This is a genomic window from Pseudoalteromonas sp. 2CM28B (assembly GCF_023161935.1).
The window spans coordinates 1-53171 of record NZ_JALNTH010000042.1; the positions used below are offsets into that span (position 1 = coordinate 1).

At 41.5% G+C, this 53171-nt stretch carries 50 protein-coding genes and 4 pseudogenes; 18 read left to right on the forward strand and 36 right to left on the reverse strand.

All coding sequences use genetic code 11. The features are described 5' to 3' along the window. Positions 1-810: 810 nt before the first annotated feature. The 18 genes from rplQ to MTN96_RS31305 form a co-directional block, all read right to left on the reverse strand. On the reverse strand, positions 811-1212 hold the full coding sequence (gene rplQ, locus MTN96_RS31220; RefSeq protein WP_013466072.1) for a 50S ribosomal protein L17: 402 nt from the start codon (positions 1210-1212) through the stop codon (positions 811-813). A 39-nt stretch (positions 1213-1251) separates the two neighbouring features. Next, a complete protein-coding gene (locus MTN96_RS31225) occupies positions 1252-2238 on the reverse strand; it encodes a DNA-directed RNA polymerase subunit alpha (protein ID WP_008115371.1) in 987 nt (328 codons plus the stop codon). A 24-nt stretch (positions 2239-2262) separates the two neighbouring features. Then, positions 2263-2883: a 30S ribosomal protein S4 gene (rpsD, locus tag MTN96_RS31230; protein WP_002959461.1), complete on the reverse strand. Its 621-nt coding sequence runs from the start codon at positions 2881-2883 to the stop codon at positions 2263-2265. A 21-nt stretch (positions 2884-2904) separates the two neighbouring features. After that, on the reverse strand, positions 2905-3291 hold the full coding sequence (rpsK, locus tag MTN96_RS31235; protein WP_002959471.1) for a 30S ribosomal protein S11: 387 nt from the start codon (positions 3289-3291) through the stop codon (positions 2905-2907). A 12-nt stretch (positions 3292-3303) separates the two neighbouring features. Beyond that, the gene (gene rpsM / locus MTN96_RS31240) at positions 3304-3660 is read right to left on the reverse strand and encodes a 30S ribosomal protein S13 (protein WP_008115377.1); all 357 of its coding nucleotides are present in this window, start codon (positions 3658-3660) and stop codon (positions 3304-3306) included. 125 nt (positions 3661-3785) lie between these two features. Then, entirely contained in the window at positions 3786-3899 is a 114-nt protein-coding gene (gene rpmJ, locus MTN96_RS31245) for a 50S ribosomal protein L36 (RefSeq protein ID WP_002959476.1), read from the reverse strand. Positions 3900-3921: 22 nt separating this feature from the next. Further along, positions 3922-5250, reverse strand: a complete 1329-nt coding sequence (gene secY, locus MTN96_RS31250; RefSeq protein ID WP_008115380.1) for a preprotein translocase subunit SecY — start codon at positions 5248-5250, stop codon at positions 3922-3924. 10 nt (positions 5251-5260) lie between these two features. Next, positions 5261-5695 carry a 50S ribosomal protein L15 gene (gene rplO, locus MTN96_RS31255; RefSeq protein ID WP_013466073.1) on the reverse strand — a complete coding sequence of 145 codons (435 nt, stop codon included), beginning with the start codon at positions 5693-5695 and terminating at the stop codon, positions 5261-5263. Between the two features lie 4 nt (positions 5696-5699). Then, positions 5700-5882: a 50S ribosomal protein L30 gene (rpmD, locus tag MTN96_RS31260; RefSeq protein ID WP_008115384.1), complete on the reverse strand. Its 183-nt coding sequence runs from the start codon at positions 5880-5882 to the stop codon at positions 5700-5702. Positions 5883-5885: 3 nt separating this feature from the next. After that, on the reverse strand, positions 5886-6392 hold the full coding sequence (gene rpsE, locus MTN96_RS31265) for a 30S ribosomal protein S5 (RefSeq protein ID WP_008115387.1): 507 nt from the start codon (positions 6390-6392) through the stop codon (positions 5886-5888). Positions 6393-6401: 9 nt separating this feature from the next. Then, on the reverse strand, positions 6402-6752 hold the full coding sequence (gene rplR, locus MTN96_RS31270; protein ID WP_036980454.1) for a 50S ribosomal protein L18: 351 nt from the start codon (positions 6750-6752) through the stop codon (positions 6402-6404). A 9-nt stretch (positions 6753-6761) separates the two neighbouring features. Further along, positions 6762-7295: a 50S ribosomal protein L6 gene (gene rplF / locus MTN96_RS31275; RefSeq protein ID WP_006794247.1), complete on the reverse strand. Its 534-nt coding sequence runs from the start codon at positions 7293-7295 to the stop codon at positions 6762-6764. Between the two features lie 13 nt (positions 7296-7308). Then, on the reverse strand, positions 7309-7701 hold the full coding sequence (gene rpsH / locus MTN96_RS31280; RefSeq protein ID WP_016899320.1) for a 30S ribosomal protein S8: 393 nt from the start codon (positions 7699-7701) through the stop codon (positions 7309-7311). Between the two features lie 21 nt (positions 7702-7722). After that, on the reverse strand, positions 7723-8028 hold the full coding sequence (gene rpsN, locus MTN96_RS31285) for a 30S ribosomal protein S14 (protein ID WP_006794245.1): 306 nt from the start codon (positions 8026-8028) through the stop codon (positions 7723-7725). A 10-nt stretch (positions 8029-8038) separates the two neighbouring features. Then, positions 8039-8578 carry a 50S ribosomal protein L5 gene (rplE, locus tag MTN96_RS31290; protein WP_010392500.1) on the reverse strand — a complete coding sequence of 180 codons (540 nt, stop codon included), beginning with the start codon at positions 8576-8578 and terminating at the stop codon, positions 8039-8041. 16 nt (positions 8579-8594) lie between these two features. Continuing rightward, positions 8595-8909 carry a 50S ribosomal protein L24 gene (gene rplX, locus MTN96_RS31295; RefSeq protein ID WP_004589210.1) on the reverse strand — a complete coding sequence of 105 codons (315 nt, stop codon included), beginning with the start codon at positions 8907-8909 and terminating at the stop codon, positions 8595-8597. A gap of 10 nt (positions 8910-8919) precedes the next feature. After that, on the reverse strand, positions 8920-9288 hold the full coding sequence (gene rplN / locus MTN96_RS31300) for a 50S ribosomal protein L14 (RefSeq protein ID WP_008115397.1): 369 nt from the start codon (positions 9286-9288) through the stop codon (positions 8920-8922). A 276-nt stretch (positions 9289-9564) separates the two neighbouring features. Next, the gene (locus MTN96_RS31305; protein WP_248534033.1) at positions 9565-11535 is read right to left on the reverse strand and encodes an AsmA family protein; all 1971 of its coding nucleotides are present in this window, start codon (positions 11533-11535) and stop codon (positions 9565-9567) included. A gap of 236 nt (positions 11536-11771) precedes the next feature. Between MTN96_RS31305 and MTN96_RS31310 the strand changes: the two genes are divergently transcribed. The 5 genes from MTN96_RS31310 to MTN96_RS31330 all read left to right on the forward strand — a co-directional run bounded on the left by MTN96_RS31310 (position 11772) and on the right by MTN96_RS31330 (position 16161). Continuing rightward, positions 11772-12191, forward strand: a complete 420-nt coding sequence (locus tag MTN96_RS31310; RefSeq protein ID WP_288989569.1) for a hypothetical protein — start codon at positions 11772-11774, stop codon at positions 12189-12191. Positions 12192-12199: 8 nt separating this feature from the next. After that, complete coding sequence (locus MTN96_RS31315) at positions 12200-12400, forward strand: helix-turn-helix transcriptional regulator (protein ID WP_036980460.1); 201 nt, start codon at positions 12200-12202, stop codon at positions 12398-12400. Positions 12401-12545: 145 nt separating this feature from the next. Further along, positions 12546-13709, forward strand: coding sequence for a hypothetical protein (locus MTN96_RS31320; RefSeq protein ID WP_036980462.1), 1164 nt, complete (start codon positions 12546-12548; stop codon positions 13707-13709). Between the two features lie 373 nt (positions 13710-14082). Beyond that, on the forward strand, positions 14083-14760 hold the full coding sequence (locus tag MTN96_RS31325) for a TorF family putative porin (protein ID WP_138626097.1): 678 nt from the start codon (positions 14083-14085) through the stop codon (positions 14758-14760). Between the two features lie 333 nt (positions 14761-15093). Further along, complete coding sequence (locus MTN96_RS31330; protein WP_248534037.1) at positions 15094-16161, forward strand: hypothetical protein; 1068 nt, start codon at positions 15094-15096, stop codon at positions 16159-16161. A 52-nt stretch (positions 16162-16213) separates the two neighbouring features. On the opposite strand, the pseudogene MTN96_RS31335 reads toward MTN96_RS31330, so the two are convergent. Then, positions 16214-17107 (reverse strand): annotated as a pseudogene (locus MTN96_RS31335) (aldo/keto reductase). A 165-nt stretch (positions 17108-17272) separates the two neighbouring features. Between MTN96_RS31335 and MTN96_RS31340 the strand changes: the two are divergent. The 5 genes and pseudogenes from MTN96_RS31340 (at position 17273) to MTN96_RS31360 (ending at position 22026) form a co-directional block, all read left to right on the forward strand. After that, positions 17273-17983 (forward strand): YIP1 family protein, encoded by a 711-nt coding sequence (locus tag MTN96_RS31340; protein WP_013466079.1) that lies wholly within the window; start codon positions 17273-17275, stop codon positions 17981-17983. A gap of 48 nt (positions 17984-18031) precedes the next feature. Then, positions 18032-19198 (forward strand): efflux RND transporter periplasmic adaptor subunit, encoded by a 1167-nt coding sequence (locus MTN96_RS31345; protein ID WP_024602207.1) that lies wholly within the window; start codon positions 18032-18034, stop codon positions 19196-19198. Beyond that, entirely contained in the window at positions 19198-19905 is a 708-nt protein-coding gene (locus MTN96_RS31350) for an ABC transporter ATP-binding protein (RefSeq protein ID WP_008467268.1), read from the forward strand. Before MTN96_RS31345 ends, MTN96_RS31350 begins: the two co-directional genes overlap by 1 nt. After that, on the forward strand, positions 19898-21136 hold the full coding sequence (locus MTN96_RS31355; RefSeq protein ID WP_248534038.1) for an ABC transporter permease: 1239 nt from the start codon (positions 19898-19900) through the stop codon (positions 21134-21136). The genes MTN96_RS31350 and MTN96_RS31355 overlap by 8 nt, the downstream gene beginning before the upstream one ends. A 212-nt stretch (positions 21137-21348) precedes the next feature. Further along, positions 21349-22026 (forward strand): annotated as a pseudogene (locus tag MTN96_RS31360) (nitroreductase family protein). Here MTN96_RS31360 and MTN96_RS31365 read toward each other — a convergent pair. From MTN96_RS31365 to MTN96_RS31375, 3 genes are read right to left on the reverse strand one after another with little or no spacing between them, the layout of a single operon-like run. Beyond that, a complete protein-coding gene (locus MTN96_RS31365) occupies positions 22023-23093 on the reverse strand; it encodes an efflux RND transporter periplasmic adaptor subunit (protein WP_248534040.1) in 1071 nt (356 codons plus the stop codon). The pseudogene MTN96_RS31360 and the gene MTN96_RS31365 overlap by 4 nt on opposite strands. Next, entirely contained in the window at positions 23083-26358 is a 3276-nt protein-coding gene (locus tag MTN96_RS31370; protein ID WP_248534042.1) for an efflux RND transporter permease subunit, read from the reverse strand. Before MTN96_RS31370 ends, MTN96_RS31365 begins: the two co-directional genes overlap by 11 nt. A 5-nt stretch (positions 26359-26363) precedes the next feature. Next, on the reverse strand, positions 26364-26666 hold the full coding sequence (locus MTN96_RS31375) for a metalloregulator ArsR/SmtB family transcription factor (RefSeq protein WP_010392476.1): 303 nt from the start codon (positions 26664-26666) through the stop codon (positions 26364-26366). A 129-nt stretch (positions 26667-26795) separates the two neighbouring features. On the opposite strand from MTN96_RS31375, the gene MTN96_RS31380 reads away from it, so the two are divergent. The 3 genes from MTN96_RS31380 (at position 26796) to MTN96_RS31390 (ending at position 28390) form a co-directional block, all read left to right on the forward strand. Then, positions 26796-26984 (forward strand): DUF2892 domain-containing protein, encoded by a 189-nt coding sequence (locus MTN96_RS31380; protein WP_248534044.1) that lies wholly within the window; start codon positions 26796-26798, stop codon positions 26982-26984. 5 nt (positions 26985-26989) lie between these two features. Next, entirely contained in the window at positions 26990-27334 is a 345-nt protein-coding gene (locus tag MTN96_RS31385; RefSeq protein WP_008115421.1) for a rhodanese-like domain-containing protein, read from the forward strand. A 156-nt stretch (positions 27335-27490) separates the two neighbouring features. Then, complete coding sequence (locus MTN96_RS31390) at positions 27491-28390, forward strand: hypothetical protein (RefSeq protein WP_248534046.1); 900 nt, start codon at positions 27491-27493, stop codon at positions 28388-28390. A 100-nt stretch (positions 28391-28490) separates the two neighbouring features. Here MTN96_RS31390 and MTN96_RS31395 read toward each other — a convergent pair whose 3' ends face one another. The 6 genes and pseudogenes from MTN96_RS31395 to MTN96_RS31415 form a co-directional block, all read right to left on the reverse strand. Beyond that, the gene (locus tag MTN96_RS31395) at positions 28491-29033 is read right to left on the reverse strand and encodes a PH domain-containing protein (RefSeq protein WP_069438593.1); all 543 of its coding nucleotides are present in this window, start codon (positions 29031-29033) and stop codon (positions 28491-28493) included. A gap of 111 nt (positions 29034-29144) precedes the next feature. Next, a complete protein-coding gene (locus MTN96_RS31400; RefSeq protein WP_069438592.1) occupies positions 29145-33149 on the reverse strand; it encodes an alpha-1,6-glucosidase domain-containing protein in 4005 nt (1334 codons plus the stop codon). Positions 33150-33170: 21 nt separating this feature from the next. Continuing rightward, on the reverse strand, positions 33171-36053 hold the full coding sequence (locus tag MTN96_RS31405) for a TonB-dependent receptor (RefSeq protein ID WP_069438591.1): 2883 nt from the start codon (positions 36051-36053) through the stop codon (positions 33171-33173). Between the two features lie 302 nt (positions 36054-36355). Further along, positions 36356-36973 carry a LysE family translocator gene (locus tag MTN96_RS31410; RefSeq protein ID WP_069438590.1) on the reverse strand — a complete coding sequence of 206 codons (618 nt, stop codon included), beginning with the start codon at positions 36971-36973 and terminating at the stop codon, positions 36356-36358. Positions 36974-36982: 9 nt separating this feature from the next. Continuing rightward, positions 36983-37168 (reverse strand): annotated as a pseudogene (locus MTN96_RS37205) (hypothetical protein). A gap of 17 nt (positions 37169-37185) precedes the next feature. Further along, positions 37186-37584 (reverse strand): DUF3224 domain-containing protein, encoded by a 399-nt coding sequence (locus MTN96_RS31415; protein WP_069438589.1) that lies wholly within the window; start codon positions 37582-37584, stop codon positions 37186-37188. A gap of 88 nt (positions 37585-37672) precedes the next feature. On the opposite strand from MTN96_RS31415, the gene MTN96_RS31420 reads away from it, so the two are divergent. Next, positions 37673-39451 carry an ABC transporter transmembrane domain-containing protein gene (locus tag MTN96_RS31420; RefSeq protein ID WP_069438588.1) on the forward strand — a complete coding sequence of 593 codons (1779 nt, stop codon included), beginning with the start codon at positions 37673-37675 and terminating at the stop codon, positions 39449-39451. Between the two features lie 14 nt (positions 39452-39465). Here the strand turns inward: MTN96_RS31420 and MTN96_RS31425 are convergent, their stop codons facing one another. Next, positions 39466-40131, reverse strand: coding sequence for a hypothetical protein (locus MTN96_RS31425; RefSeq protein ID WP_069438587.1), 666 nt, complete (start codon positions 40129-40131; stop codon positions 39466-39468). Between the two features lie 104 nt (positions 40132-40235). Further along, positions 40236-40868: an OmpA family protein gene (locus MTN96_RS31430; protein ID WP_013466091.1), complete on the reverse strand. Its 633-nt coding sequence runs from the start codon at positions 40866-40868 to the stop codon at positions 40236-40238. A gap of 184 nt (positions 40869-41052) precedes the next feature. Between MTN96_RS31430 and chrA the strand changes: the two genes are divergently transcribed. Beyond that, positions 41053-42204, forward strand: a complete 1152-nt coding sequence (gene chrA, locus MTN96_RS31435) for a chromate efflux transporter (protein ID WP_069438586.1) — start codon at positions 41053-41055, stop codon at positions 42202-42204. Here chrA and MTN96_RS31440 read toward each other — a convergent pair. From MTN96_RS31440 to speA, 4 genes are read right to left on the reverse strand one after another with little or no spacing between them, the layout of a single operon-like run. After that, on the reverse strand, positions 42164-43423 hold the full coding sequence (locus MTN96_RS31440) for a mechanosensitive ion channel family protein (protein ID WP_036980491.1): 1260 nt from the start codon (positions 43421-43423) through the stop codon (positions 42164-42166). The genes chrA and MTN96_RS31440 overlap by 41 nt on opposite strands. After that, positions 43420-44340, reverse strand: coding sequence for an acetyltransferase (locus MTN96_RS31445; protein ID WP_036980492.1), 921 nt, complete (start codon positions 44338-44340; stop codon positions 43420-43422). The genes MTN96_RS31440 and MTN96_RS31445 overlap by 4 nt, the downstream gene beginning before the upstream one ends. 18 nt (positions 44341-44358) lie before the next feature. Continuing rightward, complete coding sequence (locus tag MTN96_RS31450) at positions 44359-45231, reverse strand: acyltransferase (RefSeq protein WP_069438585.1); 873 nt, start codon at positions 45229-45231, stop codon at positions 44359-44361. A 60-nt stretch (positions 45232-45291) separates the two neighbouring features. After that, on the reverse strand, positions 45292-47172 hold the full coding sequence (gene speA, locus MTN96_RS31455) for a biosynthetic arginine decarboxylase (protein ID WP_036980494.1): 1881 nt from the start codon (positions 47170-47172) through the stop codon (positions 45292-45294). 199 nt (positions 47173-47371) lie between these two features. Here speA and speE point away from each other — a divergent pair, with 199 nt between their 5' ends. Both speE and MTN96_RS31465 read left to right on the forward strand, forming a co-directional pair. Continuing rightward, positions 47372-48235, forward strand: coding sequence for a polyamine aminopropyltransferase (gene speE / locus MTN96_RS31460; protein WP_069438584.1), 864 nt, complete (start codon positions 47372-47374; stop codon positions 48233-48235). Positions 48236-48374: 139 nt separating this feature from the next. Beyond that, entirely contained in the window at positions 48375-50417 is a 2043-nt protein-coding gene (locus MTN96_RS31465; protein WP_069438583.1) for a glycoside hydrolase family 97 protein, read from the forward strand. A 41-nt stretch (positions 50418-50458) separates the two neighbouring features. On the opposite strand, the gene envZ is transcribed toward MTN96_RS31465, so the two are convergent. After that, positions 50459-51772, reverse strand: a complete 1314-nt coding sequence (gene envZ, locus MTN96_RS31470; RefSeq protein WP_069438582.1) for a two-component system sensor histidine kinase EnvZ — start codon at positions 51770-51772, stop codon at positions 50459-50461. A 5-nt stretch (positions 51773-51777) separates the two neighbouring features. After that, positions 51778-52497 carry a two-component system response regulator OmpR gene (gene ompR / locus MTN96_RS31475; protein ID WP_036980498.1) on the reverse strand — a complete coding sequence of 240 codons (720 nt, stop codon included), beginning with the start codon at positions 52495-52497 and terminating at the stop codon, positions 51778-51780. Between the two features lie 183 nt (positions 52498-52680). Between ompR and MTN96_RS31480 the strand changes: the two are divergent. Then, a pseudogene (locus tag MTN96_RS31480) lies at positions 52681-52821 on the forward strand (transcription elongation factor GreB); the annotation flags it as partial. Positions 52822-53171 lie beyond the last annotated feature (350 nt).

A 53171-nucleotide genomic window follows, 5' to 3' on the forward strand; every position in this document is an offset into this window, starting at 1 on the left:
CTCAATCTGTACGAGTGCCCACACAGATGATTGCTTTATATTGTTAAAGAACGTTGCGATTAAAGCGTTTAACTTTATCTCGCTAGGGCTGCGCATATTACGCTTTCCTATTTTTTTGTCAACACTTAATTTTGTTAAACTTGAAAGTTTTCAAAACTAAGTTTTACTCAACTCACTGAGTAGCTCGTGCCTCGCTATGCGTTGCCCTCTGCCGTCTCAGTGGGGCCGCATTATAGGGAGATCCGAAAACAGATCAACCCTTTTTTGAAGAAAACTTGAAATAAATGACTGTTCGAACAAAATTACAACTAAACGCTTAAAAAGACAACTAAACTCAAGCATATTTAGCTTCAAATGAGGTTATAAGATATTTTTTAATGATAACGTGTTGATGCTGATGTTGAAATCGCTTGTAAATAGCATCCGATTTCTTGCTATAACTATTTTAGCTAGTAGAACACTAAGGGCATTTGGCAAAAAAACATAGATATATAGTTAAGGCTTTCTTTACTTATGTATTTACTGTTTCAACCTATGACGTTAATCACAACCTTAAGTTATATAATTAGCTTATTTTTACCAATTATAGATAAATAGCATATATAGGTTAGGGGTAACATGAAGAAAGTATTTAAATAAGCGAACTATATTTCTATTAGTAGCAAATAGACTGCCTTTATTGATATGAGGCTGTTGTTTATTATTGATAAAAAATTGGGGAGGACTTGTCGCGACCCTATTACCGTGTGATAAATTTTAGGTATTAAAAAGCCGAGCATAAGCTCGGCTTTTTGGTGTCTCTTTAAAGACTTACTCTGCAGACTGTGCGTCTTCTTGAACTTCTTCGCTCGCCGCTGGGCGACCAACTAGTTCAATATAAGCCATTGGTGCATTATCACCAGCACGGAAGCCACACTTAAGAATACGAGTGTAACCACCTGGACGGTCTGTATTACGAGGACCGATTTCGCTGAACAATTTACCAACTACTTCATTATCACGCGTGCGGGCAAATGCTAAACGGCGATTTGCTACGCTGTCAGTCTTAGCCAGTGTGATTAAAGGTTCAATTACACGGCGTAACTCTTTCGCTTTAGGCAAAGTAGTTTTGATGATTTCATGTTTCACCAAAGAACCTGCCATATTGCTGAACATCGCTTTACGATGGCTACTGTTACGGTTTAATTGACGACCACTCTTACGATGGCGCATGACCCTATCCTTCTAACTAAACTAATATAGTGATTTAGATTATTCAGCTAGGCTTGCAGGCGGCCAATTTTCTAGGCGCATACCTAGAGAAAGACCACGTGAAGCTAGCACGTCTTTTATTTCAGTTAGAGACTTCTTACCTAAATTAGGCGTTTTAAGAAGCTCAACTTCAGTGCGCTGAACTAAATCACCGATATATTGAATTTGCTCGGCTTTCAAACAGTTTGCTGAACGTACTGTTAGTTCAAGATCATCAACTGGACGAAGTAGAATAGGATCGAATTCTGGCTTCTCTTCTTTCTCTTCTGGCTCAGTTACATCGCGTAAATCTACGAATGCATCTAGTTGCTCAGCTAAGATAGTAGACGCACGGCGGATCGCTTCTTCAGGATCTAAAGTACCGTTTGTTTCCATATCAATGATTAACTTGTCTAAGTCTGTACGTTGCTCAACACGGGCTGATTCAACCGAGTACGCAATACGTTCAACTGGGCTGAATGATGCATCAAGCAGCAATCGACCAATTGGACGCTCATCGTCATCAGAGGATAAACGACTAGATGCCGGCACATAACCACGACCACGCTCAACACGAATACGCATGCTGATCTCGCTGTTATTTGTAGTTAAATTACAAATAACATGATCTGGGTTAGCAATTGTTACATCGCCATCGTGCTGAATATCTGCCGCAGTCACAGGGCCTACACCAGATTTAGTCAGGGTCAGAAAAACTTCATCTTTGCCTTCTAACGTTACCGCTAGACCTTTAAGGTTTAGTAGTATTTCAATGATGTCTTCTTGTACGCCTTCTTTCGCGCTGTACTCATGCAATACACCGTCGATTTCAACTTCAGTTACTGCACATCCAGGCATAGATGATAACAGTATACGGCGTAAGGCATTACCCAAAGTGTGACCAAAGCCACGCTCGAGTGGTTCTAAAACTACTTTAGAACGCGTTGGGTTTATAGCGTCGATATCGACTAACCTTGGTTTTAGAAATTCTGTAACAGAACCCTGCATTTTATCCTCTCTTAACTCTTAACTTTACTTAGAGTAAAGTTCGACGATTAGTTGTTCATTAATGTCCGCAGACAGATCTGAACGCTCAGGTAGGCGCTTAAAGCTACCTTCCAATTTCTTACCGTCAACTTCAACCCAAGTCGGCTTTTCACGTTGCTCAGCCAACTCTAGAGCAGCGATGATACGTGCTTGTGTCTTAGACTTTTCACGGATTACAACAGTATCTTCTGGAGTAATTACGTATGAAGGAATGTTCACAACACGACCATTAACTAGAATCGCTTTGTGGCTTACTAACTGACGTGCTTCAGCGCGTGTGCTAGCAAAACCCATGCGATATACAACATTGTCTAAACGTTGCTCTAAAAGCTGTAACAAGTTTTCACCTGTATTACCTTTAAGGCGAGCAGCTTCTTTGTAGTAGTTACGGAATTGCTTTTCTAATACACCGTAGATACGACGTACTTTTTGCTTTTCACGTAATTGTAAACCGTAATCAGATAAGCGTCCTTTACGAGCGCCGTGCTGACCAGGTGCAGTCTCAAGTTTACACTTAGAGTCGATAGCTCTTACGCCGCTCTTAAGGAACAGGTCAGTACCTTCACGACGACTCAGCTTGAGCTTAGGGCCCAAATATCTTGCCATGTTATTTCTCCTAACCTATTGTTAAACGCGACGTTTCTTCGGTGGACGACAACCATTGTGTGGTATTGGCGTCACGTCAGTAATGTTGGTGATACGGTAACCAGCAGCATTCAAAGCACGTACAGCAGATTCACGACCTGGACCTGGACCTTTGATGAAAACTTCTAGATTTTTTAAACCGTATTCTTGAGCAGCAGTACCTGCACGCTCTGCAGCAACCTGAGCAGCAAATGGAGTAGATTTACGTGAACCACGGAAACCTGAACCACCGGCAGTAGCCCATGATAGTGCATTACCTTGACGGTCGGTAATCGTTACAATAGTGTTGTTGAAAGACGCATGAACATGAGCCATACCATCAGCAACTTGCTTTTTAACCTTTTTACGACGAATTGGTGTCTTAGCCATTTTACTATCCCCTTATCGCTTAATAGGCTTACGAGGACCCTTACGGGTACGCGCGTTAGTCTTTGTTCTTTGACCACGAAGTGGTAAAGAGCGACGGTGACGTAGGCCACGGAAACAACCAAGGTCCATAAGGCGCTTGATATTCAAAGTAACTTCACGACGAAGGTCACCTTCTACAGTGTACTTGCCAACTGCTTCACGCAATACGTCAAGTGTTTCGTCTGAAAGTTCACCGATTTTTGTGGTCTCGGCGATACCAGTCGCTTCTAAGATAGCCTTAGAGCGAGTCTTACCTATGCCATAAATAGCTGTTAAACCAATAACTGCATGTTTATGATCAGGGACGTTAATGCCAGCGATACGGGCCACTAACACATCTCCTATATTTGAATTTGGTAATCATCTGTTTGAAAAGCCCGTAAGGATACTCAAACGAAGACCAAATCACAACTAAAAACACAGGCCGAGAAACCTCAGCCTGCACGACTGTTTACTTAGCCTTGCCTTTGCTTATGCTTAGGCTCACTGCAAATTACGCGTACTACACCAGCACGTTTAATAACTTTACAGTTACGGCATATTTTCTTAACGGAAGCACGTACTTTCATTGCTCAACTCCGTAAACTGACCTTATCGACCGTAGCCTTTAAGGTTCGCTTTTTTCAGCACAGAATCATACTGATGTGACATCAGATGCGTCTGTACTTGTGCCATAAAGTCCATGATTACTACAACGATAATCAAAATTGATGTACCGCCGAAATAGAATGGCGTTTGCCATGCCATAGTCATGAATTCGGGCACCAGACAGATAAAGGTTATATACAAAGCACCTGCCAATGTCAGGCGTGTCATCACTTTATCAATGTATTTAGATGTCTGCTCACCTGGACGAATACCTGGGATAAATGCGCCAGATTTTTTCAGGTTGTCTGCTGTTTCACGCGGGTTAAAAACCAACGCTGTGTAGAAAAAGCAGAAGAAGATGATAGCCGCAGCTAAAACCATTGCATACAAAGGCTGACCTGGAGTCAACGTTGTAGCAATTGCTTGTAGCACATCAGCAACCGGACCTTCACCCTGGCCGAACCAGCTTGCAATTGTACCAGGGAACAGAATTATACTGCTAGCGAAGATTGGTGGAATAACACCCGCCATATTTACTTTCAGAGGTAAATGCGTGCTTTGAGCAGCAAATACTTGACGACCTTGTTGACGTTTGGCGTAGTTAACAACGATACGTCGTTGACCACGTTCAAAGAATACAACAAGATAAGTAACAGCGAATACTATAACTGCAACCATCAACAGTACAAAAACATTCAAATCACCTTGGCGCGCCATTTCGGCTGTCGAACCAATAGCAGACGGCAGGTTAGCTACAATACCAACAAATATTAGAACTGAGATACCGTTACCGATACCACGTTCTGTTATCTGTTCGCCCAACCACATAAGGAACATAGTGCCGGTTACTAAACTCACCACAGCGGTGAAGTAGAATCCCATACCTGGGTTAACAACTAACCCGTTCATCATGCCCGGTAAGCTTGTAGCAATACCGATTGATTGGATAGTAGCAAGCACAAGCGTGCCGTAGCGTGTGTACTGGCTTATCTTTTTACGCCCTTGCTCACCTTCTTTCTTAAGCTCTATAAACGGCGGATACATATGCGTTAATAGTTGCGTAATAATCGAAGCCGAGATATACGGCATGATACCCAGTGCTAACACTGAAGCTCGCTCAAGCGCACCACCGCTAAACATGTTGAACATCTCAACAATGGTGCCCTTTTGTTGCTCGAAGAAATCGGCAAGTACAGCGGCGTCAATCCCAGGGATCGGCACAAATGAACCTAGACGGTAAATTATGATAGCACCCAATACGAAGAGTAATCGGCGCTTCAATTCCGAAAGTCCACCTTGTGCACTTTGTGTATCTTGACCTGGTTTAGCCATTAGTACTTCCTTAGTCTTCTACCTTGCCTCCGGCAGCTTCGATAGCTTCGCGTGCACCTTTAGTAGCCTTAAGGCCTTTAACGGTAACAGCGCGTGAAACTTCGCCAGATTTAACAACTTTAACGAACTGAACGTTCTTTTTAACTAGACCAGCTGCTTGTAACGCGCTTAGGTCTACCACATCGCCTTCAACTTTAGCGATTTCGTATAGGTTAATTTCTGCAGATACTAATGATTTGCGAGAAGTGAAACCGAACTTAGGTAGACGACGTTGCATAGGCATTTGACCGCCTTCGAAACCAACGCGTACTTTACCGCCAGAACGTGATTTTTGACCTTTGTGACCACGGCCACCAGTCTTACCAAGACCAGAACCTATACCACGACCAACACGTTTTGGAGCAGTTTTTGAACCTGCAGCAGGTGAAAGTGTATTCAAATGCATCGAATTACCCCTCTACCTTAACCATGTAATAAACCTGGTTAATCATACCACGCACACATGCTGTGTCTTCTAACTCAACAGTGTGATTGATACGACGTAAACCAAGACCGCGTAATGTAGCTTTATGCTTCGGTAAACGACCGATAGAGCTTTTTACTTGTGTTACTTTTACAGTTTTATTAGCCATGGTTTACCCCAAAATCTCATCTACTCGAAGACCACGTTTTGCAGCGATCGACTGAGGAGAATTCATGTTCTCAAGAGCTGAGATCGTTGCACGTACAACGTTGATCGGGTTAGTAGAACCGTAACATTTAGAAAGTACGTTCTGCACACCAGTCACTTCAAGTACTGCACGCATAGCACCACCTGCAATGATACCAGTACCTTCTGATGCTGGTTTCATAAACACTTGTGAGCCAGCATGACGTCCTTTAACAGGATGCTGTAATGTGTTGCCATTTAGGTCTACGTTGATCATGTTACGACGTGCTTTTTCCATTGCTTTTTGAATAGCAGCTGGAACTTCACGTGCTTTACCATAACCGAAACCTACTTTACCTGCGCCATCACCAACTACAGTTAGTGCAGTAAAGCTAAAGATACGACCACCTTTAACTACTTTAGACACACGGTTCACCGCGATTAGCTTTTCAGCTAAATCAGGCTGTTGTTGCTTTGCTTCTACGTTAGCCATTGTCTACTCCTAGAATTGCAAACCGGCTTCACGCGCAGCATCAGCTAGCGCCTTCACACGGCCGTGATATTTAAAGCCACTGCGATCAAAAGCAAGCTTTTCGATGCCTTTGTCAGCCGCACGTTCAGCAACCGCTTTACCAACTGCTTGTGCAGCTGCAATGTTGCCTGTGCCTTTAACTGTTTCGCTAATCGCTTTCTCAACAGTAGAAGCAGCAGCCAGTACATTACCCTCAGCGTTTACAACTTGAGCGTAAATGTGACGTGGCGTGCGGTGGATAACAAGACGCGTTGTGCCTTGTTCAATATAATTTCTACGAGTGCGTTTAGCACGACGTAGACGAGCTGTTTTTTTATCCATCGTCTTACCTTACTTCTTCTTAGCCTCTTTACGGCGTACATTCTCATCTGAATAACGAACACCTTTACCTTTATAAGGCTCAGGTTTACGGTATGCACGAATGTTAGCAGCTGTTTGACCAACTAACTGCTTATCTACGCCCTTAACTAGAACTTCTGTTTGGCTTGGAGTTTCAATCGTAATTCCTTCAGGAACTGCGAAATTAACTGGGTGCGAGAAACCAAGAGTTAAGTCTAAAACTTTGCCCTTAGCTGCAGCACGGTAACCAACACCTACTAACTGAAGTTTCTTCTCGTAACCTTCATGCGTACCAACAACCATGTTGTTGATTAGAGCGCGAGCAGTACCTGCTTGTGCCCATGCATTGGCTACGCCTTCACGAGGTAAAGTTGTAATAACGTTGTCGTTAACTTGTACTTCAACTGCATCGTTGATAGTACGAGTAAGTTCACCGTTTTTGCCTTTAACTGTGATTTCCTGGCCTTTTAATGTAACTTCTACACCGGCAGGAACGTTTATTGGTGCCTTTGCTATGCGAGACATAGTTCCCCTCCGATTAAGCTACAAAACCAATGATTTCACCACCAACGCCTGCACTACGTGCTGCGCGGTCTGTCATTAGGCCTTTAGAAGTTGATACGATAGCGATACCTAAACCACCCATTACCTTTGGTAATTCGTCACGTCTCTTATAGATACGTAGACCAGGGCGACTTACACGCTGGATATTTTCAATAACAGCTTTGCCTTCGAAGTACTTTAACTCGATAGAAAGCTCAGGTTTTACATCACCACTTACTGAGAAGTCTGCGATGTAACCTTCATTTTTTAATACATTAGCTACTGCTACTTTCAGTTTCGAATTAGGCATCGTTACAGATACTTTCTTCGCTGACTGACCGTTACGGATTCGTGTAAATAAATCCGCGATAGGATCTTGCAAGCTCATAGTCTTACTCCCATGATTCTATTACCAGCTAGCCTTTTTAAGGCCAGGAATTTCACCGCGCATAGCTGCTTCGCGAACTTTAATACGGCTCATGCCGAATTTGCGAAGGAAACCATGTGGGCGGCCCGTAATGTTACAACGATTACGTTGACGTGCAGGGCTAGAATCACGAGGTAAAGCTTGTAGCTTAAGTACCGCGTCCCAACGATCATCTTCAGATGTATTAACATCACTGATGATAGCTTTTAGTGCTGCACGCTTTTCAGCGTACTGAGCAACTAGTTTAGTGCGCTTTGCTTCGCGCGCTTTCATAGAATTCTTTGCCATAACCCTACCCTTATTTCTTGAATGGGAAGTTAAACGCTTCTAACAACGCACGGCCTTCCTCATCTGATTTCGCAGATGTAGTGATTGTGATATCCATACCGCGTACACGGTCTACTTTATCATAATCAATTTCTGGGAAGATGATTTGTTCACGTACGCCCATGCTGTAGTTACCGCGTCCATCAAAAGACTTAGCACTCACACCACGGAAGTCACGGATACGTGGGATAGCGATTGAAACCAAACGCTCAAAAAAGTCCCACATACGCTCGCCGCGTAAGGTTACTTTACAACCAATTGGGTAACCTTCACGCACTTTGAAGCCAGCAACAGATTTGCGTGCTTTAGTGATTAAAGGTTTCTGACCAGAGATAGCTTCTAGATCCGCAACAGCGTTATCTAAAATCTTCTTGTCAGCTAAGGCTTCGCCCACACCCATGTTTAATGTGATCTTTTCGATCTGAGGGACTTGCATGACAGAGCTGAAACCAAACTTCTCTTGAAGTTCAGCAACTACTTTGTCTTTATATACTTCATGCAGTTTCGCCATCATTCTACTCCAACTATTAGATAGTTTTACCAGTAGATTTAAAGATACGTAATTTCTTACCATCTTCAATCTTGAAACCTACACGATCTGCTTTGCTCGTTTCCGAGTTGTAGATCGCAACGTTTGATACGTCGATAGACGCTTCTTTCTCAACAATACCGCCAGCTTGGTTCAACTGTGGAACCGGCTTTTGGTGTTTCTTGATTAAGTTAATGCCTTCGACAAATACTCGACCAGACTCGGTTACAACTGAAAGCACTTTGCCGCGCTTACCTTTGTCTTTACCTGCTAGTACGATTACTTCGTCATCACGACGGATTTTTGCTGCCATGATAGACTCCTTACAGTACTTCTGGGGCTAGTGAAACGATTTTCATGAACTTTTCATTACGAAGTTCGCGAGTCACAGGGCCGAAAATACGAGTACCAATAGGCTGCAAGTTATCATTTAAGATAACAGCCGCATTGCTGTCGAAACGGATCAATGAACCGTCTGGACGACGAACGCCTTTTTTGGTACGCACAACTACCGCGTTTTTAACATCACCTTTCTTCACTTTACCGCGAGGAATCGCTTCTTTTACAGAAACTTTAATGATATCGCCAATCGCTGCATAGCGACGGTGTGAACCACCAAGGACTTTTATACACTGCACTTTGCGAGCGCCGCTGTTATCAGCAACTTCCAGCTGAGTTTGCATTTGGATCATGTTAATGACCTCCGGTGTAGTAATTACAACTTGTCTTAAATTTGTTTAAAATCAAGACATTTCGATTGAATTCCACTCAAAAAACATACTAGATGTCTCTTAAGGGCGGGCAATTGTATCAGCATTAAGGGGGGAGTGGTAGGTTATTTTTTAATTAATTTAATAGAGGGGCAGATTAAAACTGAGTAAAAACCGCTATCTAGCTATTTTACAAGTGGTTATAAAACAAACAAGGCGCAATTAGCGCCCTGTTTCTTTTTTCTGGAGTAAATGGCTTTAGCCAAATAGTCCTTTTAATTTATCTTTTACTTTGTCTTTGGCTTTCTCTTTTGCCTTTTCTTTGACGTCATCGAGTTTTTGTTTTGCTTTATCTTTAAGTGCATTGCTTACATCTAGTTTAAAGCCAACGTCATGGAATGGGCCTTTTATTCGCAGTGGGATTTTAAAGCCCGTGCTATCATCTGTTGTACCTTGCCCTTCAATTGAATCAACAATACCTGTTACTAACCGATAATCAACACTGGTTTTGGGTAAATCTACATCGCCCTCACCTGTAATACGAATAAGTGGGCTCACCAGGGATAGATCATTATTATGTCCCACGCCATTCGTAAAATTAAAGCTACCAGTGAGCGCAGAAAAGTCAGTTTGCTCTGATTCTTCAAAGCCCGTATCTAAGCCCTCGCTTACAGCGCCAAGATTACCGGAAATAAGCTCTTTGCCTTTACGAACCATTTCAGCGATGTTTGCGCCCTTGACTGCCCCATCAGCAAATTCAAAGCCAATCTTGCCGTTTAAAGCATCAATAAAGGTTTTTTGACTTTGGCCGGTCGTGGTTAAGTTCCAATTCAATGACCCTTTACCCATAAGTTTATCAAAGCCAGCCGCATCAGTGAGTAACGGTTGTGCGTCTATGTCGGCTAAATCAAAATTTGTGCTTATTTTATACGGCGTTTGCTGCGCATTTATATTAATGACCCCTTTACCGGTGCCCTCATAGGCTTTAAAGCTATCTAAGCTTAATTTAGCAACGCTGTTGTTTAAGTCGACTGTAAATTGATTCGCACCGAGCTTAATATCATTCGCTTTTAAACCGCTTGAACGAATAACTACGTTAGCATTAAGTGCATTTAAAGCGCTTAAATCAATTTTAGTATCGTCCCAAACAATCGGCTGTGCGGCTTTAGGTTCTTCGCTTTGCGGCGCTTGCTGCTTTGCTACTGACTCCGGTAAGTAGGGATTCAAATCAAGCATACCTAGGTCTATATTAGCTTTAACCGCTAGTTTATTGCCTAAGTTTACTTCACTTTTTCCTTTAATCTCTAATTCATCTAGGGTAGCAATCAGCTCTTCTAAGTTAAACGTATCATCTATAAGGTGCATTTTACCGTTTACGCTAAACGCATTAAATGCATTTTCTTTGGCGTTTAAGTCTACTCCCTGCCAAGTTGCTAGCTCTTTAACAGAATCACCACTGAGCGCTAACTCACCTTTTATATCTTTTCCTTGTTGCGCAATACTGCCGTTAAAAGTAAGGTCGACCAAGCGAGAGTCTACGCTTTGAGTAACCTCAAACATCGCCCCTTCAATAGCTTTTGCTGGCGTATCAAGTTTTACATCTAGCTCAAAGCGCTCTTGCATATATGTAATGCCGCCTTTGATCTCTAGTGTTTTACGTAGTGAAGGAAGTAAAATAGCCAATTCCAAGTCACTAATTTGTTGTTTAGCGCCTGTTTGCCCATCTAGGTAAGTAAACGTACCACCGTAAATAGCCACTTCACCTAACTCTATATCAAAGTTTTCTGGTAGTTTGACAGCCTCACCTGATTGAGTTTGCACTTGCGGCTGTTCGGCTACAGCATCAAACAGCTGCCAGTTAGCTTTACCGTTCTTATCAGTTTCTAATAAAATATTGGGCTCGTTAATAACAAACTTATCTAGTTTGAATTCGCCGCCAAATAACGATAACCAGGGTATATGCACAGCTAATTGCTCCATACTTGCCATGTCGTCGCGCGAGCCTGTCTGCATGTTTGCAAAGTGCACATCGTTAAGCTCTAACTTTAATGCAGGAAATACACTAAGCGTTTTATCACCTTTAATAGTAAGTGTGCGCCCTGTTGTTTTTTCAACCTGCTCAGACACTTTATTAAAAATGGTATCGGTAGGAATTAAAAATGGTGCAGCAACAATTAACGCAATACAAAGTAAGAGTATTACACCAACAATTTTAAATAAGGTCTTCATGATCATCCTTTCAAACGTGCAAATAATGTTCTTATCATAGCGGGAGTTAACACTAAAAGCATTGCCCAATAACTAAAAAGCTACTTTTCTACATTCTAACGTGGGTATATGAATTGTAACTGAAACATTTTGATACCCTTAGATTACAAGAAATAATTGACAAAATGATACCCCAAGGTTGCATTGGTACCTATAGGTTACAAAATATAAATTAACACTTTCACAGGATGGACTTTATGAAACAACAAGGTATTAAAACTGAAGAAAAATTTATGAGTCACAACGCATGGTTTTCGATATTTATGGGTATTACGTTACTAATAATCAGTGGCTACCCCATTATCGGAAACACGTCAGCGCCGTTGCTGATTTTAGGAAGCACCGCATTTCTTGGCTCTTTCCTTATGTTTGTAATTAGAGGTGGCTTTACATGGAGAATGAAATACCACCTTACTTATAAAGATGAATACTTAAAGACTATAGATACAATTGCTTATAAACATGTTGTATTAGCATTGTTATTTAGTATGGGCACGGTTTATTTATTCTCTGAAGGCCTAACTTTACATATATCTCATAGCATGATGGCTACTTTTTACCTTGCTATTATGTGTTTAGTGTACGGAATTTCTACTTTTTGGCAAAGTCGTGACTAGGAGTCAAAGTGCAAAATAACATAGCAAAATTTCGTAAAGAGGCAGGGCTTTCACAGCAAGAGCTCGCTGACGCTATTAATGTATCACGCAAAACAATAAGCACTGTAGAAACAAACCGATTTACGCCATCGGTAATAATTGCGCTTAAAATAGCGAGGCACTTTAATACTTCTGTTGAAAGCTTGTTTACGCTGCAAGAGCATGATTAAACCTCGGCAATCATGGTACTTATATTAAGCATCATGATTGCATCCCTTGAATTGTTAGGTATTATGCACGGCCCTGTTGCTATTGGCGTATTTGCGCTAAAATAAAGCAGCTAAAAAATGTATCTACTCGGAGACTCTACAAGGCATGAAAAAACTGCTAATTTCACCGTCAAAAATGGCGCTAGGCGAACAAGAAAGTCAAATTTACCAAAACATCTTGAAGCAAGCTTCAGAACTAAGCCTAAACCTAATGGCCGTGAAAGTAGAAAACCACCCAGAGGATTTTTTAGGCTGGTGTTATGAGCTACTAAGTGCAAGTAAAGACCGCATAAATTACGACTTACTAGAGCCACAACAACTGCCAGTTTTAAAAAAGCTGCACGACCAGCTAACCTCAGCAATTAGCTTTTTACAGCTAAAAACATTACGGGTAGCACCTTGGCCGGTAGTGAGTATGTTTGTAGAACAACATAAAGAACTGGTGGCACTTGATGAGCAATTACGTTTAACTGCTTATATCTCAGGCCTACGTGAACAACCATTAAAAGACATGATCCCTGAAGACTTACTCGCTTTTAGCGGTAAGCACATGGCGTCACTCGACCCGAGTACTTATAACTTTGATGTAGAATGGTTTGCCTCTACAAAAAGTGCTAAAGGCTTTCACCAGATGTTGGCTGACTTGCCAGGTGCATTTGACGATGCCCTGAGCAATATCCCACTTGAGGGTGATGTAGCGCAAAGTAATTACCAACAATTTGTAATTGCTTACTTGAGTGCATTTAATGGCAGTGATGAGAAACCAACACTAGCGCCTGCAACCCGTTTATTAGCAATGCGTCGCCCTGATGTGTTTACTCCAATTAGTAACAGTCGCTTAGATGCACTTTGCTCCGCACTTGGTATCACCAAATTAAATAACCGTGACTTTGAGCGTTACTGGCAAGATGTAGTACAAAGCATTCACGCTATGTCATGGTTTAAAATGGCCAATGCTGGTAATGAACTAGAAACACAGTTGGTGGACATTAAAGCGCTTATACCTTGCTTTTTTTATTATGCAGATACTAATACTGCAGATAACTCTAACTACATTAAGCTACTTAATAAACCTACACGTAGCACTTCTAGCAGCAGTAAAGCGCCACGCCGCGGCAAAGAATCGGCTGAAATATTAGTGGACCGCGCACTTGCTGCTGATGACATCCCAGAGCATATTCGTGCTAAGCGTGATTCTATTATTAGCGAAGTACAAAAAGGCCGTGGTGTAAACGAAACAATTACACTTATGCGTACCATTTTTGGATAAAACGTATATCAAACGCAATTAGCTTTAATAAACTAGCTTAACGTTAGGGTCTGTAGACCTTTCAAGGTTAAATTTTCAAAGGCCAATAGATCCTAATATAGATAGCCTGGTAGCGCTCTAATGGTGCAGCCAGGCTTTTTTTTGCACCAGCAGTGTGTTCTTTCCTTACATACTTTTCACAAAGCGTCTTTGCGCATAATTTCAACACCTTGTTTTATAATATAAAATTTATTTTTTATTGAATAAATGGAAGCTGGCACATACAGTGCAATTCCCCCCTGCAGTAACGTAATAATACGCCGCCGTTCAAAAGGTTGTAGTCGTTTATAATAAAAAACCTTGGCGTGCAAAATCATACAATGGGAAATGAAACATGCTAAAACTACAAAAAACAATACTCATCAGTGCATTGGCATTAACAGGAATGACATCAACTACTGCATTTGCCGAAGTAACAGCCAATGCAGCCGCTACTTCTAACTACCTATGGCGCGGACAAGAGCAAACTGGGGGCGATGCAGCTGTATCTGGCGGTATTGATTACGCTAATGAATCTGGATTTTATGCGGGTACGTGGGCGTCAAATGCGTCTTGGGCCGATGAAATGACCTACGAACTAGATTTATACGCCGGTTTTGGCGGCGCTATTAATGAAAACGTAAGTTATGACGTAGGTTATATTTATTACGCTTACCCAGATGCGGCATCAGGTGCCGATGCTGATTTTTCAGAAGTTTACGGTAGCATTAGTGTGCAAGGTTTTACATTTGGTGCGGCCGTACTTGCAACATCTGCTGCCAGTGGTGATGGTACTGATTTTGGTGATTCACTGTATTTAAACGCCGATTACAGCTTCGCTGTTGGTAGCAATGGCACTGAAATGGCGCTACACATAGGGCATTACTCAGGCGATTTCATCGGTGATGACAATATTATTGATTATGGCGTATCAGTTTCTAAGGATGGTTTTACCTTTGGTCTATCTGATAACGACATGGACGGCTCAGATGTTAAAGCTTATGTAGCCTACGCTGTCGACTTTAGCTTATAAAAAGAATGTGTTACTTGCTGCAACACTAAGGGCCGAAAGGCCCTTTTCTCGATCCTACAGCCATCAATCGACTAAGCTCAGATTTTATGTCAAAACTTACCTTACACTTAGACGACTTAATTTGAACTGCTTAGCGACAACCGCTGACTCAATTCTTTGATATGGCCTGTGCCCAATAAGCTTAGATGTGTTAACAACCAAGTAGAAACAATTTGCTCATTCGCAACTCTTCCCGTAAAGCACGAATAATCACTCAGCAACAATTAAACAATATATTTACATTTGTCCCCCCCCTGATATATTGTTTAAGAATCAATAAAAAAGGAATTATATATGATGAAAAAAATGATAGTCGTAATTTTATTGCTACCCACTTTACTAATAGCAAAATATGTTTCAGCACAAGGTGATAGCCTTATTTGTAGCAATTACTGGAAGGCACAATTTTCAAGCTGTCCTGCCGAGCAAATTACTTTTATAAAACAGCAAACCTACATACCTACTTTACAAGACAGCTGTAGTAATGGTGATGCTATTTGTATTGGAGATGTGAATCCGCAGCCATCCTATCAACCTTACGCTATTTATAATATTGATGATAACGAAGTCAATAGATTCCAGGTCACAATATACCCCAAAGTGATTAACGCAAATGGCCTTATAACTCAACAAGGCCGCATCGACGTTCAACGCGTAAACCCTACACAACACGAACGTGACTTTGTAAAACACTTAAATGAAGCACAGCATTACCATATGCAAGTACAGGACGCATTGACGTTTACTCAAAAAGGCGGAGTCATGTATTCGGGGAGTGAGCAGTCAACGGTAAAATCGTCTCTCAATGCCTGTAAAACCGCGATGAACTATGTTAATGGTGATGATGATTGCCGGGGTATATTAAACGACGAGATTCGCCTTGAAGTACAAAATAATGCTAACGCAATTTCAGTCGTTGCTGCACTCGATAAAGCAAGCGCCTTTATTAAACTAGTTTTAGGTAATGTTGAAACTAACAATTTAAATAAAGTACTCAATTACGATGTGGTTATGAGCTTTGATGATGGCAGTCTTTTAGTTGTCAACGTAGATGTAACTAAAGGGGTTGCAAAAATCATTGCTGATTTAGACGCTTCAAGTGCTGCTAATGGGGATACTCTGACACAATTCTTAGAATCTCAAAATGTTATTAAGGGATCTCACTCTCCTGATGAGTTAGAGTCTTTAATTAACAATCCACAAAGAGGCAATCTGCAAACTCAATGTCGCCCTCGTGGCGTAATGACTGGCGTAAATGTAAAGCATGTACGCACTGTTATAATTGTAGACAAACACGGTAACGAGCGCGTTGTAAATATTTATCAAAAAGAAACTACCTTTATCGCCGTTAGTAACTGCTAACTTTAATATTTATCGCGCGATGTCGAATCGCGCTATAAAATAACCTTTCACTTTACGGCACACTATGCCCTGTAGAGCCCTGCCAAATACGATACCATTGCTCACGGTTTAATTTTAACCGCTTAGCTGCAACCGCAGACTCAATACGTTTGATATTGCCCGTACCAAGTACTACCGATGGTGTACTTGGGTGCATTAACAGCCAGGCATATACGACTTGATCTATTGAACTTGCACCAATCTCGCTGCCAACTTGTTCAAGCACGTGGCGTAGACGAATGGCTTTTTCATCGTTTTCTGCGAACAAGCACCCGCCTGCCAGCGGTGACCAACACATAGGTTTAATATCGAGTAACTGACATTGATCCAACGTGCCATCATCAAGGGCTTTCATTTCATAAGGTGAAAACTCTATTTGATTTGTGACCAATTCGAAGTCCAAGCGTGACTGCAATAAACTCAACTGTGAAGGAGTAAAATTAGATACACCAAACTCCAGTACATCGCCGTTTTGCTTTAAGGTATTAAATGCCTGCGCGACTTCATCGGCAGCCATTAAGTAATCAGGGCGATGAATAAGTAATACATCTAGACGGTCGGTATTAAAGTGCTTAAGGGATTGCTGAGCTGAAGTGATGATATGCTGTGCAGTTGAGTCATAATGATTAGCCTTACCCACTAAGCCTAAGCTTGCAAAGGCTGGTTTAATACCGCATTTAGTAATAATTTTAATTTCATCACGAATACTTGGCTTTAGTGCCAATGCTTTACCAAACTCACGCTCACAGCCATATTCGCCGTAGATATCAGCATGATCAGTATGCTTAATGCCAGCTTCAATTGCCTACTCAAGGAACGTTAAACATTGCTGCGGAGAAACTTGCCAATCAAGTAGTCGCCAAAAACCAAGTACTAACTCATCTATTTTTCGTTCTAAGTTGTCCATCTCTACCTTCATTTTATTAATTAATATCTCAACAATTAAGCGAACGTTAATAAACCGTTACATTTTAACCGCATTTATGCAAGGGTTATGCTTTATTCTACCGACTTAATAAGGTATTAATAGTGATATTATTTGTACTAATACAACGGCTAAAAAGGAATAATCATGAAGTCATCTAACGCGCTATCTGCTTGTATCGACATTTTTATCAGCCCAAGCAAGGCTTTTAATGGGCTAAAAGAAGCTAAAGGCTGGTCTTGGCTTGCTTTTGCACTTCTCGCTCTAACCCTTGCAGCCTCTGCTTATACATTTTATACCACTGCAGACTCACAATTTATTTTAGACCAGCAGGTTGCTGCAGCGAGTGTGGATGCCACAATCGGCGAGAAAAAAATGATCCGTCAAAGTATGGAGCAAAGCCTCGATAACCAAGTGTGGTTTGCAATTGGCGGGGGTATTTTCGGCCTTCTTTTTATAAATGCACTCCTATCTGGGTATTACATGTTGATATCTAAGCAAGACCCTGATGCTAATTATAGCTATGGTGCGTGGTATGGTTTTGGTGTTTGGAGCATGATGCCCATGGTTATTTCAAGTTTAGGTGTTGTTGCGCTAGTTCTTACAGCCAGTAACAATGAATTACCTATTAGTTTATTCAATTACGCGTCTATAAATCAGTTATTTCTGGGATTAGAGCTTGGAGATAGCTTCTATAATATGATGGAGAGTTTAAGTATTTTTAGTCTTTGGAGCATAGCTTTGGTTGCTATTGGGTTAAAATGTTGGACTAATTTCAGCTTTAATAAAGCACTTCTTTTTGCTGCGCTACCGACCATTATCATTTACAGCATCTGGACAATTATTATTGTTGCTTAAAGGAATGTAGGCAAACTTTTCTGCCTACTCATAAATACGGAAATAAAAATGAAAAAAGCGATTATCATTACCCTTGCAATTGCAGCTTTTATTGCTCTTGTTGTATCAAAGCAAATTACTGGCGATGAAAAAGCACCAGAGGTAAATGTTGCACAGGTTGAGCAAGGTAGTATTGCAGACTCCATTATGGCCTCTGGCAATTTAGTCTTTAATACTCAAGTGCAGTTACGTTCAGAGGTAACCGGACGAGTCGACAAGGTGTTTGTTGAAGAAGGGCAAAGTGTAAAACAAGGCGACATTTTAATGCGCTTAGATACCACTGCTTTTGAGTCAGAAGTAACACGTAATAAAGCGGTATTGCGAGCTAGCGAAATAGAAATAAAACATAGTAAAACACGCCTTTTGAATATTGAACGTCAGCTTAAACGTCAAAAAGAGCTTTATGACGTAGGCCTAGCAGGGCAAGAAGTATACGAGAACTTACAAAATGCACGCGACCTTGCCAAAATAGATATTGAAGCCAGAGTAGAGTCTTATAATCAAGCCAAAGCCTCTCTTTCAATCGCTGAAGATAGACTTAGCAAAAGTGTATTTCGTGCTCCAATGAGTGGTTTGCTCGCCTCAGTAAATATTAAAGAAGGCGAAACCGTTATTGCCGGCACCACTAATATTATTGGCTCAGATTTAATGCTGGTTGCCGACCCAAGCGCTATTTTAGCTGAGCTCAGAGTTGATGAAACTGATATTGCTGGTATTAAGTTGGACCAGCATGCAGATATTTATGCTGCTGCGTACCCCAATCAACCCTTCACTGGCAAGGTCATTAACATTGGAACCTCAGCAAAAAACCAAGCAGGTTCACAAGGTTTATCATTTCGAGTGAAAGTGTTACTTGATAATACCGATAGGCAACTATATGCAGGTATGAGCTGCCGTGCAGAAATCGCAACAAGCCTTGCTGTGAATGGCTTAAAGCTCCCTATCGAAGCCGTACAAAAAGAAGATGACAAAACGTTTGTATGGCGTTTGAACGACGATAACACTGTAAGCAAAGCCTATGTAGAAGTGGGTATTTCTTCAGATATAGAGCAAGCAATTACCCAAGGTTTAAATAAAGGGGAGCGAATTGTTATTGGCCCTGCACGTCCTATCAGTAAACTAAAAGAAAATGATACGGTAAAAGTTAAGCAAACAACTGCCAAGGATGCGCAATAATGTCGGCGGTAATCAAGCTTGAGCATATTAACAAGCAATACAAAATGGGTGAGCAAATATTTAAGGCCCTAGATGATGTAAACGTGGTCATTAATGAAAACGAGTATGTCGCTATAATCGGTCCTTCAGGTTCAGGTAAGTCAACTTTAATGAACTTATTGGGTTGCTTAGATACTCCAACTACTGGGGATTACTTTTTAAAAGATAAACTTGTAAAAAGTATGACAGAAACCGAGCTCGCTCATCAGCGTAACGAAAGTGTTGGCTTTATTTTTCAGAGCTTTAACTTACTTCCGCGTGCGTCGGCACTTGAAAATGTGATGCAGCCTTTGGTTTATAGGTTTATACCCGCAAAACAACGTAAACAAAAAGCCCTCGATGCACTCAAACGTGTAGGACTCGGTGATAAAGTGGATCATCTATCAAGCCAGTTGTCTGGTGGGCAACGCCAGCGTGTTGCCATTGCACGAGCGCTAGTGACTAAACCGCATATTTTACTCGGTGACGAACCAACCGGGAATCTAGACAGCAAAACTACCACTGAAATTATGGCGTTATTTGATGAGCTACATAATGAAGGCCACACCATTATTTTGGTAACTCACGAACAAGAAATTGCAGATCATTGCCAGCGAGTTATTCGCTTAGTTGATGGCAAGGTAGTGAGCGATGTGCGTAAAGGTGAAGGAGACAAACAGCATGTTTAAATCTGCTATTGCAATTATGGAAGGAACAAAAGCAGCACTAATGGCCATTAAAGCCAATGCCATGCGAAGCGCACTCACTTGTTTAGGGATTATAATTGGGGTTGCCGCGGTTATTACAGTGGTAGCCGTTATGCAAGGCTTTACTAAGCAAATTAACGATCAACTCGCAGATATGGCACCTGATGTAACCACAATTAAACCCTTTACCAGCATTGAACAAGAAATGGTGGGCAAAAATGCTAAACTCACTTACAACGATTTTTTAGTCTTAAAAGCCCGAGTAAAAGAGGCTGAAACACTCACTGCACTGATGTTTACTTGGCGTTTTTCTGGTGGCGCTGAATATGGAAATAAAAGCCATTCATCACGAGTAATGGGTACAGAGCAAGATTACCAAAAAGCGTATAGAACCTTTCCAGAACTTGGGCGCTTTATTCGCGCAGAGGATGATGAAAAGCGCCGTCGAGTCGCTTTTATTGGTCCATCCATTATTGAAAAGCTAAACCTGCCAAAAAACCCTGTAGGCGAATATATTAAACTTGGCGGCGAGTGGTTTAGAATTATTGGCGTGGCTGAAAAACAAGGTAGTTTATTGGGGTTCGATCAAGACGATTATATTAACATTCCAATCAGCACCATGAGCGCATTAGAGGGTGCGAGCAGCACAAGTAATGTACAAATTATGTTTAGACTCAAGGAAGGCAGTGAGGAAGAACTAGTACTTGCCAAAATCACCCGCATTTTACGGCAATTACATAAGTTAAAAGATGAGCAAGAAAACGACTTTGAGTTTGAAACCGCCGAAAAAGCACGTGCTAATGTTGACAAATTTACGGGCAGCGCTACCGCAATAACCGCAGGGATTGTTGGTATCAGTCTTGTTGTTGGCGGTATTGGCGTAATGAATATTATGTTGGTATCAGTAACTGAGCGTACCCGTGTTATCGGCACACTAAAAGCACTCGGTGCAACACCAGGGTTTATTATGTTGCAGTTTTTAGTTGAAGCTGTGGTGCTGTCATTATTTGGAGGCTTAATTGGCTTGGTCATTGGCTATGGTGCTGCCGAGCTCATTTCGCTCTCTGTACCAAGCATGCCCGACGCTTATATACCAGGCTGGGCTATTATGCTGTCGTTTGGTTTTACCTCTTTAATCGGTATTATATTTGGTTTAGCTCCCGCAATAAAAGCAGCTAGGCTTAATCCCATTGATGCCTTACGTTATGAATAACCACTCAAAATAGCGACCTGTTTGCTTAAAATAGTATCCTAAAATAGCTGACTTTTACTGTTTTAGGATACCTAATAGGCTCTTATCTATTGGCTAAGCTTTGTAATATGATATAAATATTTTATGCGTAGCGCGGGTTTTATAAACCTTAGCAGATAAAGCCTTTGCTGCTCTTTTAAACCAAACACTCTAAAAATAAGAAGCGAACAGCCATGCAAAATCATAAAAGCCAACCATTAGCCGATTTTATAGAACACCCTCAAGAGGAAATGCTGACGCGTGCGAATGAGTTTTTACAAACGAGTCAATGCCTCATAGTATTCGCAGCTTTAGTAACCGCTCAGTGCCAAAAGAAATCATCGAAACCTGTATAAAAGCGGCAGGTACAGCGCCTAGTGGCGCAAACCACCAGCCTTGGCATTTTGTAGCAATTAATAGTAGTGATGTTAAAAAGAAAATTCGTGAAGCAGCCGAGAAATTAGAACGCTCTTTTTATGAAGGCAGAGCGGGTGAAGAATGGTTAGATGCACTAAAACCCTTAGGCACCGATGCTAACAAACCCTATTTAGAGCACGCGCCATGGTTGATTGCGGTGTTTAGTCAAAAAAAGGGCGGCGTTGAGTGGCGATGATAAAAACACGAATTACTATGTGCATGAATCGGTAGGCCTTGCCACTGGCTTTTTAATTCAAGCCTTGCACCGCGCAGGCCTTGCAACACTTACCCACACACCAGAACCGATGAGTTTTCTAACCGATATTTGTGGACGTGATAAAAACAACGAACGCCCTTATATGTTACTTATTACTGATTACCCAGATGGGCATGCAACAGTGCCGCTGCACGCCCCAGATAAAAAGTCGATTGATGAAATTGCGAGTTTTATTTAATCGCTTTGACTTGGTATGTAATCAACAGCAAGTACGTCACCCTCTTTTAGGCCTGCTATTACGTGTTGCTGGTTATTTATAATACTGCCTAAACGCACGAAACGTTTAACCAGCGTTTCGTTTTCAAGTACATACACCATATTGAGCTGGCCAAACTCATGCACCCAACGTGGATCAATTAATACGCCTTGGGTACTTTTTATTGGTAACTGTAGTTGAGCATAAAGGCCTGGCATTAGACCAAGTTGCGCATCGGCTTCTAAACGAATAAGCAAGCTGCGCGCCGCGTTATCTGCCACTGGTACAATTTCGCTCACCGTTGCGGGTGTTGTTATATCAAGAGAAGGTAGTGCCACATTTAAACTGTCCCCTACTCTTAATTTTACTGCTTGTTGTTCACGTACATTAAATTCAAGCTGTAACTGTAATGGGTTATACAAAGTAATCAGCGGTTTACCGGGTGTTGCAGTATCGCCAGGTTCAGTTAGGCGCTCAACGACCACGCCCGAAATAGGGGCAGTAATGCGCGTATAATTAAGCGATACCTGAGCTTGCGTTTGCTGTTGCTTAGCAACCGCTAAATTAGCGGTTAAGTTTTCAAACTTTGCTTTGGCGTCATCTAATTCACTAACAGATACTAATCCTTGCGCATTTAAATCAATCATTCTGGCTAATTGCTTTTTAGCTTGCGTTAACGACGCTTGCACCGCATTAATATTTGCGCTGCTTTGCGCTAACGCCGCTTTAAAATCATCTTGCTTGAGCATAATAAGTAAATCGCCCTTAGCGACTTTATCGCCAGCACGTACTTTTAACTGCTCAACCTGCGCCATAACATGCGATGAAATTTGCGTATTTTGTTTTGCTATTACACTACCTGGTACCTGCTCAGTGCCTGCAATACTTTGCAGCGTTACCGTTACTCGCTCACCTTGATAGTTCGTTATTTGTGATTCTTTTAAGCCAGCAGCTTGCTTGTCAGAAAAGCTGCCTGCCATATAAAACACAGCTATAATAATGACAAATAACGCGGCAAATGTGCCTATAAGTTTTGATTTACCCTGCATGCGCTTCATCCTCTGTGCTTGCAAACACTAAATAATAAACAAGCGGTACTACAAATAATGAAAATAATGTAGACGCCACAATGCCAAAAATAATCGCAATCGCGAGCCCGCTAAATACCGGATCGAGTGTGATCACTAAGTTACCTAATAAAGTGGTACCTGCGGTTAGGAGCACAGGGCGCATTCGCACCGTACCCGCTGCAACAAGCGCCTCTTTAATTGCCATGCCTTGGCCGCGAGCTTGATTAATAAACTCAACCAAAATAAGTGAGTTACGCACCACGATACCTGCAAGGGCAATCATGCCTATCATCGCTGTGGCAGTAAATAATACCGGCTCTGGGGCACCTGCTATAGAGCGCTCACCAAACTGATTTAACAGCCAAAAACCTGGCATTATGCCTATCACTGTTAACGGAATAGCTGACATGATAATCAGCGATAAACTCGCCGACTGTGTTTGCACCCGTAAAATTATAAATATAGCACTGAGCGCAAACGCAAAGGCAATGCCCATATCTCTAAATACATCAATGGTTATGCGCCATTCCCCCTCGCCGCTAAAGCTGACATGGGTTCCTTGTGGTAATTGCCATGGGGCTGTTCCGCCATTATTAAAAAAGTGACGACCTACCCACGATGTTTTAACAAACTCATCGTTTGATACATTTAAATCAGCATTCACATCAGCAATCACTTCCGCTGGTGTGCGCCCATTAAGCTCAGCCATAACATAAATCACGTCGCGCTGATCTTTACGAACAATCGTTTTAGCAACATGATGTTGTGTAAATTCACCGAGTTCTGAAAGCGATACTAACGGCCTTGGCGCACTGCTTAAACCAAACTCGTTACTGGTTTTAGCTAAATCTCTGTCGCCTCTAACCTGAAGTGCAAGTAATTGCGAAAGCTGATTTCGCTCGCTGTACGGTAGCTGTAATTTAATATCAACGGGCTCTGTTTCATTGCTCACATAAAGTACACCCACGTTTTCACCTTGAGAGGCTATACTGAGTGTTTGTGAAATATTTTGAGTTGAAATCGCACTGAGTGCGGCCTTGGTTTTATTGGTAACAAAACGTTGTAATGGCGAGGGTGCCACCATTGAGGTATCGACTTCAACTACATGAGACTCTTGTTGTAAACGCGCAGCTAACTGCAAGGCAGCGTGAGAATGTGTTTGCTCATCAACAAAAGCATCTCGGTAAACCTCAGCAACTAAGGTACTCAGTACCGGCGGCCCTGGTGGTACTTCAACCACTTTTATTACAATGCCATCGGTTGCTAGCATCGCGAGCTGTTCGCGAAGGCGCATAACTACTCCATGCGATTGATGATCGCGCTCAGACTTATCCACTAACAATACCCTCAGCTCGGCGAGATTCGCTGCATCACGGCGATAATAACCGCGCACCATACCGTTAAAGTCCATACTTGAAGGTTGACCAACATAGGCCGCTATTTCACTTACTTCGTTTAATTGCCATGTGAGTGTTTGGATTTGTTTAGTAAATGCAGCTGTGCGCTCCAGATTAGTCCCCTCTGGCATATCTATCAGCACTTGCAGCTCATTTTTATTATCAAAAGGGAGTAGCTTTAAAGGCACCAAACGCATCACGGGTAACATGGCGCTAATAATAAATAATGCTAGGGTTAGCCACAAAACAAGTTTTGCTCGCCCCTTAGAAACCAATAATGGGCTTAATATTCTTTGATATGCACCAACTTTAGGAGCAAGCTCGGAGGGTTGTTCGTTATCAGGCTTGAGTAACTTCATCGCAAGCCAAGGGGTTACAAAAAATGCAACAATGGTAGAAACCATCACGCTAACCGGCACATTAAATGCCATAGGTGCCATGTACGGCCCCATCATGCCGGTAATAAACGCCAGTGGAATAAACGCCACCATTATAGTGAGCGTAGACATAAGTAAGGCATTTCGAATTTCGCTCATTGCGCCAACAATCTGCTGTTTTTTATCGCCTTTTTTATTCAAAAAGCGGCTAATATTATCAATACCTGTGATTGGGTCATCTACCAGTAAGCCTAATGATAAAATAAGCGCAAATAATGTCACCCGATTAATGGTGTAACCAAATGCAAAATCTAATGAGAGAGTAATGCCATAACAAATAGGCACAGCCAGCCCAACCACCACGGCAGGACGCCAACCTAAAAACACGCCAACAAAAATTACCACAGTAAACACTGCAAACACTAAACTTGATGTGAGGTTATTTACTTTTTCATCGGCAGTTTGGCCATAATCTCTGAGCACTGTATGGCTAACTTCTGGTGGCAGTAAAGTATTTGCAAGTTCATTCATCATGGTATGAACATCATTTGCAACAGCAACCGCGTTAGTCCCTGCTTGCTTAGCTACGCTTAAAGTAACCATAGGCAACTGCTGCTGGTTTGCCGATTGAGCAAGCCATTGGTAATGCTTAGCTTCACTTGGGCCATCAATAACGTTTGCAACATCAAGCAAGTAAACACTTTTGCCATTAACAACATTCACTACCAGCTGTTCTACAGCAGATTGACTTCGTAGAACATCACCTGCTTGCAATTCAATTTGCTGCTGACCATCAACCACACTGCCTACTTGCGTTAGTTGATTAGACACGCTTAATGCATAAAAAACGTCATTTACGGTTGTTTGGTGGGCAGCCAATGCGCTGGCATTTAAATTAATGGTGAGGGTTCGTTTACGACCAGCAATGACTTTTACTTCACTGGTGTGTTCAATACGCTGTAAACTGTTGGCTATTTCGTTAGCAAAGCGGGTTAACTCGTAATCACCATAAAGTTGTGGGTCTTTACTGTAGAGGCCTAACATCACAATAGGCACGTCATCTACTTCTATTGGACGAATTTGCCAACTTTCGATCACCGATGCCATTGTATGCTGATAACTATTTAATTTTGCATAGGTATCTAAAATAGCTTGTTCGCGGTTGTGCCCTACTTCAAAACGCAGCGTAACCACTGTACTGTTAGTTTGTGTGGTTGAGTAAATATGCTCAACTCCCACCAGCTGAGCCAGTAACTTCTCGAGTGGTTGTGTTACTAACCTAGCGACTTCAGGCGCCTCAACGTTAGGTACTGATACATAAATATCGAGCATGGGCACAGTAATTTGTGGCTCTTCTTCTCGAGGTGTTTGATTTAGTGCAAATACCCCAAGTAACAAAGACATCACAAAAATAACAATCGGAATGCGACCACTTAAACTACTTTTTACCGCATTGTCTATTAAGCTCATCGCACTTAGCCCTTACAAAATAACCCATACAAGGTACCAAGCAAAACGACTGCATTTTCATCAATGACACGATAATAAATTGTTTGGCTCTCGCGGCGCGTAGCCACAATGTTTGCTTTACGCAACGCTGCTAAGTGCTGAGATAACGCAGACTGCGCTAATGGCACAGCTTCATTGAGCTGAGATACGCTCATTTCTGAATCTTGCAAAGAACATAAAATCATCAAGCGATTTTTATTGGCTAAAATTTTTAATAGCTGCTCGGCTTGTTCTACATTGCCGGCCATGGCAGTAAAGTCAATATTCATACTATGCTCTTATTCTAAAATAGAGTCTGAGTATAAAACGTTAGATTAGAAAAGTCTAATATTAGATTTTACTAATATAGATAAATCTAATATAGTAACTGTACTGAACTAAATAACTGGCCTACTATAATGAAGCTAAATAACGCACTCAGACTAATCGTTGGCATAATGATTATTGTGTCGCTTTTATTGCAAACTTATCACGATCCTAAGTGGATTTACTTTACCGCTTTTATCGCAGTAAATTTAATTCAATCAGCTTTTACTAGCTGGTGCCCAATGATCACTCTATTACGCAAACTTGGCTTTAAGGAATAAACACCATGCTTACCCCTATTCCAGATTTACTAAAAATAATTACTCCTAATCAGCGTCGTATTGATGCCGAACAAGCAAAGAAAGAGCTTGAGCAAAATAAAGGATTGTTGATTGATGTACGAGAACCCGCTGAACATGCCACCAAAGCAGCTATAGGCGCTATAAACATTCCTCGCGGGCTACTTGAAATGAAGCTCATGGAAATAGAAAAAGACGCAGCACGCCCTATTTACTTACATTGCGCTAGTGGTGCGCGCGCAACATTAAGTGCTGAAGCGCTGACACGCGTAGGCTACGAAAACGTGACAGTTATTACCTGTAAAGCAGAAGATGTTTGTCAGGCATTTTAAATGCTAAGAATTAAATTACTCGGCGATCAACCGATCGCTGAGCTTTGTAACATAATCCAAATTAGAGAATTACAATGCTCAATTAAAATCAAAGATTGAAATTAATAAACTTCAACGCTAGTGTATAAAAAAGGAACACCCTCTAAGGAAGACTTTATGAAAAAAGTTGCCGCTTTATTACTATTTTTACTCGGTATTGCTCACTCTGTAAATGCTGATGACAGCATTACCTTAATGGTATGTGAAGATTGTAATTATGACAGAGCCTCTGAACTAGCAAAAAGCAATGCACCATTAGCTCAATGCCACACTAGGCCCTCTGATCAAAAAGCTGCTATTGCTGATCAAACATGTGATTCAAATCCGCATAAAGTTATTATGATGGATGTCTCTGGTAACAACCACTTTGCATTTTTTGTGGGAAATCATAGTAAAAATGAGTCAGATAAATATATAGAAGCTACGATATTAAATAAAAATGATCTTATTGCTATATCTAAACAAAAAGCAATTGATGGGCATTTCTCAACACTTAAACACACACTTCAAACTGAACTAAGCCTAATGCCACTTTATCAAATAAGTCAGTCTTCTCATCTAGATAGACAAAACAACTGCCCCTCCCATGTAAATAATGCAGTAAAAGCTGTATTTGAAAAATATACATCATCTCGAATTCAAAACTGGGTAAATCATAAAATTGAAAATAGTATTAAAAATCCTGATAGCTTTTTTACATCAAAACCGATCATAGTTGGTGAGACCTTGTATCAGAGTCCTTGGAGTGAGGTGAGTAAGAATTTAAATTTAGAAGTTAATCTTAACAATGGAAGCGACGGGCAATACCGTGTTATTTTTTTAGCGAAGTGGATAAAAGAATTAGGTGCGTTTAGTTTATCGGTAAACCCTTATTTAACTTATTTAGACGGTATTGCATTAAATCACTATAAAATATCAGCACCATCAGTCTCCCAATGCTTAAAAAATGCTTTAGATAGAAATCTGTCATCATCAATGTCCTCGTATATTTCGAACGCTAATAATGGAGATACTTAGGGTTAGCAGTTGTAGGCGTCATCGGATGGCGCCTACAAATAAACAAGCCAAAAGCAATCCTTACTTAACCATATTCCCTTTAGCTCCCTATATGACCTAATCATTTTTTCTCTTCCAGAAGTGTAACTAGCATTTGCTCGATATTTTTTACGCTATAGGTAAGCGAGCGGATGAGCTCTACTTGGCTTTGTGGTTCATCGTTATTAGATTGGGCTGGCTGATCTGAAGTGAGGTTATCTTTTTGCGTTAAAATGGCTTCACGAAATTCACTGGCATTAACTACCCCAAGTAACGATACTAATGCACCGTGACCAGACTGCCCTGCAGTTTCAAAGCTTAAGCGGTATAAACCAAATAGTCGCATTAATGGCCCCTGACTCAACCCAACATCAGTGATTTTTTCAAGCGGAATCGATTTTTCTTCTTTAAACAAAATACCGCGCTTAACTACTAACTTGCGCTCTAATAAGTTAGCTGACATAGCCGCAAGCATACGCCCAGCCACGATCCAAATTATTAACGCTACAATTGGGATTAATGGGATCCCAACCAAACACACTAAACAAGTAATTACTCCTAGCGTGATCCAGTAAGATTTTACTTTAGGGTTAAAACTCGCAGTTTTAAGGGCTAACTCAGACATTCAGAACCTCCTTGCTATTTTTGCTATTGAACTTAAGTAATATTGCGACTGAATGCAACTATAATAAAAAAGCCGAGTATAAAACTCGGCTTCGGCTATCTTAGTGAAAGCTTATTGTAAGTTAACAATAATAAAAGGCGCTTCGAGATCATTTGCATTAACCACAAAGCGATACTCTCCTTCGGTTTCAATTAACAAGCTCAAGTTATTATTAGAAGCCGCTAAAGGTGTTTCACTCCCTAATATTACTTCTGAGCTATCTCCACCAGCTCCTAAATTGACAGTGCTCCAATCACTGGTAGCAACTTTAAACTCATATGCATCACTTTGTGCACTTAGCTGTTTAGAAAAAGTATATAAACCATCACCTGTGTATGTGAATTGATCGCCTGTCCCCCACAAACTATCTGCCTCATTTAAACTGCCACGTAAATACAACGACACATTTCCAAATGGCCCTATTTTTACCACTGTTAATGTTGGGTTTTCTTTATCTGAAGCATTAAACGAGAACAAATAGTTATCTGCGGTGTCTGCCGTAAAGCTAATATTAGCTCCATTAAAACTAAGTTGTTTTTCTACTCCCAATTGAACAACAGCCTCTTGCTCTGAATTAGCACCAAAATTCACGAGTTCCCAACTCTCTGAAGCAACTTTGAAACCAAAGCTTGCCCCAGCTGTCAGCGCCTTCATAATTTGATACTCGCCACTGCCAACATATTCAAATTGATCAGAGAGCCCCCACTCATTTAAATCACCACGAAGATACACCTCAGTGCTGCCATAAGGGACGATATCTGGCGCACCAACAGTTGCATCAGCACTCAAGCCAGCGCCTTGGCTCTCGCCTTGTGGTTTAACAAACACAGCCATAGTGTAAGCAGGCACAGTGAACGTGCCGTCGGTTTCACTGGCCGTAAAACTCACTTCCGTCATGCTACTATCTACACTGTTTTTAAGAGTTGGGTGTAATTCAAACCCAGTAGCCGTGAGTACCGTGTGTGAAAGTGCTTGCTGCGTCGCATTAATAACAACAACAACAGCATCTACTGCGGTATCTAAATCAACGAGACCTTCACCATCGTCAATGCTCATTACAATCAAACCATGTTGCTGGTTTTTACCAACATTGTGAAAACCTACACGGTCAATAACATCTTGCTCTGTGGTGAGTCTAAATAACGGGCTTGCGCTACGGATAGCTAAGAACTCTTGGAATACATCACCTGCATAGGCAATGTCTTGTGGCATCGCCTGTGCATCTGCATTAGCTGAAATAGGCATTATTTCAGACCATTTTTCTTGGTTCTTCTCTGCGTTAGGTAGACCAATGTTCCAGTTATTATTCTCTTTGGTTAAATCAACAGCATTAAACCAATCACCGGCATTATAACTATCACGATCCATTGACTTAGAACGCAGTAAATCAGCACCCAGTTGCATAAACGGAATGCCTTGGCTCATAAGTGGAATAGACAACGCCATGTTGTGCGCACGCACACGTTGCTCAATACTCATACTTGATGCATGCTTATATTGCAACTGATCCCACAGTGTTTCGTTATCATGCTTTGATACGTAGTTAATGGTGTCTGCTGGGTCTAAAGCATAAGCCGTCGGCTGCGTATTCCAGCTAAAGCTATTACCTTTTGCCGAATTACCTTTAAAGTCTTTCAGGATATAGTTTTGTAAATTACCCGCCAGTGATAAACGCAGAGTATCTTGGTCTGCTAAATTAGCATCTGTAGGTTCATTTGCAAATAACGCCCCACCGCGCACAGCTTCACGGATGCGGTCATTGAAAGTCCCCACTTCGGAGCCTGCCATATCAGCTTGCTTAGCTTGAATAAACAAGCGGTTATTAGCCACTTCCTCAAAGTTCCAGCCTTCGCCATAAAAGTAGTTATCTGAGTCAACCGCTTGCACCGCTTCGCGCGCTGCTAAAATTGATGATTTAGGCATGTGCCCCATAACATCAAAGCGAAAGCTGTCGTAACCAAAATCACGGGCAAGAATGACCAATGAATCGCTAACAAACTTGTCCATCATCACATGTTCAGTCGCGGTGTTTTCACAACATGTTGAGCGCTCTATCGTGCCTGATACTTCATTGTATCTGTGGTAATAACCAGGCACGAGTTTATCAAACACTGACTTTTCCCAAATGCCTGATGAGGTTGTGTGGTTGTATACCACATCAAGAACCACACGAAGACCGACTTCTTGCAGTGATTGCACCATGGCGCGTGTCTCTTTAACCCGAGCAATGCCCTCGCTGCTTGATGCATACGAGCCTTCAGGAGCAATAAAGTGATGCGGGTCGTAACCCCAGTTAAAGCCGTCTAAATCACGCATCGCGCTGGCAAGTGCTTGAGCATCATCAGAACCCGGGAAGTAGCTTTGCATTAAATCAGCAATGATGCTGTTTTTATCTTCGATTTTACAAGCATCGGCGGTATCGTCTATTCGCTCACATAACTTACCTAGGGTGTCAGTGATTTCAACGCGCTTATCCGCATCTTCCTCAATGGTGCCAATGTCTGTTACAGGGAGTAAATGAAAGTGCGTTAAGCCTTTGTCAGCTAGTTGCTTAAGGTGCTGCATAGGGATGCTTTCAAGCTCAGTAAATGCTAAATATTTACCTCTGTTTGCTTCACTCACTGACTCATCACGTATACTAAAATCACGCACATGACCTTCGTAAATTATTGCATCCTCAGGGTTAGTAATTGTTGGCACAATGCGCTCGTCCCAGCCCTCTGGTTTAGTGTCGTCATCATTTAAATTGATCAACTGCGAATACAGGCCATTACTAGATACATTCAGTGAGTAAGGGTCAGTGCTCCATAAACTTTCAATCGCTTGAGTAGTAGGGTGGTAAACATCAAACGCAAAGCGGTAATAATGACGGTCGTATTTACTATCTAAGCTCACCGACCAAATACCGGTATTGTTGTCTAACGTCATGGCGGTGCTATGCACTTGTGCTTTATCGGCGTCAAATACATTGATCATCATATTGCTAGCGGTTGGTGCCCATACTGAAACATCAATTACATTGTTATTATAATGCACGCCTAACATGGCTTCGTTCGCGTCACTTTCACCTTGGGTGTACAGCGCATCCAACGCTTTGGCGGTTTGCACAAAACTTGCTTCAAGTAGCTTGCCATCAGCATCGTAGCCTGCAACGGCTAACTGCTGCTTAATGAGTTGCTTGGCGGTTTCGCCATCCCAATTACCTTGATAGGCAGTCCAATCTGTTAAGTGCGGTACTTTCGCTGCCTGTGCATCGGTTAAACTCGTTGTCGTTAATTCAACGGTTTTACCATTTAAGCCTGTATCAACATCAACAACCAATTCGGCGGCAGCAGATGAATGCAGCTTAATGATTTGTGTAAGCTTATTACTTGGCTTATACAGTACAGTATTTAAATCAATCCAGTGAGCTGATGCACCGTCAATTGCAACTGGGCGCTCACCAAGGCTTGCAACTGGGTATTCAAATACAGATGGCTCACCGTCAAAGGTGAAATTCATACGCACAAAACGCTCGTCGTCTTGCATCAGTGGCATGGTTAAATCCGCATCACCATGTGCTTTGCCTGAGCCTTCTGTGCCAATATGAATAATAAAATTAGCACACTCGGTGTAACCGTCTTTTAGTGCCACAATCCAGTAAGCACCATAGTTAGGATCAATACCGTCGTATTCGTGACCATCGGACCACTCTGTAGCATCAAACGGTGGCGCGTAAGCATCACAGCCGTCGGTATTCCATGAGTGTAATCGATAACCTTCGTACCCTTCATTTTCAGGGCGCTTATAAAATAAAATAGCCTCGCCTTCGCCTGCAAATACCACAGGGTCTGGTAAGTCGGGGTTATAGCCACTGGTACAGCTTTCATTATTTGCATCTGGAAATAACGGTACGTCGCAAGAGATAGGCTCTGGGTCAACGCATTGAGTGCCTGCTGAGTTAGGCACTTGTGGTACATCGCAAGTCAACAAGGCTTGACCTGCTTTGACATCGCTACTGCCTGAGCCACCACAGCCAAACAGTAGTGTTAAGCTCACCGCTAATAGCAAATGAGTCAATTTAGTTATTTTATTCATTATTTATGCTCCAATTTGCTATTAGTGGCTATAGGTAAAACCTAAATAAACCTGACGACCAAAGTACTGGGTAGTACCGGTGATATTTTCATTGCCAAAGTAACTTTGGGTTGGTTCATCGGTAAGGTTATTAACCTGCAGCAACATGCCAAATGAGTCAGTAAATTGATAAGAGGTTTGAAAGTCGACCACGGTCTCAGCATCAAAATTGACCACCTGCTCATTGATCGCCACTTGCTCTGAGACAAAGTCTGAGCGGTAACGCACATTAAGGCGGGTTTCAAAATTATCTAAGCTGTAAAATATAGTGCCGTTTAACACGTTTTTAGACAAACCAGGTAAGCCTTGTGTAACCGTTTCACCACCTAAGCTAGTGATCGATTCAACTTCGCTTTCGGTGTATGAGTAGCTCCCGTTAAAACCGAGGCCATCAAACGGCGCGGGCAAAAACGAAAGTACTTGCGTGTAGGCAAGTTCAATACCGCGAATATAACCACCATTGGCGTTATTTACCGCCGTTGTGTAAGTGCCGTTAGTTGTGGCAACTTGCTCGCCGCTGACGGGGTTTTCTATATAGTCTGGAACGTTAAAACCGTTACCTTTAAAGTCAAACCCTTCAATGGCGATGGTATCGATAAACGAATCAATGTTTTTATAAAAACCTGCGATCACTAGCGCACCATCTGACTCATCAAAATAATGCTCGTAAGAGATATCGTATTGGTCGGCATAAAATGGTTTTAAGAATGGATTATTGGTACTTGAGCCGTTAATTTTACCGGTGGTTTCATCAGCCTGCGCACTGGCATCTCCTGCTAGGCGATTAATCGGTGGTCGCGACATCACTTTAGCCGCCGCAAAGCGTAATTGCGTGTTATCCGTTAGCTGAAAGTTTAAATTAAGGGATGGCAGATAATCGGTATACGTTGTGCCAAGTACATTAGGTAAATAATTTTGATTTATGATGCCGATGCTGTCGGTAATGTTTTGCGCACCCAGTGCCAAATCACCATTAACGTTTTCTAAAATAGTGGCCGATTGGTCGGTATCTACACGGCGAATACCAATATTACCCAGCACTGGCATAGTGCCAATTTCAGTATTAATATTGAGCATGGCGTAAGCTGAAAGCACTTCCTCGTATACCGAACCACTTTGTAACATAGTCCACGAGTAGTTAGTGGTGTAACCTTGTGGATCTACTACACCATCTGCGTTACCCCAGGTGGTCACCGGTGTAGGCGCACCTTCTGGGAACCACGCATTGAGCGCTTTATCTACATCAATCGCTAAATAGGATGGAAAGTAGCTAAACTTGCCTTCCCAATCAACAACATTTACCATGTCATTGGTTAAACGCAGTGGCGGCTCAGTTGCTGAGAAATCACCGTCATTGCCGTATTCAAACACCGAACGATTGTTGCTGTATTCGCGATCTGAATAACGCGCACCAAATTCCACAGAGCTAAACCAGCTGTTATCCAACTCGTATTTAAAATCAAGGCGATAAGCTTTTACTTCATCTTCATTTTGATAAGGGTAAATACCGTACTTACTGACCATTACCCGGTCGATATCACTAAATGCAGCGGCTTGATTAAAGCCTACATCTGGTAAATTAAGCCCATTAAGTTGGTAGTTTATAGATACGTTTTTATCTAACACCGGCTCTTGCGCTGTAGCATCTTCGGCAACTAGCGCCCACAATAAGCCATTGCGGAAATTACTTTTAGCCCGTGACAACGACACATCAACATTAACGTTTAAGCGCTCTGTCACTTGCCAATCGGCGTTAACACCGTAGCTGTCTACTTCATCAAAATCTTGATTATCATCATTCAGAATTTCAACGCGAGTGTAGCCTTTTGAAGTACGATTAACAGAGGCGCCAACCACTGAATTACCCTCTAGCTGAGCGTTTGTATAAGTGGCCGTTGGGCCGCCTAACTTTACTCGTAAACCACGGGCAAATGACTCAGTATCAAAGCGTGATAAAAACACGTCTCCTTTTAATTTAAAATTATCCACCGGCACCCACTCAATCGCCGCCATATAACCGTTACGGGTTTCTTCACCCCCTAAATGCTGGAGCTCAAAGCCTTCGCTGATATATTCGTTTTCTGGTTTTACTTCAGGGCCATTAGTATCATTAGCAACACCGTCGACATCTTTATGATCGTTATAGGCCAGGCCAATAAATTGTGTTGCTACGCTTGGTTGAAATAACCGTGCATAGCCAAGGGCGACACCTAAAGTATCGTCAAGATACTTACCTTGATAGGAAAAGCTGATGCGATCGCCAAACTCAGTGGCATCGTTCACCTCTGACGCTCGGTCGTTGTACATACCTCTGGCGTTAACCACAAACTTGTGTTGCTGATCATTATTAAGCGGGCTGGCTGTTTGCAGCTCTACCGTACCTGCCACGCCGCCTTCAATTAATGACGCCTTTGGTGATTTATACACCGCAGCTGAGCTGATCAACTCAGACGGGTATTGATCAAACTCAATACTGCGACTGCCGCTAGTTGATACTTGCTCGCGACCATTCAAAGTTGAAAATACAAAGCCACCGGACATACCGCGAATATTGATTTCTGCCGCTTGGCCGCCGGTTCGTACCGCAGAGATCCCAGGCAGTCGTGTCAGTGCATCTGCCATAGATACATCAGGCAAAGCGCCTAAATCATCCGCCGACAACTGCTCTGATACCGTATCGGTAAAGCGTTTTTGATTAAGTGATTGGATTAAACTACGACTAAAGCCACGCACTTCAATGACTTCAAGGTCTTCTTCTAGTTGTGGTTTTTTTACAGTGTTTGGTGCGTCACTTTCAGCCGCAGCCAATGCATTGCAGGTTGCAAACATCGCGAGCATTAACGCACTCAGTTTGAATTTCCCCATGAGTTTCCTACCCTATTGATTTTATAATTGTGTGCTGTTTATTTTTAATTTGTGGATAAAATAAAACCAATAAAGTGTAACCAAATAGTAAATTAAGTGTGATGAATACGTATGCAACAGCAAGGGCAATAGCTAGCAAGGAGAGGAACTTAGTTTCGAAGTGTTGCGATCATGTAGATAACGTGAAATAAATTAACTGACCAATAGAGTAACTGAGTTTTACAACGTTCGCATATAGGGGAGTTAAAAATTACTAAAACAGTTTTTAAGGTAAGCGGTAAGGATTGCTAAAATTGAATAAACTACACCATAAGCACCACTCTTATTGCCAACCCTATAAAAACCATCGCTAATATTTTATCAAGCCAAGGGGATGATTTAGTAAAAGCAAAACGCTTTTTTGAAAGCTCTGTCAAGGCTGCAACAAGCAAATACCAGCCGGTATCAATCAACAACACGGTTAAACACATGATCATACCAACCTGAAAAGTTAAGTTTACAGGGTCAATAAACTGTGAGAACAAGGCTAAAAAGAATACAGCGAGTTTAGGGTTCAAAAATGCGATAGCAAAGCCATCTTGCAAAGCCTGTTGAGCGCTACCACTTTGCTGAGCCACTTGGAGCTCTTCAGCGCTTGGCTTTGCAAGTAGTATTTTAATCCCTAAATAAGCTAAATACGCGGCGCCTAAATACACCAGTACTTGATACACAGTGGGAAATTGCATCATTAATGCGCCGAGGCCAAGTAACGACGCCGCGGCATAAAAACCGACCCCCACACCATGACTCAGCGCTGCCAACATGCCGTTTTTCATACTGCCATGAATACTGTGTTTTAACACCACAGCTAAACTAGGCCCTGGCGACATTGCGCCCATCATGCATACCAGTGCTAAGCTAAACCATAATGATAATGCCATTAGTAACCCTTATATTTCTTCATTTTCAATAAGTAATGCGTAACCATGCACCTGCCCATAAAAGCCTGTCAATGGCACTAATGCGTTTATTACTTTCCAGCCATCTTAGTTTAATTCCTGTATGCGATCATTTAGTGCGACTATATCTACCCCACCCAAAAAACGGGCCTTTCTGAATTCGATTACTTTTTGCATTTTAATCCTTGTTGAACTTATAACATGTATTCAAAATCGTAATGGTGAATCCCTTGCTCAATCCGTATTTTCATATTGCCTGTTAATCCTGCGAGCTCATCAGTGCCTGAGTCGGGTACCACTTTTAAAATCAAGCTATCTTGGCCTTTATCCATAGTGCCAAAATGCTGCAGTACAAAACCACCTTGCAAACCATCAAGTTCGCCTATTACTTGTTCAATAGCCACATAACCGGCACTGCCTTGGGTGGGGGTCATGGCGCTGAGCATTTCACCTTGGCTAGTTGCGGTTAGGCCACCAATAAATTGTTTATCAATCGACATACGACCTAAATTAACGCCTTGCTGCCCGTGTGCATACCCTTCTATAGGCGCTAATGTAACGGTAAACTCGCCTGTTACCTGTTTAGTTGTCATAATCTTTCCCTATTGATGATTTTTAATACTATTGATTTTTAATCTATTGATGCCATATCTATACCTTAATCATCAATAAGAATCTACTATGCCTACAGACAAGCCTGCTTCAGATAAAGCCGCTTTTAGCGCTTTATTCCCTATATTCAATTTTATTAAGCCTTATAAATGGGTGGTTTTAGGGGCTCTAGTTGCATTACTTGCCACCGCAGGAGTTAACTTATCGCTAGGGCAAGGCGTTAAATTTGTGATTGATCATGGCTTTATTGCCGGCTCGCAAGCGCAGTTACAACAAGCTGTTTTGGTATTAATTGGTTTGATCAGTTTATTGGCAGTGGGTACATTCAGCCGATTTTATTTAATGTCGTGGATTGGCGAGCGAGTCAGTAACGACATTCGAAAAGCTGTATTCAATCGTATTGTTACCTTGCATCCGAGTTACTTTGAAGAAAATCGCAGCGGCGAGCTGATGTCGCGTTTAACCACCGACACCACATTACTACAATCTATTATTGGCTCGTCATTTTCTATGGCACTGCGAAGCGCGCTAATGTTAGTCGGTGGCTTAATTATGCTGCTTGTTACTAATTTAAAGCTTACCTTGGTCGTTGTGGCCTGCGTCCCTTTAGTGCTGGTGCCTATGTTGGTTTTTGGAAAAAAAGTACGCAAACTAGCAAGCTCCAGCCAAGATGCTATTGCCGATATAAGCACCTACGCGGGTGAGATCATTCAAAACATAAAAGTGGTACAAAGTTATAGCCATGAACAGCAAGAGCAATCTGCTTTTGCGCTTGAAACCGAAAAGGCCTTTAATGTGGCTAAAAGCCGAATTAAACAACGTTCGTTTTTAATTGCAGCTGTTATTTTTCTTACCTTTAGTGCTATCAGTGCCATGCTCTGGGTAGGCGGTAGTGATGTGTTAGCAGGCACTATGACGGGCGGTGAACTCGGCGCGTTTGTGTTCTATGCCATTATGGTGGCCATGTCGGTAGCGACCGTTGCAGAGGTTTATGGTGAACTACAGCGCGCCGCAGGAGCCGCAGCAAGATTGCTTGAACTGCTCGCCGTTGAAAGTAAAATACAAAACCCCGAAATTCCACAAGATGATGAGTTACATGCAACAACCAGCAGCAGTGCAATTTCACTTGAAGGTATTAGTTTTAATTACCCTTCTCGCCCAGATGTAAGCGCATTAAATAATATCAGCTTAAATATTGAAACAGGTAAAACTGTGGCTATTGTTGGCCCTTCCGGTGCGGGTAAAACTACCTTATTTGAACTATTGCAGCGCTTTTACGATCCAGCCAGCGGAGCGATTAAGTTTCATAATATAGATATTAAACAGTTGTCGTTAAACACCTTACGCAACAAAATGGGCATGGTGGCACAAAACCCGATTTTATTTAGCTCTGATGTCATGCATAACATTCGCTATGGCAACCCAAGCGCCAGTGACGAGCAAGTTTATGCGGCCGCCAAACATGCACATGCTGATGAATTTATAAAACAGTTACCACAAGGCTATAACAGCTTCTTAGGTGAGCAAGGTGTTAGGCTTTCGGGTGGACAAAAGCAGCGTATTGTACTTGCCCGCGCCATTTTAAAAGACCCAGAAATACTGCTACTCGATGAAGCCACCAGTGCACTTGATGCACAAAGTGAGCATCATGTTCAGGCCGCACTTGAGCACTTAATGCAAAATAGAACAACGCTGATTATTGCCCATAGACTAGCCACGGTAAAACACGCCGATATGATTGTGGTGATGGAAAATGGCGAAATAAAAGCCACAGGCACTCATCAGCAATTAATGGCAAGCAACCCTTTGTATCAAAAGTTATGTGAATTACAGTTTAATCTAGATTGATTGCAATTTAGTCGCTACTTTTTATCAAGCCATTTATTCATTGCGGTATCGTAAGCCTCAGTTAGCTTGGTTTTATCGCACTTTGCACCAGCAATATAACTATCTGGCAAGTCATTTTTTGGCATAACTCCAGCACCAACGGATACCTTTTTAAAACAGCTATCACCTCGTCGATAAGTGGTAAATTGCATATTTTTCTGCTCTATTTTTAAAAGCGGCTTCACCTTCCCTGCATGCTCTTTTGGGACGGTAATACGCTTTTTCTGAGGGTCATTCTTTGCAGTATCAGAATAGCCAGTTTGTTGCTGTAAAATACTATTGAGCCCTTTTTTCAGGTCGATCTTTTTATAAGACGTTGCGGTTACAGGGTGGGTATTTATGGAGGTGGTACTTACCGGCTCAGTCGTCTTCTGTGTTTTTTTATTAGTCGCATTCAGTGGTTTTGATTGGGTTGCATTAACAGGCTCAGTTGGGGTTATTTCTGTATTAACATTTTTATTAGCGCTTTGCTGAGTGGCTTGTTGTGTTACTTTATTTTTGGCAGGCACATTCACCATATACGCTTTAATTGGCGTTAATTGCGGCTGTTTAATTTTAGGGGCTTTTAAGGTAGTTAAAAAAAACAAAACTAACCCATGTAAACATACCGATAAAATAATTGCTGTACGCCACTTTGTCATAAACATGTCCCTATGAAGAACTCCTTATGACAACTAACTTATTTAAAAGTGCCCTTTAAATAAGTACACAAACCGCGCGCAAACGCGGTTTGTAACTACAAAAGCTAACCTTGAGTGTTTGGTACAATTTGAATTTCTACTCGGCGATTTTGCGCACGACCATTCGCGGTATCGTTAGTCGCTATTGGGCGTGATTCGCCATAGCCACTCGTGCTTACTCGAGCAGCCATAATTTGTTGGTTTACCAAGTAATTTTTTACGCTTTGTGCACGCTGCTCTGAAAGAGTCATGTTGTAACTGTCTTTGCCCGTGCTGTCGGTGTGGCCTTCAACACTTAAGTAGGTTTTTTCGTATTTATTCATTACACTTGCTATCGCATTTAGAGTGTCATGAAAGCCTGATGAAATATAAGATTGATCAGTCGCAAACGTAATATTAGAGGGCATCACTAAGCGTAAGTTATCGCCTTCACGAACCACTTCAACTCCCGAACCCGCTAACTCATCACGAAAAGCAGCTTCTTGTTTATCCATGTAATCACCTACAGCAGCACCCGCCAGCGCACCAATAGCTGCACCAATAAAAATACGTTTATCTTTGTGGTTACCTGTAGCTTTACCTAAAATACCACCGGCGGCTGCACCTATAGCAGCACCTTTACCTGTGTTATTCATTTCACAGCCAGAAAGTAATACAGCAACGACAGTGACACTTAAAAGTGATTTAGTTAACGTCATGGTGATTTCCTATTCATTTAGAATTTATTATTGCGATTATGCAAATATATGTATGAACCAACAATGAAGAATAACGTATAAGCGTTGATATTGCCTATCAAATAAGGAAGTAGTGATAGCGTTTCATAATAATGTCATACTTGTTTGTGACAATTTTACGATTTATCAAAAGGCGATTGCCACTATGTTAATTGCGATTTTTAGACAGTTCTTTTTGCTTGGCTGCATGAGCTTTGGCGGCCCTGCCGCGCATTTAGGTTACTTTAAGCACCACTTTGTTGATTCGCTTCGCTGGTTAAGTACAGCGCGTTACGCGCAGCTAATTAGCTTAAGTCAAGCTCTACCAGGCCCTGGGTCAAGTCAGGTTAGCTTTGCTATTGGCGTAGAACGTGCGGGTGTACTCGGTGGTATCGCTGCGTTTATAGGCTTTACCCTGCCTTCTTTTTTGATTATGACTCTGCTTGCTATTAGTGCTCACCAATTTAACGCCGTTTATTTCGCAGTTATTACTGGGTTAAAACTATTTGCCGTGGTTATTGTTGCTGATGCGACCCTTAGTATGTCGAAAAGCTTTTGCACCAGTGCGGTACTTAAACTTCTGGCAATAATGAGTTCTTTAGCACTGATTTTATTTCCTATGTTGGGCACTCAAATCGCCATTTTAGTAACCGCTGCCATTATCGGTGCTTTATGGCCTTTACTTAACTTAGCTAAATCTACAGAAAATGTTAGCAGAGAAAAAAACAACATCAATTGGATTGCTCTTGTCTTATTTGCACTACTACTTGCCATCAGCTTTATCCCACTTGGCGAAAACGCTGCGTTATTCGCGCCTTTTTACCAAGCAGGTGCCATGGTATTTGGTGGTGGACACGTTGTATTACCTGTTTTGCAAGCGGGAGTTCCAACGCTGAGTAATGATCAATTCTTAACTGCGTACGCCAGTGCCCAAGCCGTTCCTGGCCCAATGTTTACTATCGCCACCTACTTGGGGGCACAATTGAACTCTGCACAACCATTAGTGGGTGCGCTAATCGCAACATTATTGATATTTTTACCCGGTTTTTTACTGATGTTGGCATTTCAAAAAAGCTGGATAAACTTGGCCAGTAACCCTCGCTTTGCCAGCTCAATTGCAGCGCTTAATGCTGCTGTAGTTGGTTTTTTGGCTGCTGCATTATATTCACCCATTTGGACTTCAGCCGTAAGCAATGTTTGGCATATTGCATTAGTGATTGCTGCATTTGCATGGCTACGTATGAAAAAGCCACCTATTTGGTGGCTATTATTATTGTTTATTGGTGTTGGCCTTGGACAGCATTATTGGGCACTTTAATGCTGGGTTTACCTGCCATATTCGCCCCGTCAGCTGGGCTTAATTGCCCACTGACACTTTGATAAGCGCGCAGCCCAAACACAGGTAATACGGCCAGTAAATGGTCCATAATTTCAGCTTGTAAGTGCTCGTACGATATCCAACGTTTGTCTTCACTAAAGCAGTAAAACTCAATCGGTAGGCCATGGTTAAGCGGTTGTAGTTCACGCACCATAAGTGTGAGCGAGGTATTGATTTTACTGTGTTGTTTTAAGTAACCCTCTGCATAGCGACGAAATAGCCCTAAGTTCGACACCGGATCGGGAAGTGTGCCTAGTCGAATATATTCTTGCAGTGGTATAGCCGCTTCTATTTGCGCTTTAAAATCGTCATCAACTAAAAAGATGCTGTTCATATCAATGTTTAAAGAACGTTTAATACGTCGCCCACCAGATTCTTGCATACCGCGCCAATTTTTAAACGAACCGGCCACCAGCATATAAGTGGGTATAGTCGTTATGGTATTGTCCCAATTACGTACTTTTACGGTATTAAGTCCTAAATCAATTACTTCGCCATCGGCGCCGTAGTTATCGACTTGGATCCAGTCCCCATAGGTCACTAAACGATTAGCGGCAATTTGAATGCTGGCGACAAAACCTAATATGGTGTCTTTAAATACCAATAACGTTACTGCCGCTATGGCACCAAAACCAGAGAGAATATAAGTCGGCGATTTTTCAAGCACAATACTAACAATTAATATTGAACACACAATAAAGGTGATTAGCTTCACTACTTGAATTAGCCCTTGAATAGGCACTTCGCGGGCAAAGTCTAGTTGGTTATAAATAGCGCCAGCAATGCTTACTATGCTGCTAATAATAAAACCTATATAAATAATTAATAATGCTTGGCCAATGGTTTTAAGGATCTCTTGAGCAATTGCATTAACCGGATAAACACTATCAAATGTGGCTAAAAAAAGTACACAACATAACAAGCAAGCAATTCGTTTATTCAGCTTAGTTAACATAGGTGTCAATGAACCAATACGCTCAGGAGAGAGTTTAGTCACCACCTTTTGAATACCCGGTAACATTAAGCGACGAGTAAATAAGTAAACAAATAATAATGAAAGAATGCCAATTGATGAGGCGGTGATGGCACTGAGAAAAAAAGCATCGGGGACTTTTTCAAACCAAGGAGTAATTAGCTCCTGTAGGTGTGTTTTGCTCATGGTATTTCAATTTCCTTACTGGGTGTTAATTCAGTACTAGCTTGCTGAATATGAATAGCGCTTAATTGCTTATCTTTTACTGTCCATAAGTTATTTAAGTATTGCTGAAATTGGGCCCTGAATGCCTTATCGGTTTGGTAACTGCCAATCATCTGTGTATTTATTGGCATAACCTCAATAGTAATATGAATAGACTCCAACTCGCCTTTTAAAATATTACGACACACATGATCTGACTGACCGCTATACACTAAACTGGTGTTAAGCATAGCGTCAAACTGCTCGTTTAAAACCTCTAAGGCAAAAGCAGTTCCACCAGCCTTAGGCTTTAATAAATGCTGAAAAGGGCTTTGTTGATGCAGGTGCTTTTGCGCAGTAAAACGCGTACCTTCTACAAAGTTAACTATGGTTGTAGGATGATGACGAAAGTTACGGCAACTGCGCTTAGTACGCTCGACATCTAAGCCTTTTAAATTCGGATTTTTAGCCAATTGCGCTTTGGTCACTCGTTTCATAAAGGGCATACCCATCGCCCACGCACCAGTGCCAATAAATGGCACGTATTTAAGCTCATCTTTTAAAAAAAACTTAGGGGCTGGTAATGCATTTAACGAGCTTAATACCGCAATATCAAGCCAGCTAATATGATTACTGATTAGCAAATACCAACTGTTGGCATTCACCTCCCCACTAATATTAACTTTAATATCATTACAGCCTAGCCACAGCCCTAAGCGGTTACCTTTGCACCACCCTTTATACGCACTGTGTAATAATTTACTCACTACAGGTATGGGCAGCACTAATTTAACTAACCCTAGGGTAAGCACTAATGCGCCAAATATTATTAAATTAGCAAATAAAACACAGCCAACAATTAAGCCATTTAACCAATTAGGTAACCATTTTTTTAGCATAACTGTCAGCTCATTTTGTTATTTTTGTTTGAGATTAACCAACGTCTGGTTTTTTTCTTCCCACACGCGATTTAATTCACTTTGAAAGCGTACTCTAAAGTCAGGATCATTAGTGTAATCACCAATTAAGTCGTCACTAACGCCTTTTACTTCAACCTGTACATCAATGTGTTTTACTTTACCGGCTGCAAAATCCATAAAGGTAGGAATGCCCTCAGGGTAATGAATAGTGACATTTACCACTTTAGAAATTTGCTCACCCATGGCTTGCATTACAAACGCCACACCACCCGCTTTCGGTTTAAGTAAGTGAGTAAACGGGCTATTTTGACGCGCATGCTTTTGCGCTGTAAACCGCGTCCCTTCAACAAAGTTAACCACACTGACTGGCATTTCTTTAAATTTTTCACAGGCTTTACGAGTGGTTTCTAAATCTTTACCACGCAACTTGGGGTTCTTTTTTAATTGGCTTTTACTAGTGCGGGTCATAAAAGGAAAGTCGAGTGCCCACCAACACAAACCTAAAACAGGCACGTAAATTAACTCTTTTTTCAAAAAGAAGTTTAAAAAAGGTATTTTTCGGTTAAACACCCGCTGTAACACTAAAATATCCACCCAGCTTTGGTGGTTAGCAATGACTAAGTACCAATCTTTTAATTTAAGCTCTTCAAGGCCAATAACATTAAGTTTTGTTGGCGTTAATAACGTTTGATTTAACGTGTTGAAGGTCACCCAAATAGAGGCACATTGCTTGGCCGTCCAGCTCATTAATTTTTGAAGTCCCTTAATTGGGATTAACTTAACGATGCCACAAATAAAAATAGGCACAAACCAAAAAAGAGTGTTTATTGTATAAAAGAAAATACTAAATACACTGCGAATAACTGACATTACTTCTATTCCTTTAAATATCGCGCAGCCACTAGGACCACGCTTAACTATGCAACTAAATTAATCTTCAAAATAGGTGTAGCCCTCAAGCCCTGCATTGAGCTCGGCTAGATACCCTTCTTTACAGTGTTCTGATACATCAAGTTTATTAATTTGAGTGGCAAAGTTATCAGCTAATAACTCGCTATCATAATCAACAAATTTTAATACATCCTTAACGCTGTCACCTTTAATGGCATTGGTTAATACATATCCTTGCTCATTAAGCTCAACATGGACTGAGTCGGTATCACCAAATAGGTTATGTAAGTCACCTAAAATCTCTTGGTATGCCCCCACCATAAACATGGCAATATGATACTGCTGACCTTGTGTATATTCAGGGATAGGTAAACTAGTTTCAATACCTGCACCTTCAACGTACTCACGTATTTGCCCGTCAGAATCACAAGTAATGTCTTGGATAATCGCGCGCTGAGTAAGCGGCTGCGTTAGGTTTTCGATGGGCATAACCGGAAATAACTGCTGAATACCCCATACATCAGGTAATGACTGAAACAATGAAAAATTCACAAACAGTTTATCGGCTAGTTTTTCGTTTAAATCATCCAGCACTTCGCGGTGAGCTCTTGCATTAGAGCTTAATGAAGCACGAACACGATGTAAAATAGTAAAGTAAAGCTGCTCTATTTTCGCCCACTCTAGCATGCTCACTAAACCATGCACGTATTGATCGTGTGCTTCGCTAAATAAGTGCATGGCATCATGATATATTTCAAGTGCCATACGTGGGTTCAAACGTTGTAAGCATTGCCACATTTCATCTAGCACTAATGCGCTGTTTTCCAATGGCGGTTTTGGGTTTAAATGATTCGGTGCTTTTTCTACATCAATGACATCGGTGATCAACACTGCATGATGAGCCGTTAATGCACGGCCAGATTCTGTAATAATCGCAGGATGCGTTAAGTTATGCTGATCGCACACATCGGCAAATGCATTCACTACATTACGTGCGTATTCTTCGACTGTGTAGTTCATTGAGCAGGCACTACGCGAGCCTGAGCCTTCATAGTCAACGCCAAGCCCGCCACCCACATCAACCGTATTTAGCGGTACACCGTATTGAGTTAATTCAGCAAAATGGCGAGCACATTCGCGCAAGGCACGATGAATATCACGAATATTGGCGATTTGAGAACCAATATGAAAATGCACCATTTGCATTAAATGCAACTTGTTATGTTGCTTAAGTACTTCCACTGCACTAAGTACTTGCCCTGCGGTTAAACCAAACTTACCTTTTTCACCACCGGTATTTTGCCATTTACCTTTACCAACCGAATTTAAGCGAATGCGAATACCAATAGCAGGCTCAATACCTAAATTATCAATTTCTTCAAGCAATGTGGTTAGCTCAGAGAGTTTTTCGACCACAATTTTAACGTTGTGCCCCATTGCTTGACCAATACAGGCTAAACGTAAAAACTCACTGTCTTTGTAGCCGTTGCATACAATTGTAATAGGCTCTTTCGCCACCCCTAAAATGGCCATTAGTTCAGGCTTAGAACCGGCTTCAAGCCCCACTAAGCCACTTGGGTGAGCTAATAACTTACTCACAACAGAGCGCTGCTGGTTTACTTTAATAGGATAAACACAGGTGTATTTGCCGTTATATTCTCGGTTAGTGCGCGCTTGAGTAAAGGCATTGGTGAGCGTATCGACACGATTTTTTAAAATATCAGTAAAGCGCACCAGTACGGGCAATGTTAACCCTTGTTGCTTAAATTGCTCAGTAAGCTGACTTAAAGAAATGGCAGGTTTTGTTTGGTCGCCATCAGGATAGGCTATCAACTCACCTTGTGCGTTAATATCAAAATAACCATCGCTCCAATGAGCAACATTGTATGTAGCACGTGCTGTTTCTAAACCCCAAGTCATGGCAACTCTTCTTTATTAAATTAGGTGTAAAGGGGCATTTTAATACGTCACTATCTGCTAAGCTAACAAAAATTGAACTTTCCCCTCTTTATAGCTAACTTTATTCGCTAAAGAGAGTAAAATTTGATTGAGCAATAGGCCAAGCACTGGCAGAATTGCCTCCTTTTTTTCATACTCAACCAAAAGTGTAACAACAACTATGGCAAATTTAGATCAAAGTAAGTGGTTTACTGAAATTAGCGACCGCGATGGCAGCGCATTTTCATTACGTATTAACAAAAAGTTAGATGAAAAACAGTCTCCTTTTCAAAAAGTAGAAATGTTTGAAACCACAGACTTTGGTAATTTAATGATCATTGATGGTTGTACTATGGTAAGCAGCCGTGAAAACTTTTTTTACCACGAAATGATCAGCCACCCAGCATTACTGGCGCATCCAAACCCAAAAAACATAGTTATTATTGGTGGCGGCGATTGCGGTACATTACGTGAAGTGCTCAAGCACCCAAGTGTAGAAACTGTTACACAAATCGATATTGACGAAGTGGTTACCCAAATGTCGTTAAAGTACTTCCCTGAGTTATGTGAATCAAATAACGACCCACGTGCTACTGTGATGTTTGACGATGGCATTAAATACATGCGCGAAGCAGCTGGTGAGTCTATTGATGTAGTGATTGTTGATGGTACTGATCCGGTAGGCCCAGGTGAAGGTTTATTTAACCATGCGTTTTATACTAGCTGTTTAAACGCACTTCGCCCTGGTGGAATACTGGTACAACAAAGTGAATCGCCATTAATGCATATGCCACTGTTGGTTGAAATGCGCGAAGCTATGCTAAATGTTGGTTTTAACGATTTACAAACACTCCCATTCCCACAACCTATTTACCCAAGTGGGTTATGGTCAGTGACGCTAGCTCGTAAATCTGAGGTATTTAATGGCTTTAGAGAAGACGGCGCAGCAATAATTGCACAGCATAGTGAATACTACAATGGCGGCATTCATCACGGTGCACTCGCAACACCTAATTACATGAAACGCGCTTTTGATAAAAAATAATAAGTTATAAATACAAAACAGGGCTCGCTAGAGCCCTTTTTTATGTGTTTAATTACATTGAATACGTTTGCAGTCATCTCGTAATAACCCCACCTTCACTTTATGCTCATAGTCTACAATTTGACATAAAGGACACACAATGAGATTACCTTTACTGCTAGTTGCTTTACTTTCAAGCAGCGCTTTTGCAAAAGAAGCCATGCTGGAATCGCCTGATCAAAGAATTAAAATCATCATATCTGATCAATCTTCATCTCCTTACTATTCTATTAGCTTTAATGGTAAACCTGTTATTGCGCAGTCACATTTAGGTTTTAGATTTAAAAGCCAAGCGCCATTTGATGAAGGTTTTGTTATTAGTGAAGTAACCCACTCACAGACAGATAGCCAATGGCAACAGCCTTGGGGTGAGCGCCAAACCGTTGTCGACAAGCACAATGAAATTGCCGTTACCTTTAATAAACCCGCCCCCCACGGTGGCACATACACAGTGCGATTTAAAGCCTTTGATAGCGGTGTGGGATTTCGCTATGAAGTCCCTAAACAAGCCGATTTTGAAAAAACAGAAATTACTAAAGAGCTGACCGAGTTTGCCATCGCCGGTGCCGATAAAGCCACCGCATGGTGGATACCTGCTCGCGGTTGGAATCGTTACGAATATGTCTACAACACCACAGCCTTACAAGATGCTGCACTCGCTCACACCCCTTTTACCTTTAAAAATGGTAACGGTGTACATGTCAGCATTCATGAAGCAGCCCTAGTCGATTATGCGGGCATGGTGCTTAATCAACGTCGCCCAGGCACTTTTAGCGCCGATTTAACGCCATGGTCAGATGGTATAGCAGTCAAAAAGCACGGTGCATTTAATACGCCTTGGCGCACCATTCAAATTGGCGAACATGCGGTAGACTTAGTTAATTCAGATATTATTTTAAATCTAAATGAGCCAAATAAGCTCGGTGATGTGTCCTGGGTTAAACCAGGCAAATACGTAGGTATTTGGTGGGGCATGCACATCAATGAGAATACTTGGGGTAGTGGCGAAAAACACGGTGCTACCACAAAAAATACTAAATACTACATGGACTTTGCCGCAAAATACGGCTTTGATGGTGTATTAGTGGAAGGTTGGAACACCGGTTGGGATGGCGACTGGTTTTTTAATGGCGATGTATTTAGTTTTACCCAACCATATGATGACTTTGATATTGAGGAGCTTACCCGCTACGGTAAGCAAAAAGGGGTGCAGTTAATTGGCCACCATGAAACCTCAGGTAACGTAACAAATTATCGTAATCAAATGGAAGACGCTTTTGCGCTTTACGAGCAATCAAATGTAAGCCAAATTAAAACCGGTTATGTGGCCGATGGTGGCAATATTAAACGCATTGATGAAAATGGCATTGCCCGTTTTGAGTGGCATGACGGCCAATTTATGGTTAATGAGTACTTATACAACGTTAAGCTAGCTGCAAAACATAAAATAAGTATTAATACTCATGAGCCAATAAAAGACACCGGCCTTCGCCGTACTTACCCTAATTGGATTGCTCGTGAAGGTGCTCGCGGCCAAGAATTTAACGCATGGGGCACGCCACCCAATCCACCTGAGCACATTCCAATGCTTGCTTTTACGCGTATGCTTGCAGGCCCAATGGACTTTACGCCAGGTATTTTTGACATGAGTTTTAATGGCTTAGGTGGCGATACAAATCGCCCGCAAACAACGCTGGCAAAGCAATTAGCACTTTATGTCGTAATGTACAGCCCAATTCAAATGGCGGCTGATTTACCTAAAAATTATTTAGCTAAGCCCGATGCTTTTCAATTTATTCAAGACGTACCGACCGATTGGCAACAAAGTATTGCGCTTGATGGGGAAGTAGGCGACTTTATTGTATTTGCACGTAAAGAACGTAAACGCGATCAGTACACCGGTAATGACTGGTACTTAGGCGCTGTAACTGATGAAAACGCCCGCACCATTGAGGTTAAACTCGACTTCTTAGATAAAGATAAACAGTTTGAAGCGCAAATCTACAAAGATGGTGTTAAGGCAGAGTGGAAGAACAACCCTTACGATTTAAAAATAGAAAAACGCACTGTTACCGCAAATGATAAACTCACACTAAAATTAGCCACCAGTGGTGGTACAGCCATTCGTTTTAAAGCACTATAAAATGGTTAAAGCTATCCGCATATAACGGCGGATAGCTTTATTTAGTTTTGATTAACCACTTTAACCGGTAAATATATTTGCGCACTTAAACCACCTTCAGGGCGATTAGAGAGCACAACCTTGCCATTATGCATGTCTATAATGCGTTTAATAATAGCTAAGCCTAAACCACTGCCTTCACTGCCTCGTGCAGCGTCACCTTGCTTGAATGGTTCGAACACTGATTCTAATTCACTCTCAGGAATACCTGGGCCATTATCGTTAACCGCAATAATGACGTACTTTTTATTGCTATTAAAATAACTTTGCACCTCAATATCCCCTTGCGAGTAACGCAGTGCATTTTCAATCATATTCGTCACTACTCGCTTAATAGCCACTGAGCTTATGGGAATATTACCTAGGTTAGGATTGCTTTCAAACGTAATAACACGTTGATGCTTTAATTCACTTTGTACGACTTCGGCTACTAACGCATTGATATCTTCATAGCTTTGTTCTTCACATTGATGATGGCGTAAATATTCAATAAACTGATCGATAATACCATTCATATCTTCAATATCGTAAATAATACCTTCGCGTAAATAATCATCTTCATCAACCATCATTTCTGTGGCTAACCTAATACGGGTAAGCGGTGTGCGTAAGTCGTGAGAGACACCGGCCATGAGTAATCGACGATCATTTTCAAGGGCTGCAATACCTCGCGACATTTGGTTAAAAGCCCGCGTTACCTCAATAACTTCACTTGAGCCTTGTTCTTGTAACTTAGTACTAAAATCACCAACACCTACTTTTATTGCCGCTTGTTGCAGTGCTTTTAATGGTCGGTTCAAATGCCTTGCAAATAACCACCCGCCTAATACACTTAAGAAGCCTATACTGGATAAGTAAAAAGTTAGAAATTCAAGATTACTTTCTTTAAATCCGGTTAAGGGAACTTTAACCCAATAGCCCGGTGCTTGCGGGGCTTCCACCCAATAAATAAGTGGTTCGGTTTGACTAATGCGTACCCGAGAAAACCCATTCAACTGCTCTGACATACTTCGCGATAGCCCTGAATACTCACGACTTTGTCCTAAGCCATTGCGCATCGCTTCACGCTGAGTCATCACCTCAATACCGGTTATTTCAAAAAACTTTTCTGAAACTTCATCGGTTACTTCAACACCATCTTCCCAGTCAATAAATACAGTTTTAATTTGCTTAGCAAGCATCAAATTAACTTGCTCAATGGTGGGTTTAACAACATATAAACTTACTGTGACGTAGGATACAATTTGGTTAATCAGCAACAAAGCTGCCACTAAAAAAACAGTTTGCCCAAACGCACTACGTGGAAACATCCCCATAATTATTACTTTTCACCATCAGGAACAAACACATAACCTAATCCCCATACAGTTTGAATATAACGCGGGTTAGCCGCATCCACTTCTATCATATGGCGAAGGCGTGACACTTGCACATCAATACTACGCTCTAGCGCACTGTAATCACGACCTCTTGCCAAGTTCATTAATTTATCACGACTTAACGGCTCTCGAGGGTGAGATACCAACGCTTTTAATACGGCAAATTCACCACTTGTGAGCGATACGGTATTATCCCCTTCGCTCATTTCTCGTGTGGCTAAATTTAAGGTAAATTTACCAAACTTGATTAAATTCTCTTCTACTGAGGGCGCCCCTGGCACTTCTTTTGATTGACGACGTAAAATTGCTTTTATGCGGGCAAGTAACTCACGTGGATTAAACGGTTTAGGAATATAATCGTCAGCACCGAGCTCCAAACCAATAATGCGGTCTACTTCATCACCTTTAGCGGTCAACATCACAATTGGGATTTGGTTTTCTTTTTGACGTAACCGTCTGCAAATAGAGAGCCCGTCTTCTCCGGGCAGCATTAAATCAAGCACCATTAAGTGAAAGTTTTCACGCTCAATAAGCCTATCCATTTGCTGTGAATCGGCGGCTGTTCTAACAATAAATCCTTGCTCTACTAAATAGCGCTCAAGCAAACTGCGCAAACGTTTATCGTCATCAACCACTAATACTTTTACTGTCTCTTGTCCCATAATCTGTTGCTTATTTTTATAATTTATTAATAGTTAATATAAATGAAAAACTTAATAATAAAAAACTAATTAAGTGCTTAGATTGTTACTGAACATTTCAAACCCATTGGTGGCTATTTTATCTCGACAAGCTGCCTTTATTTTAATACCGTGCCACACATGAAACTTAAACAAGAATACGGCGTGAAAACAAACTTAATTACTCGCGAAGGTTATTTACAACTTCAGCAAGAACATGACCATCTTTGGAATGTAAAACGCCCAGAAGTCACTAAAATTGTGAGTTGGGCTGCAAGCCTTGGTGATCGCTCTGAAAATGCAGACAAGGTGTTATAACCCCACAAAGAATACTATTTTCACTTTTAACAAATAAAAACAATTACTTATATTTAGTACGCATACTATAAACCATACTAAATTACCGATACAGAAAGTAATATAACTTTATACTGTTCCTTGCTATTGGTATTTATTATGCTACTCCATGATTCAAGAGATAAAGTTTCATGTTCCAGACTGGTGTGAGCGAGAAGCAGACGGTCGAGTAAACTCGTTTTTGGACATAAACGTGTTAGAGACTAAGGACGGCTCTGTGCCCAGACTGTGTGAAAACTCTGATCACCTTTTGGTCTAAGTATGTTCTGCTTATGATCTATTAATCTATACATTTAGTT

Excerpts from the sequence above, each read along its gene's own strand:
- MTN96_RS31440 (WP_036980491.1), bottom strand. The coding sequence starts at position 43,423 with ATGAGCAAAACACACCTACAGGAGCTAATTACTCCTTGGTTTGAAAAA.
- rpsD (WP_002959461.1), bottom strand. The coding sequence starts at position 2,883 with ATGGCAAGATATTTGGGCCCTAAGCTCAAGCTGAGTCGTCGTGAAGGT.
- MTN96_RS31405 (WP_069438591.1), bottom strand. The coding sequence starts at position 36,053 with ATGGGGAAATTCAAACTGAGTGCGTTAATGCTCGCGATGTTTGCAACC.
- ompR (WP_036980498.1), bottom strand. The coding sequence starts at position 52,497 with ATGGGACAAGAGACAGTAAAAGTATTAGTGGTTGATGACGATAAACGT.
- MTN96_RS31425 (WP_069438587.1), bottom strand. The coding sequence starts at position 40,131 with ATGACAAAGTGGCGTACAGCAATTATTTTATCGGTATGTTTACATGGG.
- speA (WP_036980494.1), bottom strand. The coding sequence starts at position 47,172 with ATGACTTGGGGTTTAGAAACAGCACGTGCTACATACAATGTTGCTCAT.
- rplX (WP_004589210.1), bottom strand. The coding sequence starts at position 8,909 with ATGGCAGCAAAAATCCGTCGTGATGACGAAGTAATCGTACTAGCAGGT.
- envZ (WP_069438582.1), bottom strand. The coding sequence starts at position 51,772 with ATGGGGATGTTTCCACGTAGTGCGTTTGGGCAAACTGTTTTTTTAGTG.
- MTN96_RS31395 (WP_069438593.1), bottom strand. The coding sequence starts at position 29,033 with ATGTCTGAGTTAGCCCTTAAAACTGCGAGTTTTAACCCTAAAGTAAAA.
- MTN96_RS31330 (WP_248534037.1), top strand. The coding sequence starts at position 15,094 with ATGATGAAAAAAATGATAGTCGTAATTTTATTGCTACCCACTTTACTA.
- MTN96_RS31340 (WP_013466079.1), top strand. The coding sequence starts at position 17,273 with ATGAAGTCATCTAACGCGCTATCTGCTTGTATCGACATTTTTATCAGC.
- MTN96_RS31350 (WP_008467268.1), top strand. The coding sequence starts at position 19,198 with ATGTCGGCGGTAATCAAGCTTGAGCATATTAACAAGCAATACAAAATG.
- MTN96_RS31430 (WP_013466091.1), bottom strand. The coding sequence starts at position 40,868 with ATGACGTTAACTAAATCACTTTTAAGTGTCACTGTCGTTGCTGTATTA.
- chrA (WP_069438586.1), top strand. The coding sequence starts at position 41,053 with ATGTTAATTGCGATTTTTAGACAGTTCTTTTTGCTTGGCTGCATGAGC.
- MTN96_RS31380 (WP_248534044.1), top strand. The coding sequence starts at position 26,796 with ATGAAGCTAAATAACGCACTCAGACTAATCGTTGGCATAATGATTATT.
- MTN96_RS31325 (WP_138626097.1), top strand. The coding sequence starts at position 14,083 with ATGCTAAAACTACAAAAAACAATACTCATCAGTGCATTGGCATTAACA.
- MTN96_RS31410 (WP_069438590.1), bottom strand. The coding sequence starts at position 36,973 with ATGGCATTATCATTATGGTTTAGCTTAGCACTGGTATGCATGATGGGC.
- MTN96_RS31375 (WP_010392476.1), bottom strand. The coding sequence starts at position 26,666 with ATGAATATTGACTTTACTGCCATGGCCGGCAATGTAGAACAAGCCGAG.
- MTN96_RS31450 (WP_069438585.1), bottom strand. The coding sequence starts at position 45,231 with ATGTCAGTTATTCGCAGTGTATTTAGTATTTTCTTTTATACAATAAAC.
- MTN96_RS31385 (WP_008115421.1), top strand. The coding sequence starts at position 26,990 with ATGCTTACCCCTATTCCAGATTTACTAAAAATAATTACTCCTAATCAG.
- secY (WP_008115380.1), bottom strand. The coding sequence starts at position 5,250 with ATGGCTAAACCAGGTCAAGATACACAAAGTGCACAAGGTGGACTTTCG.
- rpmJ (WP_002959476.1), bottom strand. The coding sequence starts at position 3,899 with ATGAAAGTACGTGCTTCCGTTAAGAAAATATGCCGTAACTGTAAAGTT.
- MTN96_RS31390 (WP_248534046.1), top strand. The coding sequence starts at position 27,491 with ATGAAAAAAGTTGCCGCTTTATTACTATTTTTACTCGGTATTGCTCAC.
- MTN96_RS31370 (WP_248534042.1), bottom strand. The coding sequence starts at position 26,358 with ATGAGCTTAATAGACAATGCGGTAAAAAGTAGTTTAAGTGGTCGCATT.
- MTN96_RS31305 (WP_248534033.1), bottom strand. The coding sequence starts at position 11,535 with ATGAAGACCTTATTTAAAATTGTTGGTGTAATACTCTTACTTTGTATT.
- rpsE (WP_008115387.1), bottom strand. The coding sequence starts at position 6,392 with ATGGCTAACGTAGAAGCAAAGCAACAACAGCCTGATTTAGCTGAAAAG.
- MTN96_RS31445 (WP_036980492.1), bottom strand. The coding sequence starts at position 44,340 with ATGCTAAAAAAATGGTTACCTAATTGGTTAAATGGCTTAATTGTTGGC.
- MTN96_RS31320 (WP_036980462.1), top strand. The coding sequence starts at position 12,546 with ATGAAAAAACTGCTAATTTCACCGTCAAAAATGGCGCTAGGCGAACAA.
- rplR (WP_036980454.1), bottom strand. The coding sequence starts at position 6,752 with ATGGATAAAAAAACAGCTCGTCTACGTCGTGCTAAACGCACTCGTAGA.
- MTN96_RS31355 (WP_248534038.1), top strand. The coding sequence starts at position 19,898 with ATGTTTAAATCTGCTATTGCAATTATGGAAGGAACAAAAGCAGCACTA.
- MTN96_RS31225 (WP_008115371.1), bottom strand. The coding sequence starts at position 2,238 with ATGCAGGGTTCTGTTACAGAATTTCTAAAACCAAGGTTAGTCGATATC.
- rpmD (WP_008115384.1), bottom strand. The coding sequence starts at position 5,882 with ATGGCTAATAAAACTGTAAAAGTAACACAAGTAAAAAGCTCTATCGGT.
- rplF (WP_006794247.1), bottom strand. The coding sequence starts at position 7,295 with ATGTCTCGCATAGCAAAGGCACCAATAAACGTTCCTGCCGGTGTAGAA.
- rpsH (WP_016899320.1), bottom strand. The coding sequence starts at position 7,701 with ATGAGCTTGCAAGATCCTATCGCGGATTTATTTACACGAATCCGTAAC.
- rpsN (WP_006794245.1), bottom strand. The coding sequence starts at position 8,028 with ATGGCAAAGAATTCTATGAAAGCGCGCGAAGCAAAGCGCACTAAACTA.
- MTN96_RS31465 (WP_069438583.1), top strand. The coding sequence starts at position 48,375 with ATGAGATTACCTTTACTGCTAGTTGCTTTACTTTCAAGCAGCGCTTTT.
- rplO (WP_013466073.1), bottom strand. The coding sequence starts at position 5,695 with ATGCATTTGAATACACTTTCACCTGCTGCAGGTTCAAAAACTGCTCCA.
- rplE (WP_010392500.1), bottom strand. The coding sequence starts at position 8,578 with ATGGCGAAACTGCATGAAGTATATAAAGACAAAGTAGTTGCTGAACTT.
- rpsK (WP_002959471.1), bottom strand. The coding sequence starts at position 3,291 with ATGGCTAAGACACCAATTCGTCGTAAAAAGGTTAAAAAGCAAGTTGCT.
- MTN96_RS31365 (WP_248534040.1), bottom strand. The coding sequence starts at position 23,093 with ATGCAGGGTAAATCAAAACTTATAGGCACATTTGCCGCGTTATTTGTC.
- MTN96_RS31345 (WP_024602207.1), top strand. The coding sequence starts at position 18,032 with ATGAAAAAAGCGATTATCATTACCCTTGCAATTGCAGCTTTTATTGCT.
- speE (WP_069438584.1), top strand. The coding sequence starts at position 47,372 with ATGGCAAATTTAGATCAAAGTAAGTGGTTTACTGAAATTAGCGACCGC.
- MTN96_RS31420 (WP_069438588.1), top strand. The coding sequence starts at position 37,673 with ATGCCTACAGACAAGCCTGCTTCAGATAAAGCCGCTTTTAGCGCTTTA.
- rplN (WP_008115397.1), bottom strand. The coding sequence starts at position 9,288 with ATGATCCAAATGCAAACTCAGCTGGAAGTTGCTGATAACAGCGGCGCT.
- MTN96_RS31400 (WP_069438592.1), bottom strand. The coding sequence starts at position 33,149 with ATGAATAAAATAACTAAATTGACTCATTTGCTATTAGCGGTGAGCTTA.
- MTN96_RS31415 (WP_069438589.1), bottom strand. The coding sequence starts at position 37,584 with ATGACAACTAAACAGGTAACAGGCGAGTTTACCGTTACATTAGCGCCT.
- rplQ (WP_013466072.1), bottom strand. The coding sequence starts at position 1,212 with ATGCGCCATCGTAAGAGTGGTCGTCAATTAAACCGTAACAGTAGCCAT.
- MTN96_RS31310 (WP_288989569.1), top strand. The coding sequence starts at position 11,772 with ATGAAACAACAAGGTATTAAAACTGAAGAAAAATTTATGAGTCACAAC.